At 42.5% G+C, this 57,671-nt stretch carries 57 protein-coding genes (1 of these 57 running past the window's edge); 18 read left to right on the plus strand and 39 right to left on the minus strand.

Translation table 11 applies throughout. From position 1 onward, the window contains the following. Positions 1 to 729: 729 nt before the first annotated feature. The 18 genes from rplQ to NQT65_RS17480 all read right to left on the minus strand — a co-directional run bounded on the left by rplQ (position 730) and on the right by NQT65_RS17480 (position 11,455). Complete coding sequence (rplQ, locus tag NQT65_RS17395; protein ID WP_004589197.1) at positions 730 to 1,131, minus strand: 50S ribosomal protein L17; 402 nt, start codon at positions 1,129 to 1,131, stop codon at positions 730 to 732. Between the two features lie 39 nt (positions 1,132 to 1,170). After that, entirely contained in the window at positions 1,171 to 2,157 is a 987-nt protein-coding gene (locus NQT65_RS17400) for a DNA-directed RNA polymerase subunit alpha (protein WP_004589198.1), read from the minus strand. 24 nt (positions 2,158 to 2,181) lie between these two features. Continuing rightward, on the minus strand, positions 2,182 to 2,802 hold the full coding sequence (gene rpsD, locus NQT65_RS17405) for a 30S ribosomal protein S4 (RefSeq protein WP_004589199.1): 621 nt from the start codon (positions 2,800 to 2,802) through the stop codon (positions 2,182 to 2,184). Positions 2,803 to 2,823: 21 nt separating this feature from the next. Then, positions 2,824 to 3,210 carry a 30S ribosomal protein S11 gene (gene rpsK / locus NQT65_RS17410; RefSeq protein WP_002959471.1) on the minus strand — a complete coding sequence of 129 codons (387 nt, stop codon included), beginning with the start codon at positions 3,208 to 3,210 and terminating at the stop codon, positions 2,824 to 2,826. A gap of 12 nt (positions 3,211 to 3,222) precedes the next feature. After that, positions 3,223 to 3,579, minus strand: a complete 357-nt coding sequence (gene rpsM / locus NQT65_RS17415; protein ID WP_004589200.1) for a 30S ribosomal protein S13 — start codon at positions 3,577 to 3,579, stop codon at positions 3,223 to 3,225. A gap of 125 nt (positions 3,580 to 3,704) precedes the next feature. Beyond that, positions 3,705 to 3,818 carry a 50S ribosomal protein L36 gene (rpmJ, locus tag NQT65_RS17420; RefSeq protein WP_002959476.1) on the minus strand — a complete coding sequence of 38 codons (114 nt, stop codon included), beginning with the start codon at positions 3,816 to 3,818 and terminating at the stop codon, positions 3,705 to 3,707. A 22-nt stretch (positions 3,819 to 3,840) separates the two neighbouring features. Next, positions 3,841 to 5,169 (minus strand): preprotein translocase subunit SecY, encoded by a 1,329-nt coding sequence (gene secY, locus NQT65_RS17425; RefSeq protein WP_004589201.1) that lies wholly within the window; start codon positions 5,167 to 5,169, stop codon positions 3,841 to 3,843. A 10-nt stretch (positions 5,170 to 5,179) separates the two neighbouring features. Beyond that, on the minus strand, positions 5,180 to 5,614 hold the full coding sequence (gene rplO / locus NQT65_RS17430; RefSeq protein WP_004589202.1) for a 50S ribosomal protein L15: 435 nt from the start codon (positions 5,612 to 5,614) through the stop codon (positions 5,180 to 5,182). Positions 5,615 to 5,618: 4 nt separating this feature from the next. Next, entirely contained in the window at positions 5,619 to 5,801 is a 183-nt protein-coding gene (gene rpmD, locus NQT65_RS17435) for a 50S ribosomal protein L30 (protein ID WP_004589203.1), read from the minus strand. A 2-nt stretch (positions 5,802 to 5,803) separates the two neighbouring features. Continuing rightward, the gene (rpsE, locus tag NQT65_RS17440) at positions 5,804 to 6,310 is read right to left on the minus strand and encodes a 30S ribosomal protein S5 (protein WP_004589204.1); all 507 of its coding nucleotides are present in this window, start codon (positions 6,308 to 6,310) and stop codon (positions 5,804 to 5,806) included. Positions 6,311 to 6,319: 9 nt separating this feature from the next. Continuing rightward, a complete protein-coding gene (gene rplR / locus NQT65_RS17445; protein WP_004589205.1) occupies positions 6,320 to 6,670 on the minus strand; it encodes a 50S ribosomal protein L18 in 351 nt (116 codons plus the stop codon). A 9-nt stretch (positions 6,671 to 6,679) separates the two neighbouring features. Then, the gene (gene rplF / locus NQT65_RS17450; protein WP_004589206.1) at positions 6,680 to 7,213 is read right to left on the minus strand and encodes a 50S ribosomal protein L6; all 534 of its coding nucleotides are present in this window, start codon (positions 7,211 to 7,213) and stop codon (positions 6,680 to 6,682) included. Positions 7,214 to 7,226: 13 nt separating this feature from the next. Next, positions 7,227 to 7,619 (minus strand): 30S ribosomal protein S8, encoded by a 393-nt coding sequence (gene rpsH / locus NQT65_RS17455; RefSeq protein ID WP_004589207.1) that lies wholly within the window; start codon positions 7,617 to 7,619, stop codon positions 7,227 to 7,229. A gap of 21 nt (positions 7,620 to 7,640) precedes the next feature. Beyond that, a complete protein-coding gene (gene rpsN, locus NQT65_RS17460; RefSeq protein WP_004589208.1) occupies positions 7,641 to 7,946 on the minus strand; it encodes a 30S ribosomal protein S14 in 306 nt (101 codons plus the stop codon). 10 nt (positions 7,947 to 7,956) lie between these two features. After that, entirely contained in the window at positions 7,957 to 8,496 is a 540-nt protein-coding gene (gene rplE / locus NQT65_RS17465; protein ID WP_004589209.1) for a 50S ribosomal protein L5, read from the minus strand. A gap of 16 nt (positions 8,497 to 8,512) precedes the next feature. After that, on the minus strand, positions 8,513 to 8,827 hold the full coding sequence (gene rplX / locus NQT65_RS17470) for a 50S ribosomal protein L24 (RefSeq protein ID WP_004589210.1): 315 nt from the start codon (positions 8,825 to 8,827) through the stop codon (positions 8,513 to 8,515). Between the two features lie 10 nt (positions 8,828 to 8,837). Beyond that, positions 8,838 to 9,206, minus strand: coding sequence for a 50S ribosomal protein L14 (rplN, locus tag NQT65_RS17475; protein ID WP_004589211.1), 369 nt, complete (start codon positions 9,204 to 9,206; stop codon positions 8,838 to 8,840). Between the two features lie 278 nt (positions 9,207 to 9,484). Next, complete coding sequence (locus NQT65_RS17480) at positions 9,485 to 11,455, minus strand: AsmA family protein (protein ID WP_256851661.1); 1,971 nt, start codon at positions 11,453 to 11,455, stop codon at positions 9,485 to 9,487. A 311-nt stretch (positions 11,456 to 11,766) separates the two neighbouring features. Between NQT65_RS17480 and NQT65_RS17485 the strand changes: the two genes are divergently transcribed. Next, positions 11,767 to 12,930 carry a hypothetical protein gene (locus NQT65_RS17485; protein WP_256851662.1) on the plus strand — a complete coding sequence of 388 codons (1,164 nt, stop codon included), beginning with the start codon at positions 11,767 to 11,769 and terminating at the stop codon, positions 12,928 to 12,930. A 277-nt stretch (positions 12,931 to 13,207) separates the two neighbouring features. Further along, positions 13,208 to 13,894 (plus strand): TorF family putative porin, encoded by a 687-nt coding sequence (locus tag NQT65_RS17490; RefSeq protein ID WP_004589216.1) that lies wholly within the window; start codon positions 13,208 to 13,210, stop codon positions 13,892 to 13,894. Positions 13,895 to 14,186: 292 nt separating this feature from the next. Here NQT65_RS17490 and NQT65_RS17495 read toward each other — a convergent pair whose 3' ends face one another. Then, on the minus strand, positions 14,187 to 17,765 hold the full coding sequence (locus NQT65_RS17495; RefSeq protein WP_256851663.1) for an ABC transporter permease/M1 family aminopeptidase: 3,579 nt from the start codon (positions 17,763 to 17,765) through the stop codon (positions 14,187 to 14,189). A 9-nt stretch (positions 17,766 to 17,774) separates the two neighbouring features. After that, positions 17,775 to 18,656 carry an ABC transporter ATP-binding protein gene (locus NQT65_RS17500; RefSeq protein ID WP_029773142.1) on the minus strand — a complete coding sequence of 294 codons (882 nt, stop codon included), beginning with the start codon at positions 18,654 to 18,656 and terminating at the stop codon, positions 17,775 to 17,777. 183 nt (positions 18,657 to 18,839) lie between these two features. Between NQT65_RS17500 and NQT65_RS17505 the strand changes: the two genes are divergently transcribed. Beyond that, entirely contained in the window at positions 18,840 to 19,517 is a 678-nt protein-coding gene (locus NQT65_RS17505) for a nitroreductase family protein (protein WP_256851664.1), read from the plus strand. 6 nt (positions 19,518 to 19,523) lie between these two features. Here the strand turns inward: NQT65_RS17505 and NQT65_RS17510 are convergent, their stop codons facing one another. Continuing rightward, the gene (locus NQT65_RS17510) at positions 19,524 to 19,832 is read right to left on the minus strand and encodes an ArsR/SmtB family transcription factor (protein WP_256851665.1); all 309 of its coding nucleotides are present in this window, start codon (positions 19,830 to 19,832) and stop codon (positions 19,524 to 19,526) included. 100 nt (positions 19,833 to 19,932) lie between these two features. Here NQT65_RS17510 and NQT65_RS17515 point away from each other — a divergent pair, with 100 nt between their 5' ends. From NQT65_RS17515 to NQT65_RS17525, 3 genes are all read left to right on the plus strand, one after another. Next, entirely contained in the window at positions 19,933 to 20,121 is a 189-nt protein-coding gene (locus tag NQT65_RS17515; protein WP_004589221.1) for a YgaP family membrane protein, read from the plus strand. Beyond that, positions 20,121 to 20,465 (plus strand): rhodanese-like domain-containing protein, encoded by a 345-nt coding sequence (locus NQT65_RS17520; RefSeq protein ID WP_004589222.1) that lies wholly within the window; start codon positions 20,121 to 20,123, stop codon positions 20,463 to 20,465. Before NQT65_RS17515 ends, NQT65_RS17520 begins: the two co-directional genes overlap by 1 nt. A 66-nt stretch (positions 20,466 to 20,531) precedes the next feature. Further along, positions 20,532 to 22,310, plus strand: coding sequence for an alkaline phosphatase D family protein (locus tag NQT65_RS17525; RefSeq protein WP_004589223.1), 1,779 nt, complete (start codon positions 20,532 to 20,534; stop codon positions 22,308 to 22,310). Here the strand turns inward: NQT65_RS17525 and NQT65_RS17530 are convergent. Further along, positions 22,307 to 22,846, minus strand: a complete 540-nt coding sequence (locus tag NQT65_RS17530) for a PH domain-containing protein (RefSeq protein WP_138578625.1) — start codon at positions 22,844 to 22,846, stop codon at positions 22,307 to 22,309. The two genes, NQT65_RS17525 and NQT65_RS17530, sit on opposite strands and share 4 nt — an antisense overlap. A 248-nt stretch (positions 22,847 to 23,094) precedes the next feature. Here NQT65_RS17530 and NQT65_RS17535 point away from each other — a divergent pair, with 248 nt between their 5' ends. The 3 genes from NQT65_RS17535 to NQT65_RS17545 all read left to right on the plus strand — a co-directional run bounded on the left by NQT65_RS17535 (position 23,095) and on the right by NQT65_RS17545 (position 26,307). After that, positions 23,095 to 24,012 (plus strand): homocysteine S-methyltransferase family protein, encoded by a 918-nt coding sequence (locus NQT65_RS17535; RefSeq protein ID WP_256851666.1) that lies wholly within the window; start codon positions 23,095 to 23,097, stop codon positions 24,010 to 24,012. 32 nt (positions 24,013 to 24,044) lie between these two features. Next, entirely contained in the window at positions 24,045 to 25,370 is a 1,326-nt protein-coding gene (locus NQT65_RS17540) for a basic amino acid/polyamine antiporter (protein WP_029773146.1), read from the plus strand. 187 nt (positions 25,371 to 25,557) lie between these two features. Then, a complete protein-coding gene (locus NQT65_RS17545) occupies positions 25,558 to 26,307 on the plus strand; it encodes a MipA/OmpV family protein (protein WP_256851667.1) in 750 nt (249 codons plus the stop codon). A gap of 89 nt (positions 26,308 to 26,396) precedes the next feature. Here the strand turns inward: NQT65_RS17545 and NQT65_RS17550 are convergent, their stop codons facing one another. The 5 genes from NQT65_RS17550 to NQT65_RS17570 form a co-directional block, all read right to left on the minus strand. Next, on the minus strand, positions 26,397 to 30,701 hold the full coding sequence (locus NQT65_RS17550; RefSeq protein WP_256851668.1) for an alpha-1,6-glucosidase domain-containing protein: 4,305 nt from the start codon (positions 30,699 to 30,701) through the stop codon (positions 26,397 to 26,399). Between the two features lie 22 nt (positions 30,702 to 30,723). Then, complete coding sequence (locus tag NQT65_RS17555; protein WP_256851669.1) at positions 30,724 to 33,597, minus strand: TonB-dependent receptor; 2,874 nt, start codon at positions 33,595 to 33,597, stop codon at positions 30,724 to 30,726. A 165-nt stretch (positions 33,598 to 33,762) separates the two neighbouring features. Then, positions 33,763 to 34,380, minus strand: a complete 618-nt coding sequence (locus NQT65_RS17560; protein WP_004589230.1) for a LysE family translocator — start codon at positions 34,378 to 34,380, stop codon at positions 33,763 to 33,765. Next, positions 34,381 to 34,563 (minus strand): DUF4177 domain-containing protein, encoded by a 183-nt coding sequence (locus NQT65_RS17565; RefSeq protein ID WP_256851670.1) that lies wholly within the window; start codon positions 34,561 to 34,563, stop codon positions 34,381 to 34,383. 17 nt (positions 34,564 to 34,580) lie between these two features. After that, positions 34,581 to 34,979 carry a DUF3224 domain-containing protein gene (locus NQT65_RS17570; RefSeq protein ID WP_004587550.1) on the minus strand — a complete coding sequence of 133 codons (399 nt, stop codon included), beginning with the start codon at positions 34,977 to 34,979 and terminating at the stop codon, positions 34,581 to 34,583. A gap of 91 nt (positions 34,980 to 35,070) precedes the next feature. Here NQT65_RS17570 and NQT65_RS17575 point away from each other — a divergent pair, with 91 nt between their 5' ends. Then, a complete protein-coding gene (locus NQT65_RS17575; protein WP_256851671.1) occupies positions 35,071 to 36,849 on the plus strand; it encodes an ABC transporter transmembrane domain-containing protein in 1,779 nt (592 codons plus the stop codon). Here NQT65_RS17575 and NQT65_RS17580 read toward each other — a convergent pair. After that, on the minus strand, positions 36,846 to 37,478 hold the full coding sequence (locus NQT65_RS17580; protein ID WP_004587548.1) for a YiaD family glycine zipper/OmpA-like lipoprotein: 633 nt from the start codon (positions 37,476 to 37,478) through the stop codon (positions 36,846 to 36,848). The two genes, NQT65_RS17575 and NQT65_RS17580, sit on opposite strands and share 4 nt — an antisense overlap. 215 nt (positions 37,479 to 37,693) lie before the next feature. On the opposite strand from NQT65_RS17580, the gene chrA reads away from it, so the two are divergent. Further along, positions 37,694 to 38,848, plus strand: coding sequence for a chromate efflux transporter (gene chrA, locus NQT65_RS17585; RefSeq protein WP_256851696.1), 1,155 nt, complete (start codon positions 37,694 to 37,696; stop codon positions 38,846 to 38,848). Here chrA and NQT65_RS17590 read toward each other — a convergent pair. From NQT65_RS17590 to speA, 4 genes are all read right to left on the minus strand, one after another. Next, a complete protein-coding gene (locus NQT65_RS17590; RefSeq protein WP_004587546.1) occupies positions 38,808 to 40,064 on the minus strand; it encodes a mechanosensitive ion channel family protein in 1,257 nt (418 codons plus the stop codon). The genes chrA and NQT65_RS17590 overlap by 41 nt on opposite strands. Continuing rightward, positions 40,061 to 40,981 (minus strand): 1-acylglycerol-3-phosphate O-acyltransferase, YihG family, encoded by a 921-nt coding sequence (locus NQT65_RS17595; protein ID WP_024033886.1) that lies wholly within the window; start codon positions 40,979 to 40,981, stop codon positions 40,061 to 40,063. Before NQT65_RS17595 ends, NQT65_RS17590 begins: the two co-directional genes overlap by 4 nt. A 28-nt stretch (positions 40,982 to 41,009) precedes the next feature. Next, positions 41,010 to 41,888, minus strand: coding sequence for a 1-acylglycerol-3-phosphate O-acyltransferase, YihG family (locus NQT65_RS17600; protein WP_004587544.1), 879 nt, complete (start codon positions 41,886 to 41,888; stop codon positions 41,010 to 41,012). A gap of 64 nt (positions 41,889 to 41,952) precedes the next feature. Beyond that, positions 41,953 to 43,833: a biosynthetic arginine decarboxylase gene (speA, locus tag NQT65_RS17605; protein WP_029773672.1), complete on the minus strand. Its 1,881-nt coding sequence runs from the start codon at positions 43,831 to 43,833 to the stop codon at positions 41,953 to 41,955. 197 nt (positions 43,834 to 44,030) lie between these two features. Between speA and speE the strand changes: the two genes are divergently transcribed. Further along, positions 44,031 to 44,894, plus strand: coding sequence for a polyamine aminopropyltransferase (gene speE / locus NQT65_RS17610; RefSeq protein ID WP_029773673.1), 864 nt, complete (start codon positions 44,031 to 44,033; stop codon positions 44,892 to 44,894). A 76-nt stretch (positions 44,895 to 44,970) separates the two neighbouring features. On the opposite strand, the gene NQT65_RS17615 is transcribed toward speE, so the two are convergent. Beyond that, complete coding sequence (locus NQT65_RS17615; protein WP_126008487.1) at positions 44,971 to 46,197, minus strand: hypothetical protein; 1,227 nt, start codon at positions 46,195 to 46,197, stop codon at positions 44,971 to 44,973. Beyond that, positions 46,187 to 46,810, minus strand: coding sequence for a methylamine utilization protein (locus NQT65_RS17620; RefSeq protein WP_138685097.1), 624 nt, complete (start codon positions 46,808 to 46,810; stop codon positions 46,187 to 46,189). The genes NQT65_RS17615 and NQT65_RS17620 overlap by 11 nt, the downstream gene beginning before the upstream one ends. A 159-nt stretch (positions 46,811 to 46,969) precedes the next feature. Between NQT65_RS17620 and NQT65_RS17625 the strand changes: the two genes are divergently transcribed. Then, positions 46,970 to 49,012 (plus strand): glycoside hydrolase family 97 protein, encoded by a 2,043-nt coding sequence (locus NQT65_RS17625; protein ID WP_138685096.1) that lies wholly within the window; start codon positions 46,970 to 46,972, stop codon positions 49,010 to 49,012. Positions 49,013 to 49,057: 45 nt separating this feature from the next. Here NQT65_RS17625 and envZ read toward each other — a convergent pair whose 3' ends face one another. Both envZ and ompR read right to left on the minus strand, forming a co-directional pair. Continuing rightward, the gene (gene envZ / locus NQT65_RS17630) at positions 49,058 to 50,374 is read right to left on the minus strand and encodes a two-component system sensor histidine kinase EnvZ (RefSeq protein ID WP_024033891.1); all 1,317 of its coding nucleotides are present in this window, start codon (positions 50,372 to 50,374) and stop codon (positions 49,058 to 49,060) included. Between the two features lie 5 nt (positions 50,375 to 50,379). After that, positions 50,380 to 51,099, minus strand: coding sequence for an osmolarity response regulator transcription factor OmpR (ompR, locus tag NQT65_RS17635; RefSeq protein ID WP_004587537.1), 720 nt, complete (start codon positions 51,097 to 51,099; stop codon positions 50,380 to 50,382). 184 nt (positions 51,100 to 51,283) lie between these two features. Between ompR and greB the strand changes: the two genes are divergently transcribed. The 4 genes from greB (at position 51,284) to NQT65_RS17655 (ending at position 55,366) form a co-directional block, all read left to right on the plus strand. Beyond that, entirely contained in the window at positions 51,284 to 51,757 is a 474-nt protein-coding gene (gene greB, locus NQT65_RS17640) for a transcription elongation factor GreB (RefSeq protein WP_256851672.1), read from the plus strand. Positions 51,758 to 51,889: 132 nt separating this feature from the next. Next, positions 51,890 to 52,201 (plus strand): hypothetical protein, encoded by a 312-nt coding sequence (locus NQT65_RS17645; RefSeq protein ID WP_256851673.1) that lies wholly within the window; start codon positions 51,890 to 51,892, stop codon positions 52,199 to 52,201. Between the two features lie 50 nt (positions 52,202 to 52,251). Beyond that, positions 52,252 to 52,833: a CBS domain-containing protein gene (locus NQT65_RS17650; protein WP_138685095.1), complete on the plus strand. Its 582-nt coding sequence runs from the start codon at positions 52,252 to 52,254 to the stop codon at positions 52,831 to 52,833. 211 nt (positions 52,834 to 53,044) lie between these two features. Next, a complete protein-coding gene (locus tag NQT65_RS17655; RefSeq protein ID WP_256851674.1) occupies positions 53,045 to 55,366 on the plus strand; it encodes a Tex family protein in 2,322 nt (773 codons plus the stop codon). Between the two features lie 83 nt (positions 55,367 to 55,449). Here NQT65_RS17655 and NQT65_RS17660 read toward each other — a convergent pair whose 3' ends face one another. The 3 genes from NQT65_RS17660 to bioH form a co-directional block, all read right to left on the minus strand. After that, positions 55,450 to 56,310 (minus strand): putative metalloprotease CJM1_0395 family protein, encoded by an 861-nt coding sequence (locus NQT65_RS17660; protein WP_256851675.1) that lies wholly within the window; start codon positions 56,308 to 56,310, stop codon positions 55,450 to 55,452. 5 nt (positions 56,311 to 56,315) lie between these two features. Next, complete coding sequence (locus NQT65_RS17665; protein WP_004588240.1) at positions 56,316 to 56,624, minus strand: hypothetical protein; 309 nt, start codon at positions 56,622 to 56,624, stop codon at positions 56,316 to 56,318. Positions 56,625 to 56,713: 89 nt separating this feature from the next. Beyond that, positions 56,714 to 57,451 (minus strand): pimeloyl-ACP methyl ester esterase BioH, encoded by a 738-nt coding sequence (bioH, locus tag NQT65_RS17670; RefSeq protein ID WP_126008500.1) that lies wholly within the window; start codon positions 57,449 to 57,451, stop codon positions 56,714 to 56,716. Between the two features lie 73 nt (positions 57,452 to 57,524). Here bioH and NQT65_RS17675 point away from each other — a divergent pair, with 73 nt between their 5' ends. After that, positions 57,525 to 57,671 carry the start of a ComF family protein gene (locus NQT65_RS17675; RefSeq protein ID WP_256851676.1) on the plus strand. It continues 531 nt past the right edge of the window, so the window shows 147 of its 678 coding nt (coding positions 1–147); the start codon lies at positions 57,525 to 57,527; its stop codon lies off the right edge, out of view.

Genomic DNA, 57,671 nt, shown 5'->3' on the forward strand with positions numbered 1-57,671 from the left:
ACGTTGCGATTAAAGCGTTAAACTTTATCCCGCTAGGGCTGCGCATCTTACGCTTTCCTATTTTTTTGTCAACACTTAATTTTGTTAAACTTGAAAGTTTTTAAAACTAAGTTTTACTCGACTCACTAAGTGGTTTGCTTGCCTCGCTAAGCGTTGCCTGCTCTGCCGTCTCAGTGGGGTCGCATTATAGGGAGATCCGAAAACAGATCAACCCTTTTTTAAAGAAAACTTGAAATAAATGACTGTTCGCTGAGTATTTGAGCTAAACGCTCAAAAACCCAACTAAAAGAAGCCTTAAACCCACTAAATTAGCGAGTTAAAATTAAATATCTCTGTTTGATTGGCCAGCTTTGCTTTATCACTATCCAAATTACACTGTACATCTACAGCCTGGGATATGTTTTACAAACCTTATACGCTCGACTTATAGGGTTACCGCTTAATTAAGCTTTTTGAGAAACCAGGCTTTATAACTACATTGGTTTAACTAAGTCGGTTTAACAGAATGAAGGTAATAGGTAATAGGTAATAGGTAATAGGTAATAGGTAATAGGTAATAGGTAATAGGTAATAGGTAATAGGTAATAGGTAATAGGTAATAGGTAATAGGTAATAGGTAATAGGTAATAGGTAATAGGTAATTATCAAGTAACTATTTGGAGGGATGTCAAATTTTAGGCATTAAAAAGCCGAGCATTAAGCTCGGCTTTTTGGTGTCTCTTTAAAGACTTACTCTGCAGACTGCGCGTCTTCTTGAACTTCTTCGTTAGTCGCTGGGCGACCTACTAGTTCAATATAAGCCATTGGTGCATTATCACCAGCACGGAAGCCACACTTAAGAATACGAGTGTAACCACCTGGACGGTCTGTATTACGAGGACCGATTTCGCTGAACAATTTACCAACTACTTCATTATCACGCGTGCGAGCAAACGCTAAACGGCGATTTGCTACACTGTCAGTCTTAGCCAGTGTGATTAAAGGTTCAATTACACGGCGTAACTCTTTCGCTTTAGGCAAAGTAGTTTTGATGATTTCATGTTTCACCAAAGAACCTGCCATATTGCTGAACATCGCTTTACGATGGCTACTGTTACGGTTTAATTGACGACCACTCTTACGATGGCGCATGACCCTATCCTTCTAACTAAACTAATATAGTGATTTAGATTATTCAGCTAGGCTTGCAGGCGGCCAATTTTCTAGGCGCATGCCTAGAGAAAGACCACGTGAAGCTAGCACGTCTTTTATTTCAGTTAGAGACTTCTTGCCTAGGTTAGGCGTTTTAAGAAGCTCAACTTCAGTGCGCTGAACTAAATCACCGATATATTGAATTTGCTCGGCTTTCAAACAGTTTGCTGAACGTACTGTTAGTTCAAGATCATCAACTGGACGAAGTAGAATAGGATCGAATTCTGGCTTCTCTTCTTTCTCTTCTGGCTCAGTTACATCACGTAAATCTACGAATGCATCTAATTGCTCAGCTAAGATAGTAGACGCACGGCGGATCGCTTCTTCAGGATCTAAAGTGCCGTTTGTTTCCATATCAATGATTAACTTGTCTAAGTCTGTACGTTGCTCAACACGGGCTGATTCAACCGAGTACGCAATACGTTCAACTGGGCTGAATGATGCATCAAGCAGCAATCGACCAATTGGACGCTCATCGTCATCAGAGGATAAACGACTAGATGCCGGCACATAACCACGACCACGCTCAACACGAATACGCATGCTGATCTCGCTGCTATCTGTCGTTAAATGACAAATAACGTGATCTGGATTAGCAATTGTTACATCGCCATCGTGCTGAATATCAGCCGCAGTCACAGGGCCTACACCAGATTTAGTCAGGGTCAGAAAAACTTCATCTTTGCCTTCTAACGTTACTGCTAAACCTTTTAGGTTTAGTAGTATTTCAATGATGTCTTCTTGTACGCCTTCTTTCGCGCTGTACTCATGCAATACACCGTCGATTTCAACTTCAGTTACTGCACATCCAGGCATAGATGATAACAGTATACGGCGTAAGGCATTACCCAGAGTATGGCCAAAGCCACGCTCTAGTGGTTCTAAAACTACTTTAGAACGCGTTGGGTTGATAGCGTCGATATCGACTAACCTTGGTTTTAGAAATTCTGTAACAGAACCCTGCATTTTATCCTCTCTTAACTCTTAACTTTACTTAGAGTAAAGTTCGACGATTAGTTGTTCATTAATGTCCGCAGACAGATCTGAACGCTCAGGTAGGCGCTTAAAGCTACCTTCCAATTTCTTACCGTCAACTTCAACCCAAGTCGGCTTTTCACGTTGCTCAGCCAACTCTAGAGCAGCGATGATACGTGCTTGTGTTTTAGACTTCTCACGGATTACTACAGTATCTTCTGGAGCAATTACGTATGAAGGAATGTTCACAACACGACCATTAACTAAAATCGCTTTGTGGCTTACTAACTGACGTGCTTCAGCGCGTGTGCTAGCAAAACCCATGCGATATACAACATTGTCTAAACGTTGCTCTAAAAGCTGTAACAAGTTTTCACCTGTATTACCTTTAAGGCGAGCAGCTTCTTTGTAGTAATTACGGAATTGCTTTTCTAATACACCGTAGATACGACGTACTTTTTGCTTTTCACGTAATTGTAAACCGTAATCAGATAAGCGACCTTTACGAGCGCCGTGCTGACCAGGTGCAGTCTCAAGTTTACACTTAGAGTCGATAGCTCTTACGCCGCTCTTAAGGAACAGGTCAGTACCTTCACGACGACTCAGCTTGAGCTTAGGGCCCAAATATCTTGCCATGTTATTTCTCCTAACCTATTGTTAAACGCGACGTTTCTTCGGTGGACGACAACCATTGTGTGGTATTGGCGTCACGTCAGTAATGTTGGTGATACGGTAACCAGCAGCATTCAAAGCACGTACAGCAGATTCACGACCTGGACCTGGACCTTTAATGAAAACTTCTAGATTTTTTAAACCGTATTCTTGAGCAGCAGTACCTGCACGCTCTGCAGCAACCTGAGCAGCAAATGGCGTAGATTTACGTGAACCACGGAAACCTGAACCACCGGCAGTAGCCCATGATAGTGCATTACCTTGACGGTCGGTAATTGTTACAATAGTGTTGTTGAAAGACGCATGAACATGAGCCATACCATCAGCAACTTGCTTTTTAACCTTTTTACGACGAATTGGTGTCTTAGCCATAATACTATCCCCTTATCGCTTAATAGGCTTACGAGGACCCTTACGGGTACGCGCGTTAGTCTTTGTTCTTTGACCACGTAGTGGTAAAGAGCGACGGTGACGTAGGCCACGGAAACAACCAAGGTCCATAAGGCGCTTGATATTTAGAGTAACTTCACGACGAAGGTCACCTTCTACAGTGTACTTGCCAACTGCATCACGCAGTACGTCAAGAGTTTCGTCTGAAAGTTCACCGATTTTTGTGGTCTCGGCGATACCAGTCGCTTCTAAGATAGCCTTAGAGCGAGTCTTACCTATGCCATAAATAGCTGTTAAACCAATAACTGCATGTTTATGATCAGGGACGTTAATGCCAGCGATACGGGCCACTAACACATCTCCTATATTTGAATTTGGTAATCAAAAGTTTGAAAAGCCCGTAAGGATACTCAAACGAAGACCAAATCACAACTAAAAACACAGGCCGAGAAATCTCAGCCTGCACGACTGTTTACTTAGCCTTGCCTTTGCTTATGCTTAGGCTCACTGCAAATTACGCGTACTACACCAGCACGTTTAATAACTTTACAGTTACGGCATATTTTCTTAACGGAAGCACGTACTTTCATTGCTCAACTCCGTAAACTGACCTTATCGGCCGTAGCCTTTAAGGTTCGCTTTTTTCAGCACAGAATCATACTGATGTGACATCAGGTGAGTCTGTACTTGTGCCATAAAGTCCATGATTACTACAACGATAATCAAAATTGATGTACCGCCGAAATAGAATGGCGTTTGCCATGCCATAGTCATGAATTCGGGCACCAGACAGATAAAGGTTATATACAAAGCACCTGCCAATGTCAGGCGTGTCATCACTTTATCAATGTATTTAGATGTCTGCTCACCTGGACGAATACCTGGGATAAATGCGCCAGATTTCTTCAGGTTGTCTGCTGTCTCACGCGGGTTAAAAACCAACGCTGTGTAGAAAAAGCAGAAGAAGATGATAGCTGCTGCTAGCACCATCGCATACAAAGGCTGACCTGGAGTCAACGTTGTTGCAATAGCTTGTAGCACATCAGCGACCGGACCTTCACCCTGGCCGAACCAGCTTGCAATTGTACCAGGGAACAGAATTATACTGCTAGCGAAGATTGGTGGAATAACACCCGCCATGTTTACTTTTAGTGGTAAATGCGTGCTTTGAGCAGCAAATACTTGACGACCTTGTTGGCGTTTAGCGTAGTTAACAACGATACGACGTTGTCCACGTTCGAAAAACACTACAAGATAAGTAACAGCGAATACTATAACCGCAACCATCAACAGTACAAAAACATTCAAATCACCTTGGCGCGCCATTTCGGCTGTCGAACCAATAGCAGACGGCAGGTTAGCTACAATACCAACAAATATTAGAACTGAGATACCGTTACCGATACCGCGCTCTGTTATTTGTTCGCCCAACCACATTAGGAACATAGTACCAGTTACTAAACTCACCACTGCGGTGAAATAGAAACCGAGACCCGGGTTAACAACTAACCCTTCCATCATGCCCGGTAAGCTAGTTGCAATACCGATTGATTGGATAGTAGCAAGCACAAGCGTGCCGTAGCGTGTGTACTGGCTAATTTTTTTACGCCCTTGCTCACCTTCTTTCTTAAGCTCTATAAACGGAGGATACATATGCGTTAATAGTTGCGTAATAATCGAAGCCGAGATATACGGCATAATACCCAGTGCTAACACTGAAGCTCGCTCAAGCGCACCACCGCTAAACATGTTGAACATCTCAACAATGGTGCCCTTTTGTTGCTCGAAGAAATCGGCAAGTACAGCGGCGTCAATCCCAGGGATTGGCACAAATGAACCTAGACGGTAAATAATGATAGCACCTAAAACAAATAGTAATCGACGCTTCAATTCCGAAAGTCCACTTTGTGCACTTTGTGTATCTTGACCTGGTTTAGCCATTAGTACTTCCTTAGTCTTCTACCTTGCCTCCGGCAGCTTCAATAGCTTCGCGAGCACCTTTAGAAGCCTTAAGGCCTTTAACGGTAACAGCGCGTGAAACTTCGCCAGATTTAACAACTTTAACGAACAGAACGTTCTTTTTAACTAGACCAGCTGCTTGTAACGCGTTTAGGTCTACCACATCGCCTTCAACTTTAGCGATTTCAAAAAGGTTTACTTCTGCAGATACTAACGATTTGCGTGAAGTGAAACCAAATTTAGGTAGACGACGTTGCATAGGCATTTGACCGCCTTCAAAACCAACGCGTACTTTACCGCCAGAACGTGATTTTTGACCTTTGTGACCACGGCCACCAGTCTTACCAAGACCAGAACCGATACCACGACCAACACGTTTTGGAGCAGTTTTAGAACCTGCAGCAGGTGAAAGTGTATTCAAATGCATGAAATTAACCCTCTACCTTAACCATGTAAGAAACTCGGTTGATCATACCACGTACACATGCTGTGTCTTCTAACTCAACAGTGTGGTTGATACGACGTAAACCAAGACCGCGTAATGTAGCTTTATGCTTCGGTAAACGACCGATAGAGCTCTTTACTTGTGTTACTTTTACAGTTTTATTTGCCATGGTTACCCCAGAATTTCGTCTACGCGCAGACCACGTTTAGCAGCGATTGACTCAGGAGAGTTCATGTTCTCTAGAGCTTGAATCGTTGCACGTACTACGTTGATCGGGTTGGTAGAACCGTAACATTTAGAAAGTACGTTCTGCACACCAGTAACTTCTAGTACTGCACGCATAGCACCACCTGCGATGATACCAGTACCTTCAGATGCTGGTTTCATGAACACTTGTGAGCCAGCATGACGTCCTTTAACAGGATGCTGTAATGTGTTGCCATTTAGGTCTACATTGATCATGTTGCGACGTGCTTTTTCCATTGCTTTTTGAATAGCAGCTGGAACTTCACGAGCTTTACCATAACCAAAACCTACTTTACCTGCGCCATCACCAACTACAGTTAGTGCAGTGAAGCTAAAGATACGACCACCTTTAACTACTTTAGACACACGGTTTACCGCGATTAGCTTTTCAGCTAAATCAGGCTGTTGTTGCTTTGCTTCTACGTTAGCCATTGTCTACTCCTAGAATTGCAAACCGGCTTCACGCGCAGCATCAGCTAGCGCCTTCACACGGCCGTGATATTTAAAGCCACTGCGATCAAAAGCAATCTTTTCGATGCCTTTGTCAGCCGCACGTTCTGCAACCGCTTTACCAACTGCTTGTGCAGCTGAAACGTTGCCTGTGCCTTTAACTGTTTCGCTAATAGCTTTCTCAACAGTAGAAGCAGCAGCCAGTACAGTACCCTCAGCATTAACTACTTGAGCGTAAATGTGACGTGGCGTGCGGTGGATAACAAGACGCGTTGTGCCTTGTTCAATATAATTTCTACGAGTGCGTTTAGCACGACGTAGACGAGCTGTTTTTTTATCCATCGTCTTACCTTACTTCTTCTTAGCCTCTTTACGGCGTACATTCTCATCTGAATAACGAACACCTTTACCTTTATAAGGCTCAGGTTTACGGTATGCACGAATGTTAGCAGCTGTTTGACCAACTAACTGCTTATCTACGCCCTTAACTAGAACTTCTGTTTGGCTTGGAGTTTCAATCGTAATTCCCTCAGGAACTTCGAAATTAACTGGGTGCGAGAAACCAAGTGTTAAGTCTAAAACTTTACCCTTAGCTGCAGCACGGTAACCAACACCTACTAACTGAAGTTTCTTCTCGTAACCTTCATGCGTACCAACAACCATGTTGTTGATTAGAGCGCGAGCAGTACCTGCTTGAGCCCATGCATTAGCTACGCCTTCACGAGGTAAAGTTGTAATAACGTTGTCGTTAACTTGTACTTCAACAGCGTTGTTGATAGTACGAGTAAGTTCACCGTTTTTGCCTTTAACTGTGATGTCCTGGCCTTTTAATGTAACTTCTACACCGGCAGGAACATTGATTGGTGCCTTTGCTATGCGAGACATAGTTCCCCTCCGATTAAGCTACAAAGCCAATGATTTCACCACCAACACCAGCACTACGTGCTGCGCGGTCTGTCATTAGGCCTTTAGAAGTTGATACGATAGCGATACCAAGACCACCCATTACCTTCGGTAATTCGTCACGTTTCTTATAGATACGTAGACCAGGGCGGCTAACACGCTGGATATTTTCAATTACAGCTTTGCCTTCGAAGTATTTCAACTCGATAGAAAGCTCAGGTTTCGCTTCGCTGTTTACAGCGAAATCTGCGATGTAACCTTCGTCTTTTAATACTTTAGCTACTGCTACTTTCAGCTTTGAAGTTGGCATCGTTACAGATACTTTCTTCGCTGATTGACCGTTACGGATACGTGTAAACAAATCCGCGATAGGATCTTGCAAGCTCATAGTCTTACTCCCGTGATACTATTACCAGCTAGCCTTTTTAAGGCCAGGAATTTCACCGCGCATAGCTGCTTCGCGAACTTTAATACGGCTCATGCCGAATTTGCGAAGGAAACCATGTGGGCGGCCCGTAATGTTACAACGATTACGTTGACGTGCAGGGCTAGAATCACGTGGTAAAGCTTGAAGCTTAAGTACCGCGTCCCAACGATCATCTTCAGATGCGTTAACATCGCTGATGATAGCTTTTAGTGCTGCACGCTTTTCAGCGTACTGAGCAACTAGTTTAGTGCGCTTTGCTTCGCGCGCTTTCATAGAATTCTTTGCCATAACCCTACCCTTATTTCTTGAATGGGAAGTTAAACGCTTCTAACAACGCACGGCCTTCCTCATCAGATTTCGCAGAAGTTGTGATTGTGATATCCATACCGCGTACACGGTCTACTTTATCGTAATCAATTTCTGGGAAGATGATTTGTTCACGTACGCCCATGCTGTAGTTACCACGTCCATCAAAAGACTTAGCACTCACACCACGGAAGTCACGGATACGTGGGATAGCGATTGATACCAAACGCTCAAAAAAGTCCCACATACGCTCGCCGCGTAAGGTTACTTTACAGCCTATTGGGTAGCCTTCACGCACTTTGAAGCCAGCAACAGATTTGCGTGCTTTAGTGATTAAAGGTTTCTGACCAGCGATAGCTTCTAGATCCGCAACAGCGTTATCTAAAATCTTCTTGTCAGCTAGGGCTTCGCCCACGCCCATATTTAATGTGATCTTTTCGATCTGAGGGACTTGCATGACAGAGCTGAAACCAAACTTCTCTTGAAGCTCAGCAACTACTTTGTCTTTATATACTTCATGCAGTTTCGCCATCATTCTACTCCAACTATTAGATAGTTTTACCAGTAGATTTAAAGATACGTAATTTCTTACCATCTTCAATCTTGAAACCTACACGATCTGCTTTACTCGTTTCCGAGTTGTAGATCGCAACGTTTGATACGTCGATAGACGCTTCTTTCTCAACAATGCCGCCAGCTTGGTTCAATTGTGGAACCGGCTTTTGGTGTTTCTTGATTAAGTTAATGCCTTCGACAAATACTCGACCAGACTCGGTAACAACTGAAAGCACTTTGCCGCGCTTACCTTTGTCTTTACCTGCTAGTACGATTACTTCGTCATCACGACGGATTTTTGCTGCCATGATAGACTCCTTACAGTACTTCTGGGGCTAGTGAAACAATTTTCATGAACTTATCATTACGAAGTTCACGAGTCACAGGGCCGAAGATACGAGTACCAATTGGCTGCAAGTTATCATTTAAGATAACAGCCGCATTGCTATCGAAACGGATCAGAGAACCGTCCGGACGACGAACGCCTTTTTTGGTACGCACAACTACCGCGTTTTTAACATCACCTTTCTTCACTTTACCGCGAGGAATAGCTTCTTTCACAGAAACTTTAATGATATCGCCAACTGCCGCATAGCGACGGTGTGAACCACCAAGGACTTTTATACACTGCACTTTGCGAGCGCCGCTGTTATCAGCAACTTCCAGCTGAGTTTGCATTTGGATCATGTTAATGACCTCCGGTGTAGTAATTACAACTTGCCTTAAATTTGTTTAAAATCAAGGCACTTCGATTAAATCCCACTCAAAAAACAACAGAGTTGTCTCTTAAGGGCGGGCAATTGTACCAGCATTGGCTAGTGAGTGGTAGGTTATTTTTTAATTAATTTAAGGGAAGAACAGATTAAAACTGAATAAAAACCGCTATGTAGCTATTTTACAAGTGGTTATAAAACAATCAAGGCGCAAATAGCGCCTTAATTATTTATTTGTAGGGTTTAATAGTATTAGCCAAATAGGCCTTTTAGTTTATCTTTGACTTTGTCCTTGGCTTTTTCTTTTGCTTTCTCTTTGGCGTCATCGAGCTTTTGCTTTGCTTCATCTTTAAGCGCGTTGCTTACATCTAGCTTAAAGCCAACGTCATGAAATGGGCCTTCTATACGCAGTGGGATTTTAAAGCCTGTACTATCGTCTGTAGTGCCTTGCCCTTCAATCGAATCAACGATGCCGGTCACTAAGCGATAATCAACATTGGTTTTAGGCAAATCTACATCGCCCTCACCTGTAATACGAATAAGTGGGCTCATCAGCGATAGGTCGTTATTACGGCCCACGCCATTAGTAAAGTTAAAGCTACCGGTGAGCGCAGAAAAATCTGTTTGCTCTGATTCTTCAAAGCCTGTATCTAGCCCTTCACTCACAGCTCCAAGATTACCCGTAATAAGCTCTTTGCCTTTGCGAACCATTTCAGCCACGTTTGCGCCTTTAACAGCACCATCGGCAAATTCAAAGCTAACATTGCCATTTAATGCATTAATAAAGGTTTTTTGACTTTGCCCAGTTGTGGTTAAATTCCAATTTAATGACCCTTTACCCATGAGCTTATCAAAGCCAGCCGCATCAGTGAGTAACGGTTGTGCGTCTATGTCGGCTAAATCAAAATTTGTGCTTATTTTATACGGCGTTTGCTGCGCATTTATGTTGATAACCCCTTTACCAGTGCCCTCATATGCTTCAAAGCTATCTAAGCTTAATTTAGCAACGCTGTTATTTAAATCGACTGTAAATTGATTAGCACCTAGCTCAATATCGTTAGCTTTTAAACCGCTTGAGCGAATAACTACATTAGCATTAAGTGCATTTAATGCGCTTAAATCAATTTTAGTATCGTCCCAAACAATCGGCTGCGCGGCTTTAGGTTCTTCGCTTTGCGGTGCTTGCTGCTTAGCGACTGCCTCCGGTAAGTAGGGATTCAAATCAAGCATACCTAGGTCTATATTGGCATTAACCGCTAGTTTATTGCCTAAGTTTACTTCACTTTTTCCTTTAATCTCTAATTCATCTAGGGTAGCAATCAGCTCTTCTAAGTTAAACGTATCATCTATAAGATGCATTTTACCGTTTACACTAAACGCATTAAAAGCATTTTCTTTAGCGTTTAAGTCTACCTCTTGCCAAGTTGCTAGCTCCTTAACAGAGTCGCCACTTAGCGCTAACTCGCCTTTTATATCTTTACCTTGGCGAGCAATACTGCCGTTAAAAGTAAGATCGACCAAGCGAGAGTCTACGCTTTGAGTAACCTCAAATGTCGCCCCTTCAATTGCCTTTGCCGGCGTATCAAGTTTTACATCAAGCTCAAAGCGCTCTTGCATATATGTAATGCCGCCTTTGATCTCTAGTGTCTTACGAAGTGAAGGAAGTAAAATAGCCAATTCCAAGTCACTAATTTGTTGTTTAGCGCCTGTTTGCCCATCTAGGTAAGTAAACGTACCACCGTAAATAGCCACTTCACCTAACTCTACATCAAAGTTCTCTGGTAGTTTAACTGACTCGCCTGATTGAGTTTGCTCTTGCGGCTGCTCTGCTACAGCATCAAACAACTGCCAGTTAGCTTTACCGTTTTTATCAGTTTCTAATAAAATATTGGGCTCGTTAATAACAAACTTATCTAGTTTGAATTCGCCGCCAAATAACGATAACCATGGTATATGTACAGCTAATTGCTCCATACTTGCCATGTCGTCGCGTGAGCCTGTCTGCATGTTTGCAAAGTGCACATCGTTAAGCTCTAACTTTAATGCAGGAAATACACTAAGCGTTTTATCACCTTTAATAGTAAGTGTGCGCCCTGTTGTTTTTTCAACCTGCTCAGATACTTTATTAAAAATAGTATCGGTTGGGATTAAAAACGGAGCGGCAATAATTAACGCAATACAAAGTAAGAGTATTACACCAACAATTTTGAGTAAGGTCTTCATGATCATCCTTTCAAACGTGCAAATAATGTTCTTATCATAGCGAGTGTTAGCTTTAAAATCATTGTCGTTGTGACAAAAAAGCACTTTATTGTAATTTATTTAATTTGAAATGAATTTATGCTTAAAAGTAAACGTTGCGAAATTGGTGACTAAAAGGAAAGCTCATCAAGTTTAAATCTAACCAAGTATTAAACCCTACAACATTGCATCCCTTGAATTGTTAGGTATGATGCACGGCCCTGTTGCTATTGGCGTATTTGCGCTAAAATAAAGCAGCTAAAAAATGTATCTACTCGGAGACTCTACAAGGCATGAAAAAACTGCTAATTTCACCGTCAAAAATGGCGCTAGGCGAACAAGAAAGTCAAATTTACCAAAACATCTTGAAGCAAGCTTCAGAACTAAGCCTAAACCTAATGGCCGTGAAAGTAGAAAACCACCCAGAGGATTTTTTAGGCTGGTGTTATGAGCTGCTAAGTGCAAGTAAAGACCGTATAAATTACGATTTACTAGAGCCACAACAACTGCCAGTTTTAAAAAAGCTGCACGACCAGCTAACCTCAGCAATTAGCTTTTTACAGCTCAAAACACTACGTGTAGCACCTTGGCCTGTTATTAGTATGTTTGTAGAGCAACACAAAGAACTTATTGCACTGGACGAACAGCTTCGCCTTACCACGTATATGCACAGCATTCGTGAGCAAGCACTAAAAGATATGATCCCAGAGGATTTACTGGCATTTAGTGGTAAACACACTGCCACGCTCGACCCAAGCACCTATAACTTTGATGTTGAATGGTTCGCATCAACAAAAAGTGCAAAGGGTTTTCATCAAATGCTAGCCGACTTGCCTGGCGCGTTTGACGATGCACTTGCTAACATCCCGCTTGAAGGTGATGTGAGCGAAGCTGATTACCAACAGTTTGTTGTTGCTTATTTACTTGCCTTTAACGGTAGCGATGAAAAACCAACCCTTGCTCCTGCTACACGTTTATTAGCAATGCGCCGCCCAGATGTATTTACGCCAATTAGTAATAGCCGTCTTGATGCATTATGCGCAGCTTTAGGTATTACAAAATTAAACAATCGCGACTTTGAGCGCTACTGGCAAGATATAGTACAAAGCATTCATGCTATGTCGTGGTTTAAAATGGCTAATGGCAGCAATGAGCTAGAAGCGCAACTAGTTAGTATAAAAGCATTATTACCGTGCTTTTTTTACTATGCAGATGCCAGCACGGCCGACAACTCAAATTATATTAAGCTATTAAATAAACCTAAACGCAGCACAACAAGTGCAGGAAAACCACAGCGTAGAGGTAAAGAGTCTGCCGAAATACTTGTAGACCGTGCACTTGCAGCCGATGACATTCCCGAGCATATTCGTAGCAAACGCGACTCTATTATTAGCGAAGTACAAAAAGGCCGCGGAGTAAACGAAACAATTAGTCTTATGCGCACTATATTTGGCTAAATCTACCTAACCTAACTGTATTTTTCTGGTGCAGTTAGGTTAATTTATGCACCAGCAGTGTGCGTTTTTTAATTACCCCCCTCAATCACCCCCTCTTCTAAAACTTCTCAACATATTGTTTTATAAAAGTAAAAAACCAGTTTTATAGAAATTATTTTAAGCTGGCACATACAGTGCAATTGCATTCCCAGTTAAACAATAAAACACCGCCAGTCAAAGGGTTGCCAATAAGAGAATAAAAACCTAGGCGATAAAAATCATATAACGGGAAATGGACATGCTAAAACTAAAAAAAACCATCGCAATTAGCGCAATAGCTTTATTAGGTGCTACATCTTTAACATCAACAGCCGTACATGCAGAAGTAACAGCAAACGCAGCGGCTACGTCTAACTACTTATGGCGTGGTCAAGAGCAAACTGGGGGGGATGCTGCTATTTCTGGCGGTATTGATTACGCTGACGAGTCAGGCTTTTATGTAGGTACTTGGGCATCAAATGCTTCATGGGCCGATGAAATGACTTACGAGCTTGATGTTTACGCGGGTTTTGGTGGCGATATTAACGACACATTTAGCTACGATGTAGGTTACATTTATTACGCTTACCCAGATGCAGCTTCTGAGGCAGATGCTGATTTCTCTGAAATTTACGGTAGCATCAGCGCAGAAGGTTTCACCTTTGGCGCTGCAATCCTTGCCACTTCAGCGGCAGATGGCGATGGCACCGACTTTGGCGATTCATTATACCTAAATGCCGATTACAGCTTTGCTGTTGGCAGCAATGGTACTGAGGTTGCGCTACACTTAGGTCACTACTCTGGTGACTTTATAGGCGATGATAATATTATTGATTACGGTATCTCTGTATCAAAAGATGGTTTTACTTTTGGCGTATCTGACACCGACATGGATGAGTCAGATGTTAAAGTTTACGTAGGCTACGCTGTAGACTTTACGCTTTAAAACAAAATGTGTTACTTGCTGCAACACTAAGGGCCTTTTGGCCCTTTTCTCGTTTAGGGCACCTAAATACTCACAGCGCCTTTTAATTTTAGCTACTAAAGCACCTTACTATAAAACCCACTTCGGTTAATCGCCGAGCTCCTCGCTGCTATTACCTCTTTTTACCAATATGCTAATTCGCTTTATTAAGCTTTATTGCGCATTGGTAATAGCAATTCGCCAAAACAAAAAAGGCCGCATTAAATGCGGCCTTTCCGTTAGTCGTTAGTCGTTAATCGTTAATCGTTAATCGTTAAAACTTAGCTAGGTTATTTTTACTGTCTTTATCTACAAGCTTAATGTATGGGTCTACCCCTGCGTACACTGGCTTTTCTTTTACTTTTAGCTCAATAGCATTAGTACCAGAGACTATTTGATGCTTTTGCGAGTAAATCACAAAGTCTTCAGCGAGTAGGTTTTCAGGATCATCGCTAAATAATGCAATATCAATTAGCTCATCGAGCGGCTGCTCGGTTTCTTCACCTTGTCCATCGGCATGCTGCTTAGTTGCTTCAACGCTCAGTGTTACTGTATAAAAACCTTCGCTATCAACGTCATCTGTAACCGACACTGCTTTCATTTCAAGCTCATAAAGCGTTATATATTTAAACTGATCATCAATAAAACGTTGTTCAGCTTGTGTTGCATCTCGCTTTAAATAGCTAAGTAAATCAAGTGTGGTTGGGTATGGCGTTGATTGGTATTTAAACTCATTCAAAAACGCTTTAAGTGCGGCATTTAAGCGCTCTTCCCCTAATCGGTCATAAATCGCCATCATCGTAACTGAGCCTTTATTGTAATGAAGATATTGTTGAGACTGCGTTTTATACAGCGGCATTTCTTCAAAGGCTTCGCCTGTGCGGCCCATTAAGTATCTATCTAACTCGTACTTTAAGAATTTACGAAGCTTCTCGGCGCCAAAGCGTTTTTTTAGCACCATAAGCGCACTGTATTGGGAGAGCGATTCAGAAATAACGGCGCTGCCTTCTACATTAGCCCCAGATACTTGATGCCCCCACCATTGGTGTGCAACTTCATGTGCGGTTACATAGTAAGGTAGGTCAACTTTACTCTCATCTCTTAAGTCTGTAATAAAGCCAATACTTTCTGAGTAAGGTACCGTATTGGCAAAACTTTGCGCAAACGAGCGATACTTAGGAAACTCAATAATACGTAACTGCTTATGCTGATATGGCCCAAAGGCTTGCGTGTAGTAATCTATTGAGTCTTGTACCGACTCAATCATACGGTCAACATTCCATGCATGATCTTTGTGGTAGTACACCTCAATATTTACACCGTTGTGCTCAACCTTTTTACTTTCAAGCTCTGCCGAAAGCACAGAATAAAAGTTTAAAATAGGCGCATCCATTTTATAAACAAAAGTACGTCGTCCGTCTTTTACACTTTCACTTTTTAAATAACCGGGTGTAATAGCAAACTGCGACTCATCGGTGGTTACTGTTGCCTTGTAGTTTATAAAGCCATTAGCAGGCCCAAACTCATTTTGCGTATAATAGCGGCTGTCTTCTAGTTTATGTGCACGTTCAAGCTCGGGTAAATCGTGCTTACGGCGCTCATACTTATCCGCAATTTGAAAATACTTTTGATAACCAAAATTTGGGAATAATTCTCTATTATTTACAAATGTACCGTTATGCACGAGTTGAGTATCAGATCCTCTATCAACAAAACCGTCGTGTTCACGAGAAACTGAAAGCTCACCTTCGCGTACTTCATTAGGCATTAGCGGTTGTTCAAACTCAAACCATACCATGCCAAAATCGGTTAAACGCTCAACTATTTTTCCGCCCGCCATTTTTACATCCCAGCTTTTAGATTGGCTAGGCTCGATAATTAACACTCGGGTTATTGGCTCGTTTGCTGTATTGGTAAACTTAATTTTAGCCACAGCGTTTAAAGCACGCTTTTTAGGGTAAATATCAATGTGTAAATCAACATCAGTTATTATAGGCAGTGGCAAGTCTTTGTATTGTGAGAACTCTTGCTCATACCTTACTTGTAGCGCTTCGTTATCATCACTTGTTACAAACTCATTGATTACACGGGTGTTGTAATAAATGTTATAACCCGCGCCCACAAATACCAATAAACTTATAACGGCTGCAATCTGGCCTTTTAAAGACATGTTGTAACGCACTAAAGATAAACGCGTACGCAATGTTTGCGATGGACCACGGTGCCATAAAGCAAACCCTACAATAGCTAAAAACACACTCAATGCACCCCAATATAGGGTATACCAATGCGCGCCTTGTAAAAAATGCCCGTAACCGTTTATGTCTGAATACGGTACGCTGCTGCTTTGTGAAAAATGATACATATGATGCTCAAACCCGTAAGCACCCATTACCATTTGAGCAATGTAATACAGAATAAATAAACCCATACCTATGTATTTATTAGGGCTAATTATTTGTAAAAAGAACGCCAATATAGCCATCATAATTAAAGGCAGTAATGTAAGGTAGCCCAATCTAAATAAGTACTGGCCAAGCTCTAAGTTAAATTGCCCCTTAAATAGTTGCACTGCAATGGTAAACATCATGCCTACTAAATAAAGGCCACAAACTGCAGTGATTAGCGCAATAATTTTAGATACCCAAAACACACTGTTATGCACCGGGTAGCTGTCAACAATATCGCCCATACCACTGTGGCGTTCTCGCCAAACCAGCTCTGCGCTGTAATAAGCAATAATAATAAACATAAATATAGCGGAGGCGTTTTGAATAATGCCCACCATGTTTTGTGTGAGCGGCCAATCTGTTGTGCCATATGCGCCAATAGGCGCAAAAAGTGGTGCGAGTAACGTAATAATACTGACACCCGCTAAAATCATAAAAGGAGCACTTAATATAACCTGCTTAAGCTCAAATAAGCTGCGCATTACTAATTGCGATTGCGTATTGACCCCTTTTGACTTGTAATTTTTAGCACTGCTAATAAGTGCTGCTTGTTTGTTTTTTACAAACGTAGACACAGCAAATTGCTTTTTCTGCTTTTTAGTGACTACGCGATTACCTAACTTTCCGAGGCCAAAAAACATCGCTAAACTTAGTGCTACCCATAAAATACGGTTAATTAAAAAATCGCCCGAAAGCGTTAACACTTCAGTATTTTTATCACTTACAGTCCAGTAACGGGTTAAGTCAATTAATGAACCAGTGCCAAATGGGTCTGCGTAAACAACAATATTTCTAAACGCTAAATCGTCAAAATAGATACTCGCCAATTGGTAACTTATATAGATCACCACGGCCGTTACATATACCGCCATTATGGTTTTAAAATAAACCGCCACACTATTAAAAATAGCACTGAGCACCAATAAGCTTGGCACTGCTAAATATAAGAAAGGCGCAGCGTAATATATAAACTTATTAGGGCCTACTAGCTCACTATCGAGCCAGCCAACCAACAAGCCAAACTGAGATCCCAAAAACACGCCTAGTGGCACAGTTAAAAAAACAACGAGCACAACCAAGTAAGCACCAAAAAAACGTCCTGATTGATAAGCAAGCGGGTTAACGGGCTTACTAAACACCAGCTCATCCATTTTGGTCTCGCTGTTGCGAATCGCTGAGCTTGCAACAAAGTTAACCACTAAAAACATAGCAAGCGTACAAAAGGTAACCGTTAAAACCATAATGGTATAAGGCGAGTTCATATGAACATTAGCCCCACCTAGCGGAAACTTACTACTGGAGCTTATAAAAAACGCCATAAAAAAGAATATTAATGAGGTCACATAAAACGAAGGCTGGCGCACAAAATAGCGCAGCTCAAACGCGAGCATATTAAAAAACATAGCGCCCCCTTATGCTACTTGGCTGTTACGATGATTAAGCAACGTAGAAAAATACACATCTTCTAGGTTTGCACTACTGAGCTCAAAACCTTCAGGGGCTTCATTGGCTAATACATGTAATATGGTTTGCCCTGCAAATAAGCGTTTTGAAATAACAGGCAGTTGCGGCTCAAGCTCTAGTGCTTCTTCTTGGCTCATGGCTTTACGCCAAATTTGGCCTTGGAGTTTATCGGTAAGGGCAATGGGGTTACCCTCTAATAGTATTTTTCCGCCTGCCAGTACGGCCATGTTTGGGCAAAGCTCTGCCACATCTTCAACAATGTGGGTCGATAATATAACGACTTTTTGCTCGCCTAAGCTTACTAACAAGTTATGAAAACGATTTCGCTCTTCAGGGTCTAGGCCTGCTGTTGGTTCATCAACAATTAGTAAATCAGGGTCACCAAGTAAGGCTTGTGCAATACCAAAACGCTGGCGCATACCACCCGAAAAGCCACTTACCGCTTTTGAGCGATGTTGATACAAATTAGTATGTGCAAGCAAGCCTTCTACCGACTCTTTACGCTCCCCTTTATTATGAATGCCCTTTAAAACAGCCATATGGTCTAGCAAGTCGTAAGCACTTACGCGAGGGTATACACCAAAATCTTGCGGTAGATAACCTAAACGTTGGCGCAAAGCCTGTGGGTCTTTAAAAACATCAATACCATCAAAAGTAATTGAACCCGAATCGGCAGATTGCAACGTAGAAATAGTACGCATTAGTGATGATTTACCCGCGCCATTTGGCCCTAGCAGCCCAAACATTCCTTTTCCTATAGATAAATCAACACCTTGTAGTGCATGTACGCCATTATCGTAGGTTTTAGATAACCCTGTTATTGATAGCATTTTTACTTCCTTGAATTTTAATAGTTTTTTTATTGCGCTTTTTATACCACATTAAAAAAAGGAACATAAGTTACACCATGGTTAATTTTGTAACAATAAATAAACACAACAGGTAATAATACTTGCCTCGCATTTATTCAGTCGGTATAAAAACCACACACACTTTATAAGAAGCGTAAAGCCATGCAAAAACATCAAAGCCAACCACTAAACGACTTTATAGAATACCCTCACGATGAAATGCTAAAACGCGCAAACGAATTTTTACAAACCAGCCAGCGCCGCCATAGTATTCGCAGCTTTAGCGACCGACCTGTGCCTAAAAATATAATTGAAGCCTGTATAAAAGCAGCAGGTACCGCGCCAAGTGGAGCGAATCATCAACCGTGGCATTTTGTAGCTATAAACAGTAGCGATGTAAAAAAACAAATAAGAGAGGCCGCCGAAAAACTAGAGCGTTCTTTTTATGAAGGCAGAGCAGGAGAAGAGTGGCTTGATGCGCTAAAACCGTTAGGTACTGACGCCAATAAACCTTATTTAGAGCATGCACCTTGGCTTATAGCTGTATTTAGTCAAAAAAAGGGCGGCGTAAGCAGCGATGATAAAAATACGAATTATTATGTGCATGAGTCTGTTGGCTTAGCTACCGGCTTTTTAATTCAAGCTTTGCACCGCTGTGGCTTAGCTACGCTTACCCATACACCTAAACCAATGAGTTTTTTAACCGACATTTGTAAGCGCGACAAAGACAACGAACGTCCTTACATGCTACTTATTGCAGGCTACCCAAGCGATGATGCCACAGTACCTGCCCATGCACTTGATAAAAAATCGCTTAATGAAATTGCGACCTTTATTTAAAACACATTATTTAGCTGTACTTTGCTTGCAAAACCATTCGTATAGTAACGTAATAATCGACTCAACCTTTGGGTCAATTAACGAATAATAAATTGTATGTCCCTCACGGCGAGTTGCCACTAGCTGGGCTTTACGTAAACTCGCCAAATGCTGAGACAAAGCAGACTGTGCCAACGGAACATTTTGATTTAACTCACCCACACTTTGTTCACCTTGCAATAAACTACATAAAATCATTAAACGGTTTTTATTTGCCATTAATTTTAAAAATTGCTCTGCCTGCTGAGCGTTTTCTGCAAGTTGTTCAATATTCATTGTGATACTTAATTATTTTGGGTGTTTAAATTATAGACTTTTACATTAGCAAGTTCTAATATAATTTAACATTAGAAAAAACTAATGTTAAGGTCAATTCATGAAAATAAGTGACGCCATACTCTTAATTGGCGGAAGTGCCGTTACAATTTCTGTGCTTTTAAGCTACTTTGTTGATAGTAACTTTCAATTTTTAACGTTATTTATTGGTATTAACTTAGTGCAATCCGCCTACACTAAATGGTGCCCATTAATGACTTTTTTGCGCAAAAGAGGATTTACAGACTAATGCTTACTTCAATTCCTGATTTACTAAAAATTATCACACCTAACCAACGCCGTATTGATGCAGCGCAAGCAAAGCAAGAGCTAGAACAAAATAAAGGTTTACTTATTGATGTACGCGAACCCGCTGAGCATGCCAATGTAGCTGCGGTAGGGGCAATAAATATTCCACGCGGATTACTCGAAATGAAGCTAATGGAAATAGAAAAAGACGCTGCACGCCCTATTTACTTACATTGTGCCAGTGGTGCCCGCGCCACCTTAGGTGCAGAAGCGCTAACCCGCGTAGGCTACGAAAACGTTACCGTTATTACGTGTAATGCAACGCAAGTAAGTGAAGTTTTTTAATTGCTTCACAAAAAAGTAACCTAAATTGCCTACACTTTGCTTTTTACACTTTACAGGTACAAAGCAATGGCATTTACACGGAGAAGTTTTTTAAAAGCATCGGCAGCAGGATTTGGCGCTGCCGTATTATCACTTGGTTTAACAGGTTGTCGATTTGACGATGATGACGACACACCCGTTAGCTTTGACCACGGCGTTGCCAGCGGCGACCCGCTAAGCGATAGCTTAATTATTTGGACCCGTGTAACCCCACTCGATGTAACAACTAAATCGTTAAAAGTACAATGGCAAGCCGCCACCGACCAAAGCTTTACAAATATTGTTCACGATGGTGAAACACATATCAGTGATACCACCGACTTTACTCTTAAAGTTGATTTACAAGGGCTTGATGCCAACACCGTTTATTACTATCGCTTTAATGCACACGGAAAAACCTCCCCTATCGGACAAGGTAAAACGCTTCCTGTCGGTGCGGTTGATCAGGTGAAATTAGCCGTTGTATCGTGCGCAAATTATCCTGCCGGGTATTTTCATGTGTATGGCGAAATTGCTAAGCAAAGCGATTTAGATGCGGTACTGCACTTAGGTGATTACATATACGAATACAGCAATACGGGTTATGCAACCGAAGACGCCGCGCAGTTAGACCGCCTGCTACCATTAGATAACAGCAGCGAAATTATCGCACTGACCGATTATAGAAAACGCTATGCAAATTATCGCCTCGATGCCGACTTACAAGCAGCCCATAGCCACTGTGCATTTATAACAGTGTGGGACGACCACGAAATCACCAACGACACATGGCGCGAAGGCGCAGAAAATCATAACGAAGGTGAAGGCGAATTTAGCCAACGTAAACTCAATGCACTACAAGCCTACTTTGAGTGGATGCCAATTCGTAATGTAGCCGACAAAGAACGTATTTACCGACGCTTTGAGTTTGGTAATTTAGTCTCTTTATACATGCTAGATACTCGTGTATTAGCGCGTGATGAGCAGCTTAACTATAGTGATTTTGATCTTACCTCCCCTGCCGGGCAAAGCGCATTTGCTGCAGCAATAGGCGCAACTGACCGTGCATTATTAGGCAGCGAACAACTTACCTGGCTTAGTGATGCCATCACGACCTCAAGCACACAGTGGCAAGTGTTAGGGCAACAAGTACTAATGACAAAAATGCACTTACCAGTAGAGGTCATGTTACTACTTGCTAGCTTACAAAGTGCTCAGGCAAACGGAGGCGATCCAAGTGAATTGCTCGCACAGGCCAATGTATTATTTGCAGAGCTGGCGCAAATTAAAGGCCGTGTATTAGCGGGCGACCCAAGTGTAACCGAGGCAGAGCTTGCGCGTGTTCAAACCACCATACCGTATAACCTTGATGCCTGGGATGGCTACGCCTACGAGCGAGAAGTATTATTAGGTACCGCTATTGCAGCACAAAAAAACTTAGTAGTTTTAGCCGGAGATACTCATAACGGCTGGGCGGGACAGCTTAAAACTGATGCCAGTAACCCTATTGCAGCCTCACAAAATGCTGGGGTGGAATTTGCAACGGCATCGGTTTCATCACCAGGGCTTGAAGAATATTTAGCGCTAAACACACAAGATGCGCAAACCGTAGCGCAAATAGAGCAAGTAATTGCCTTATTAGTTGATGACCTTGCTTATAATAATTTAGTGGAGCGCGGCTATTTAACCGTTACATTTACACCTGCAAAAGCCAGTGCTAAGTGGAATTATATAAGCACAATTAAAGCGCGCGAATATCAGGTTGTTGAAAGCCGTACCAAAGAGCTAAGTATGCTGGCAGGTCAGGCTCAATTACAAAACGCTTAACGCTTCGCCTCTAAAGCTGCCAAACGCGTATCTATGCGCTCTACTACCTCAACTAAGCGAGCAAGTAATGCTTGGTTGAGGTGTTCTTCAGCAAGCTCCTGTGTTTTAGGGGCTTGCGCAGCTAAGTTATCTTTTTGCTCAAGTATGGCTTCTCTAAACTCACTGGCATTTTCAACACCAAGTAATGACACTAATGCGCCATGACCCGACTGCCCTGCGGTTTCAAAGCTTAACCGGTATAACCCAAAAAAGCGCATAAGCGGCCCTTGGTTGAGCCCCACATCGGTTATTTTTTCAAGTGGTATAGATTTTTCTTCTTTAAATAAAATGCCGCGTTTAACAACCAGCTTTTGCGTGAGTAATTGCGCCGACATAGCAGCCAATATTTTACCTGCCACCAGCCATACAACAAATAACACCACAGGTATAAGTGGAATGGTCACTAGTGCAACGGCACTAAAAAAGCATGCCATGGTCATCCAGTATTGCTTCACTTTGGGATCAAAACTGGCACTTTTTAAAATAGGGTTGCTCATTGGTTTATCCTTAATCTACTCAAACACAGCGTTTTACTGCTAGTAAAATACACTGCTTGTTTAAGTTACGTGATCAATTACTTCAATGCAATTTAACGAGGTTGTTAAGCAATGATAACGCTTAGTTAATACGCCCATTATTTTAATTTATAGGGTTGTTTAACCTAATTGTGTGCTTTATATTCTGGCAATAGCTTTATAGACGTCTAAACATCCAAAGTGAAATTATCTCATACAAAGGGAACATAATGACAACTCATACTCTAACTTTACTCGATGGCGGCATGAGCAGAGAGCTCACTCGTATTGGTGCGCCATTTCAGCAACCTGAGTGGTCAGCATTGGCAGTAATAGAAGCCCCTGACAAAGTAACGCAGGCTCATAGTAACTTTATACAAAGTGGTGCCACTGTTATTACCACAAATAGCTATGCATTAGTGCCTTTTCATATTGGCGAAGAACGCTTTAACCAATCTGCTAAATCACTGGCTGCAACCGCCGGACTAGCGGCTAAAAAAGCGGTCGAGCAACACAATAAAGGCACAAAAATAGCGGCAAGTTTACCTCCTATGTTTGGCTCATATCGCCCAGATTTATACCAAGCAGAGCAACTAACACGCATTGCCACGCCTCTAATAGAAGGCCTAGCACCTTATGCCGACCTGTGGTTAATAGAAACCCAAAGCCTCATTCAAGAAGCGCTCGATATTAAAGCACTAATCAGTAAAGTAAGTGATAATCAAAAACCTGTGTGGGTTGCCTTTACCCTTGACGATGAAAATCCCAACGAGCAAGCCAAGCTGCGCTCGGGCGAGTCGGTGCAAGATGCGGTCACTGCAATGCTAAAAGAAAATGTAAAAGGCATTTTATTTAATTGCTGCCAGCCTGAGGTAATAGAGCAAGCTTTAGTTCTAACCCAAAAGGAACTAAAAGCACAAAAAGCAGAGCATGTTCAAGTGGGTGCTTACGCTAATGCATTTGCGCCACAAACTAAAGAAGCCACAGCTAACGAAGGGTTAGATGAGGTTCGCAAAGACTTAACCCCGCTTTCTTACTTGCAATGGGCTAAGCAATGGCAACAACAAGGTGCCAGCATAATTGGTGGCTGCTGCGGTATAGGCCCTGAACACATTGCAACGTTAAATCAGCACTTTGCCTCTTTATAACGCTAATTATTAGCTTACATGTAAGTAGTAAAATGAAAGAAAATAAAATTGGATTAGTCGCACTTACCGCGCTGGTATTTAGTGCAATGGTAGGGGCTGGGATATTTAGTCTGCCACAAAATATGGCCGAAGTGGCTGGTGTAAATGCTGTTTTAGTAGGCTGGCTTATCACCGGTGTAGGTATTTTATTACTTGCAGGGTGTTTTTTACAATTATCTCGCGCTAAGCCAGAGCTCGACGGCGGCATTTATATTTATGCTAGAGAAGGCTTTGGCGAACTAGCGGGCTTTTTATCTGCATGGGGCTATTGGCTTTGCGCCACCATTGGGGTGGTGGGTTATTTAGTCGTGGCTTTTGCTGCTTTAGGCGCATTTGTAGATACGCCAACATTCACTCTATTTGGCCAGGGTAATACCCTTATGGCGTTTATTTGCGAATCTATTATTTTATGGGCTGTGCATTTAATTATTGTTAAGGGCATTAAACAGGCCTCTTTCATCAACCTGCTTGGCACTATCGCTAAAGTGATCCCGCTGTTGCTATTTATCGGCTTTGCTTATGCTTATTTTGACCCTAACGTATTTAAGGCAAATCAAAGCCATGTGAGTGTGCAAACAGACTTTATTGATCAAGTAAAAAATACCATGCTTATTACTTTATGGGTATTTACCGGTATTGAAGGGGCTGCTGTGCTCTCTGCTCGTGCCAAAAACCGTAAAGATATTGGCCTAGCCACGGTGATAGGCGTTGTTGCAGCGCTTATTTTATATATTGCTATTACCATGCTGTCATTTGGGATAATGAACCAAAGCACTATTGCCCAACTTAGTAACCCTTCAATGGCGGGCATTATGGCCATGATGAGTGGCACTACAGGCAAAGTTATTATAAGTGCGGGGCTTATTGTGTCGGTACTGGCTTCTTACTTAAGTTGGATTATTTACGCCGCCGAAGTGCCTAACAGCGCGGCTAAATACGGCGCATTTCCTAACGTTTTTAAAAAGCAAAATCATAACGGAACCTCTATAGCGTCATTAACTTTAACCAGCCTTACAGTGCAACTTTGCTTAGTGCTTATTTTATTTACTGGCGAGAGTTATAACACCTTAGTGCTTGTATCAACGTCTATGATATTGGTGCCGTACTTTTTAGTTGCCGCCTATATGGTAAAAGTCGCCTTTGCACAAAAGCTCTCGGTACCCATTAAGCTAATGGGGTTAGGCGCAAGTGTGTATGGTTTATGGCTTGTTTATGCTGCGGGGCTAAACACATTAGCGCTTTCACTTATTTTATATATTCCAGGCACGTTATTATTTATGTATAGCCGTAAACAATTTAAATTAAATCAACACGCTTAAAGCACCCATACTCAGGTTTTATCTTTATTAAAAGCCTGAGTATTAATCCACTTACATTCAGATAAACTTTCATACACTCTCTTACAAACGCCAATCAAAAATATAGCTACACTAAAGCCTAATAGCGTTGCGGCACACTTTACTTATCGCAAACAATTTTCACTTTTTACTTAACACCAAGGCTCCTATGAACACTTATATACAAAACTCACTACGGTTATTAGTTGGCACACTTGCACTTGGCAGTATTACTGCTCAAGCTGAATCGCAGTTTTCTTTAGGGGGCGGTGTCATTTCTACCAGCTCACCTTATGCAGGTACCGACAGTGAAACGCTATTTTTACCTATCATTACTTACGAAGGCGAAAGACTTAGTTTTAAAGGTTTGTCGCTTGATTATAAGTTAGTGGAGCAGCAAGGTTTTAACTGGTCATTAGTTTTAGAGCCAGGTGATAACTTTGATACCTCAGATTCAGACCTTGCAGCCATAAAAGCCTTAGACGATAGAAAGCTATCACTCTACGCTGGTACGCAGGTTAGTTACACTGCAAGCTTTGGTAAAATAAGCGCCAGTGCTACTCATGATGTAATAGGCCACGGCGATGGCGCTAAATTTAAAACCAATTACAGTTACCCTATTAAGTTATCTAAACAACTAATGCTCGTTCCTTCTGTGGGTGTTGAGCTAAATAGCAGTGATGTATCTAACTATTATTATGGTGTAGCACAGGGCGAATCTACCACCTATGCGCCTTACGAACTTAGTTCTACGGTTAACTACAATGCGGGTTTATTTTTAATGTATTACATTAATAAAAACTGGAACGTAAATGCCATGCTTAACTATAAGCAGCTCGATTCTGATATTGAAGACTCACCCATTATTGATACCGATAACACCACAACTGTTATGATGTCGGTTAACTATCGTTTTTAACCCCCCCCCTTTTGTTGGGTATTAATTAGGCATTAAAAAAGCCGAGCATACAGGGCTATGCTCGGCTTAGGTTTGGGAAAATATAACTGCTACTGCTTATTAATAAGTATGCTTACATTTTCTCTATCTGGGCCTATTACATTAAACGTGTAGGTACCTTGTTCGGTAATATTCAGTGCTATGTTGGCGCCTACCGCTTCAAGTGGTGTTAGTTCATCAATTACCACTACCGGCGTATCGCCTGCTCCTCCGTAATCCACTGTACTCCAATCTTCAGACGCTACTTTAAATTCGTAGTCACCCACCTCTAATTCAATAGAAGCAGAGTAAATTGCATCACCCTCGTACATAAGCGGGTTATCAGTACTCCAGTCATTTAAGCTGCCGCGAATAAATACCGGTGTTTGTGCAAACATTTCGCCGTTGAGCACTTTTAGCGATACATTATTTAAATCACTGGCGTCAAATATAAATTGGTATTCACCTTGCTCGGCAATGTCTATGGTCATATTTGCGCCCGCAACCGACAACTGCTCAGCGGTGCCAACCATTACACTGGCATCACCCTCAGCCGAGCCATAATCAACCGTGCTCCAATCTTCTGATGCGATTTTAAATTCATAGCTTGCAGCGCTCAGTGTTTTAGTAAAGGTGTAAATGCCTTTACCTTTATAACTTAGCTCATCGGTTACTCCCCAATCATTAAGCGTACCGCGCACATAAATAGCAGTGCCTACAAATGGCTCTTCGTTGTATAAAGTAAGCGTTGGATTTTCTGGGTTTGAAGCATCAAGCGAAAATACATAGGTTGCATCAATAGCAGCGCTAAAGGTCATGTTTGCACCTGAGCGCGTTAATGGCTCACTTTGATTTTCAACTACCTCTTTATCAGCGTCAGTAAGCGCACCAAAATCAACCGTAGACCAATCTTCTGAGGCAATTTTAAATTCGTAATCGCCAGCGCTTAGCGCAATTGCAACACGGTATTCACCCTCGCCAATATATTCAAATGCATCGCGTGTGCCCCAGTCGTTTAAAGTTCCGCGCACAAAAACAGCGGTGCTGCCATAAGGTACTACATCAGGCGCGCCTACGGTTGCATTTGCACTTAAACCAACACCTTGGCTCTCACCTTGGTTTTTAGTAAAAACAGCTAATGTGTAAGGCGGTACAGTAAATGTGCCTTCGTTATCGCCTTGGGCAAAATTGGCGCTGGCCATGCTTGCATCAACACTGTTTTTTAATACGTCGTGTAATTCAAAACCCGCTGCCGTGGCAATAGTATGGCTAAGGGTTTGCTCGGTTGCGTTAATCACCACTACAAGCGCGTCAAATGCTGGGTCTAAGTCTGTGAGTCCTTCGCCATCATCAATGCTCATGACAATTAAGCCATGTTGCTGCGCTTTACCTACGTTATGAAAACCCACTCGCTCAATGACATCTTGCTCTGTGGTTAATCTAAATAGTGGGCTGCTGCTACGTATTTGTAAAAACTCGTTAAATACATCACCTGCATAAGCTATGTCTTGCGGCATTGCCTGTGCATCTGGATTAGCAGATATAGGCATAATTTCAGACCATTTTTCTTGGTTCTTCTCTGCGTTTGGTAAACCAATGTTCCAGTTATTATTCTCTTTGGTTAAATCAACAGCATTAAACCAATCACCGGCATTATAGCTATCACGATCCATTGACTTAGAACGCAGTAAATCAGCGCCCAATTGCATAAAAGGAATGCCTTGGCTCATAAGTGGAATAGACAATGCCATGTTGTGCGCGCGCACACGTTGCTCAATACTCATGCTTGATGCATGTTTGTATTGCAACTGATCCCACAGTGTTTCGTTATCGTGTTTTGATACGTAATGAATGCTATCCGCTGGGTCTAGTGCATACGCCGTTGGCTGAGTATTCCAAGTAAAGCTATTACCTTTAGATGAATTACCTTTAAAGTCTTTTAAAATGTAATTTTGTAAGTTGCCCGCCAGCGATAACCGTAACGTGTCTTGTTCGGCTAGGTTGCCATCTGTCGGGTTATTGCTAAACATTGCACCACCACGCACGGCTTCACGAATACGGTCGTTAAATGTACCCACCTCTGAGCCTGCCATATCAGCCTGTTTAGCTTGTGTGAATAAACGATTGTTAGCTACTTCACCAAAATCCCAGCCTTCACCGTAAAAATAGTTATCTGGGTCAACTGCTTGCACGGCTTCACGCGCAGCTAATATTGATGATTTAGGCATATGCCCCATTACATCAAATCTAAAACTGTCGTAGCCAAATTCACGCGCTAAAATAACCAATGAATCAGTAACAAACTTATCCATCATTACATGCTCTGTAGCTGTATTTTCACAACACGTTGAGCGCTCTATTTCACCACTTACTTCGTTATAGCGATGGTAGTAACCCGGTACTAGCTTATCAAATACCGACTTATCCCAAATACCCGATGATGTTGTGTGGTTATAAACCACATCCAGTACAACACGAAGTCCTACTTCTTGCAGTGATTGCACCATGGCGCGGGTTTCTTTAACGCGGGCAATGCCCTCTGGACTTGAGGCGTACGAGCCTTCAGGCGCTATAAAGTAATGCGGATCGTAACCCCAGTTAAAGCCATCTAAATCACGCATCGCACTGGCTAATGCTTGTGCATCGTCTGAGCCAGGGAGGTAACTTTGCATAATATCGACAATGGTGCTGCTTTTATCTTCGATTTTACATGCATCAGCTTCATCGTTAATACGCTCACATAATTTACCTAAGGTGTCTGTAATTTCCACACGCTGCGAGGCATCCTCTTCAATGGTGCCAATATCAGTCACTGGCAGTAAATGAAAGTGTGTTAAGCCTTTATCTGCTAATTGCTTAAGGTGCTGCATTGGCACGCTTTCAAGCTCAGTGAATGCAAGGTATTTACCGCGGTTTGCTTCGCTTACTGACTGATCACGCACACTAAAATCACGTACATGACCTTCATAAATAACCGCATCTTCTGGGTTAGTAATAGTAGGCACGATACGCTCATCCCAGCCTTCTGGCTTAGTGTCATCATCGGCTAAATTAATCAGCTGGCTGTATAAGCCATTGGTAGATACATTGAGTGAGTAAGGGTCTGTACTCCAAAGCGACTCTATTTGCTGAGTCAGTGGGTGGTAAACATCAAAATTAAAGCGGTAGTAGTGGCGGTCGTATTGCATATCTAAACTTGCTTGCCAAATACCTGTCTGTGTATTTAATGTCATTGGTATAGAGTGCACTTGTGTTTTTGCATCATCAAACACGTTTAGCACCATGTTATTAGCGGTGGGTGCCCACACAGTTACATCAATCGCGTTATTGCCATAAGTTACGCCAAGTACAGCTTCGTTAGCGTCGTCTTCGCCTTGTGTGTAAAGGGCATCGAGAGCTTTAGCGGTTTGTACATAGCTTGCTTCTAGCAGCTTACCTTCACTATCGTAACCGGCAATAACAAGCTGCGATTTTATAAGTGCTTTAGCCGTGTTTGTATCCCAACTTCCTTCGTAAGCGTTCCAAGTGGTTAAATGCGGTACTTTTGCCGCTTGCTCATCAGTTAAACTGCTTGATTGCAGCGTAACAGTATCGCCGTTTAAACCAGTATCAATATCCACTTCAAGCTGAGCCGTAGCTGATGAATGCAACTTAATTAGGCTTGTAAGCTCGTTACTTGGTTTATACAAAATAGTATTTAAATCAATCCAATGCGCTGAAGCACCTGCTATAGCAACTGCGCGTTCGCCCAAACTTAAAATAGGGTATTCAAACACCGAAGGCTCACCATCAATGGTAAAGTTCATACGTTGAAAGGTTTCATCGTCTTGCATCAGCGGCATGGTTAAATCCACATCACCAAACGCTTTACCTGACCCTTCTGTACCAATATGAATAATAAAATTGGCACATTCGTTATAACCCTCTTTAAGGTTAATTATCCAGTACGCACCATAGTTAGGGTCAATACCATCGTACTCGTGGCCGTTAGCCCAATCGCTGGTATCAAATGGCGGTGCATAAGCATCGCATACCTCGTTATTCCACGAATGTAATCGGTAGCCTTCGTAGTTATCATCGGCTAAGCGGTTGTAAAATAAAACCGCCTCTCCTTCCCCTGCAAATACCACAGGGTCTGGCAGGGTTGGGTCGGCGCCAACCACACAGCTTTCGTTATTTTCATCAGGTATTGTCGGTGCGGGGCACGATATAGGTTCGGGATCGACACATTGTGTTCCCGCTTCATTAGGGACTTGTGGCACATTACAGGTAAGTAATGGTTCACCAGATTCAACATCATCTGTTCCACCACACGCTGCTAATAGCATTAACGCTAACGTTATTAGCAAATATTTAGACATAGTTATAATTTTCATTTTTAAACGCTCCGTTTGCTAATTAATGACTGTATGTAAAACCAAGGTAGAACTGACGACCAAAGTACTGAGTCGTCCCTGTTCGTTGCTCTGAGCCAAAGTAACTTTGGGTTGGTTCATCGGTTAAGTTATTAACTTGCAAAAGCATTGTTAGCGAGTCGCTAAAGCGATAAGAGGTTTGAAAGTCGACTACGGTTTCGGCATCAAAATTAACCACTTGCTCGTTAATGGCAACCTGCTCTGATACAAACTCATCGCGGTAACGCACATTAAGGCGGGTTTCAAAATCATCCATTGAGTAAAAAATCGTGGCATTAAACACGTTATTAGACAGCCCAGGTAAAGATTGCGCTAATGTGTCGCCCCCTAAACTGGTAATCGATTCAATTTCACTTTCGGTGTATGAGTAACTTGCATTAGCGCCTAAGCCATTAAATGGCTCAGGTAAAAAGGTAAACACTTGCGTATACGCAAGCTCTAGCCCTCTAATGTAGCCACCTTCACCGTTATTAACTGCTGTGGTGTAAATACCGTTAGTTGTGGCAACTTGCTCGCCACTAACGGGGTCTTCTATAAAGTCAGGAACGTTAAAGCCATTACCTTTAAAGTCGAAGTTTTCGATTGATAAGGTTTCAACAAACGAGTCTATATTTTTATAAAATAACGCCGCAGCGATAGTGCCGTTACCTTCTTCAAAATAATATTCGTAAGATAAGTCGTATTGGTCGGCATAAAAGGGTTTTAAAAATGGGTTATTAGTACTTGAACCATTAATAATCCCATCATCACTCACATTTGCACTGGCATCGCCCGCTAAGCGGTTAATTGGCGCACGCGACATTACTTTAGCCGCAGCAAAGCGTACAAGTGAATTATCGTTAAGTTGCAGGTTTAAATTTAATGATGGTAAGTAGTCGGTGTATTTAGTGCCTAATACATTAGGTGCGTATAAATTATTTACAATGCCGTTCTCATCAACAATATTTTGCGCACCTAAGCGCGCATCGCCTGCTACGTTCTCTAGTACCGTTGCAGATTGGTCGGTTTCAACGCGGCGCACACCCACATTACCCGATAGGTCGAGCCCGGCAATTTGCGTGTTAATGTTTACCATAACGTACGCAGCTAGCACATCTTCAAACACCGAGCCGCTTTGCAGCACTGACCACGAATAGTTAGTTGTATAACCTTGCGCGTCGTCTACACCATCGGCATTACCCCATGTTTGAACAGGCTCTGGCGTACCATCTGGAAACCATGCGTTAAGTGCTTTGTCTAAGTCAATGGCTAAATACGATGGGAAATAACTAAACTCGCCCTGCCAGTCAACCACAGAGGCCATATCGTCGGTTAAACGCAAAGGGGGTTGCGTTGCTGAAAACGCCCCGTCGTTACCGTACTCAAATACCGATCGTTTACGGCTGTACTCTCTATCTGAGTAGCGCGCACCAAACTCTACTGAGCTAAATATGTCGCTTTCTAGCTCGTATTTAAAGTCGAGCCTAAATGCAGTTACTTCATCTTCTGTTTGATCTGGGTAAATTCCGTATTTACTGACCATTACACGGTCTATATCACTAAAGGCGGCCGCCTGATTAAACCCAACGTCAGGTAAATTTAAGCCATTTAATTGATAGTTAATTGCTACGTTGTTATCAAATACTGGCGTTTCTGCATTGGCATCTTCTGCTACTAAGCTCCACAGCAAGCCATTTCTAAAATTACTTTTTGCGCGAGAAAGCGACACATCGGCATTTACGTTTAATCTATCGGTTACCTGCCAATCGGCATTAACGCCAAAGCTGTCTACTTCGTCAAAGTCTTGGTTGTCGTCGTTCACTATTTCAACGCGGGTATAACTTTGCGAAGTGCGGTTAACCGCTGCGCCTATTACGGCATTACCATCGAGCTGAGCGTTAGCATATGCAGCTGTTGGCCCGCCTAATTTAACCCTCAGGCCGCGGGCAAATGACTCTTTATCAAAGCGCGATAAAAACGCATCACCTTTTAATTTAAAGTTATCTACCGGCGTCCACTCTATAGCTGCTAAGTAACCATTACGGGTTTCTTCGCCGCCTAAATGCTGTAGCTCAAAACCTTCGCTAATGTATTCGTTCTCAGGGTTAGCTAAAGGGCCATTGGTGTCGTTAGCTGCGCCATCAACGTCTTTTGTGTCGTTGTACGCAAGGCCAATAAACTGCGTTGCTACACTTGGCTGAAACAAACGCGCATAGCCCAGCGCTACGCCTAACGTGTCGTCTAGATATTTGCCTTGATACGAAAAACTAATTCGGTCGCCAAATTCAGTGGCATCCGATACCTCTGAGGCGCGGTCGTTATACATACCGCGCACATTAGCTACAAATTTATGCGTTTGATCATTATTAAGTGGACTGGCGGTTTCAAGCTCTACCGTACCGGCCACGCCACCTTCAATAAGCGATGCCTTTGGCGATTTGTATACCGCCGCAGAGCTAATTAATTCTGACGGATATTGGTCAAACTCAATACTGCGGCTGCCACTTGTAGATACTTGCTCGCGGCCATTAAGTGTTGAAAATACAAACCCGCCCGACAGCCCGCGTATATTAATTTGCGCCGCTTGTCCGCCCGTTCGTACCGCTGAAATACCGGGTAATCGGGTAAGTGCATCGGCCATTGAAATATCAGGCAGTGCCCCTAAATCATCGGCAGAAATTTGTTCTGACACCGTATCGCTAAAACGCTTTTGATTTAAAGATTGAATTAAACTGCGACTAAAGCCTCGCACTTCAATAATTTCTAAATCTTCAGCTTGTGTGCTGGGTGATTGATTTGTTGAGTCTTCGTTTGCAGCCAATGCACTATCAGCGGCAAATAAAGCCAGCATAAGTGCACTTAGTTTAAACTTGTCCATGTGTGTGAACCTTTGAGTTATTGTTGTCAGGTGTTGCTGTGTTGTTTAAAACACAACCAACAAATTGTAACTAAAAGGTAAAATTAATGTGATGAATACGTATGCAGGGCATGAGGGTTAGGCTGCAGGAGCATGTAGGCTCACGCCCTGCATCGGGAACGCGCTTTAAAGGCTTAGCACCACTTTTATCGCAAGGGCAATAAATACGACTCCTAGTATTTTATCAAGCCACGGACTTTGCTTGGTAAAGCCAAAGCGATTCTTTGAAACCTCTGTCAGCAACGCCACCAGCAAATACCAGCCGGTATCAATTACAAACACGGTTAAACACATAATTATGCCCACGCTTAAAGTAAGTAGCTGAGGGTCAATAAACTGCGAAAACAAGGCTAAAAAGAAAATAGCGAGCTTGGGGTTCAAAAAGGCAATAGCAAAACCATCTTGTAAAGCTTGGCCAGCACTTACTTCACTTTTTTGTACTTCAAGTTCGTTATTGCTGGGTTTTGCTAGCAATATTTTTATACCTAAATACGCCAAATAGGCTGCGCCTAAATACACCAGTATTTGATAAACAGTCGGAAACTGCATCATTAAAGCGCCTAGCCCTAATAACGATGCACCTGCGTATAACCCAACACCGGTACCATGGCTGAGCGCGGCAAGCATTCCGTTTTTCATACTGCCGTTAAGTGAGTGCTTTAAAACTACCGCTAAACTTGGCCCTGGCGACATTGCGCCCATCATACAAATAGCCGCTAGGCTTAACCATACTGTAAATGTCATTTAAAGCTCGTCAGTTTCAATAAGTAATGTATAACCGTGCACTTGCCCATAAAAACCGGTTATTGGCACTGCGCTAATTACTTTCCAGCCATCTTGATTTAATTCCTGTATGCGGTCATTCAGTGCGGCTATATCTACGCCACCCAAAAAACGAGTCTTTCTAAATTCGATTACTTTTTGCATTTTAATCCTTGTGTATTTTATAACGTGTATTCAAAATCATAGTAGTGAATCCCTTGCTCAATACGTATTTTCATACTGCCCGTTAACCCTTCTAGCTCATGAGTGCCTGAGTCGGGAATCACATTTAAAATCAGACTGTCTTGGCCTTTATCCATAGTACCAAAATGCTGTAAAACAAAGCTGCCTTTTTTACCTTCAAGCTCGCCTATTACTTGCTCTATGGCAACATAACCGGCACTGCCTTGTGTAGGAGTCATGGCGCTTAGCATTTCGCCTTGGCTGGTGGCATTTAAGCTACCTTTAAATGTTTTATCTATCGACATACGCCCTAAATTAACGCCGTTTTGGCCGCTTGCGTAGCCTTCTATTGGGGCCAGATTTACATTAAATTCTCCACTTACGGTTGCAGTAGTCATAACGTTTCCTTATTGATGCTAATGTTTAAAAGTATTGATTTTTATTATCTTAGTGCCATATCTATACCTTAACCTTTAAAAAGAATCCACTATGTCAAAAACAAGCCCTAAGCCCGAAAAAGCCGCCTTTAGTAGTTTATTACCTATTTTTGCGTTTATTAAACCGTATAAATGGATGGTAGTGGCGGCACTTGGCGCCCTTTTAGTCACCGCTGGTGTTAACTTATCATTAGGGCAAGGGGTTAAATTTGTCATAGATCATGGCTTTATTGCTGGCTCTCAAGCGCAACTTCAACAAGCTGTATTGGTACTTATTGGTTTAATTAGCTTATTGGCTGTAGGCACCTTTAGCCGCTTTTATTTAATGTCGTGGATTGGCGAACGAGTCAGTAACGATATTCGCAAAGCGGTGTTTAATCGCATTGTTACCTTGCACCCAAGTTACTTTGAAGAAAACCGCAGTGGCGAGCTTATGTCGCGTTTAACAACCGACACCACCTTGCTGCAATCGATTATTGGCTCTTCCTTTTCTATGGCGCTGCGCAGTGCATTAATGTTAGTGGGTGGCTTGGTAATGCTGTTAGTGACTAACTTAAAGCTTACGCTCGTAGTGGTTGCGTGTGTGCCGCTAGTATTAGTGCCGATGATGGTTTTTGGCAAAAAGGTTCGCAAACTTGCAAGTTCTAGCCAAGATGCAATAGCCGATATAAGCACCTATGCCGGCGAGATCATTCAAAACATTAAAGTAGTACAAAGCTATAGCCACGAACAGCGTGAGCAACACGCCTTTGCACACGAAACCGAAAAAGCCTTTAACGTTGCCAAGAGCCGTATTAAACAGCGCTCTTTTTTAATTGCTGCGGTAATATTTTTAACCTTTAGTGCGATTAGCGTAATGCTCTGGGTAGGCGGCAGCGACGTACTGGCAGGCACCATGACAGGTGGCGAGCTAGGTGCATTTGTGTTTTACGCCATTATGGTGGCCATGTCGGTGGCTACCGTAGCCGAGGTTTACGGCGAGCTACAACGAGCTGCTGGGGCGGCAGCGCGCCTACTTGAATTACTGGCCGTTAAAAGTGAAATAGAAAACCCTGTCACTCCACAAGACGAAAAGCTATTAATAAAGACTGACAGCCCCGCCATTGCACTTGAAGATATTAGCTTTAATTACCCATCTCGCCCCGATGTAAGCGCACTTAATAAAATAAGTTTAACTATAGAGCAAGGTAAAACAGTGGCTATTGTAGGCCCCTCTGGCGCAGGTAAAACGACGTTATTTGAATTACTACAGCGCTTTTACGACCCTGCTCACGGCGCGATTAAATTTCATGATGTAAATATTAAAGACATATCGCTTAGCACCCTGAGGAACAAAATGGGCATGGTGGCACAAAACCCTATTTTATTTAGCTCAGATGTAATGCATAACATTCGTTACGGCAACCCAAACGCCACTGACGAGCAAGTATATGCGGCCGCAAAACATGCTCATGCCGATGAATTTATTAAGCAATTACCGCAAGGTTATAACAGCTTTTTAGGTGAGCAAGGCGTGAGGCTATCGGGCGGGCAAAAGCAGCGTATTGTATTGGCACGCGCTATTTTAAAAGACCCTGAAATACTGCTTTTAGATGAAGCCACCAGTGCACTCGATGCGCAAAGTGAGCACCACGTACAAGCCGCGCTTGAGCATTTAATGCAAAATAGAACAACGTTAATTATTGCCCATAGACTGGCAACGGTTAAACATGCCGATGTGATTGTAGTAATGGAAAATGGGGAAATAAAGGCAACAGGGAGCCACCAGCAATTGCTAGCAAGCTCCCCTTTGTATCAGCGTCTTTGTGAATTGCAATTCAACAAAAACTAACCTTCTGTGTTTGGCACTATTTGAATTTCTACACGGCGGTTTTGAGCACGGCCATTGGCGCTATCGTTAGTGGCTATTGGGCGGGTTTCGCCGTAGCCTGTAGTGCTAATACGTGCAGCCATAATTTGCTGGTTCACTAAGTAGTTTTTAACGCTTTGCGCACGCTCGCGCGACAGGTTCATATTGTAGCTGTCTTTACCTGTGCTATCTGTGTGGCCTTCCACACTTAGGTAGGTTTTTTCGTATTTGTTCATTACTTTAGCGATGGCGTTTAGGGTATCGTTAAAACCTGATGAAATATAAGATTGGTCTGTCGCAAAGGTAATGTTAGATGGCATAACTAAACGTAAGTTATCGCCCTCACGTACAACTTCAACCCCTGAGCCTGCTAGTTCATCACGAAACGCTTCTTCTTGCTTATCCATGTAATCACCTACAGCAGCACCCGCTAGTGCGCCAATAGCAGCACCAATAAATATACGCTTGTCTTTATGATTACCCGTTGCTTTACCTAATACGCCACCTGCGGCTGCACCAATTGCGGCGCCCTTGCCTGTGTTGTTCATTTCGCAACCACTTAGTAATACAGCTACTACGGTTACGCTTAAAAGTGATTTAGTTAAAGTCATGTGATGTCCTATTCATTAAGAATTATAAAGCGAGTATGCAAATACATGTATGAACAAACTATGAAGAGCATGTTAAAAGCAGTTCGCTTTATACCAATCCACTTAATTAAGTGGATTGGTATTATTTGTAGATTACGAATTAATGTATGCATTTAATAAAAGTGTCATACTCCTTTGTGACAATTTAATGAACTTTTAAAAAGGATATGAGCTCAATGTTAGTCGCTATTTTTAGACAGTTTTTTTTACTTGGCTGCATGAGTTTTGGTGGCCCTGCTGCCCATTTAGGCTATTTTAAACGCCACTTTGTAGACACATTAAACTGGTTAAGCGATACCCGCTACGCGCAGCTCATTAGTTTAAGCCAAGCGCTGCCCGGGCCTGGTTCAAGCCAAGTGGGCTTTGCAATTGGTGTTGAGCGGGCGGGGGTTATTGGTGGCATTACCGCATTTATCGCTTTTACCTTACCGTCTTTTTTAATCATGTTGTTATTAGCGGTAAGCGCGCATCAGTTTGATGCTATTTACTTTGCTATTATTGCGGGCTTAAAAATGTTTGCGGTTGTTATTGTGGCCGATGCAACACTCACTATGGCAAAAAGCTTTTGTACCAGCGCTGCGCTCAAGCTTATCGCAGTAATGAGTACCTTGGCTTTATTGCTATTTCCTTTACTTGGCACGCAAATAGCTATTTTAGTGAGTGCCGCTGCTATAGGCGCAATTTGGCCTCTGTTACAACTCAACACCCATACTGATCCTAAAGCAGATACTAAAAGCGCGTTTAAGTGGCTCCCTTTAGGCTTATTTGTATTACTACTCGCTATTAGCTTTATACCTTTAGGTGATGACCTTACTTTGTTTGCTCCTTTTTACCAAGCGGGCGCTATGGTGTTTGGGGGCGGGCATGTGGTATTGCCTGTATTGCAAGCTGGCGTACCAGCGCTAAGTAACGATCAATTTTTAAGTGCGTATGCCAGTGCTCAAGCTATCCCTGGCCCCATGTTTACAATAGCTACTTACTTAGGCGCGCAACTCTCTTCAGAGCAACCCTTAATAGGGGCCATAGCTGCAACCCTACTTATTTTTACACCGGGTTTTTTATTAATGCTGGCGTTTCAAAAAAGCTGGTTAAACCTGGCAAGTAAACCTCGCTTTGCAAGCTCTATTGCTGCGCTTAACGCTGCCGTAGTCGGCTTTTTAGCGGCGGCTTTGTACTCACCTATTTGGACATCAGCCGTTCACAACCTATGGCAGGTTGCATTGGTTATTGCTGCTTTTGCATGGCTAAGAATGAAAAAGCCACCTATTTGGTGGCTATTAGCTTTATTTATTAGTGTGGGTCTTGTTCAGCACTATTTGCCATTACTTTAAAGGTCGGCTTATCGGTTTGCTGTGCATTTGGCGGGCTTAATTGCCCGCTAACACTTTGATACGCTCTAAGGCCAAATACTGGCAACACTGCCAATAAGTGATCCATAATTTCGGCTTGTAAATGCTCGTAAGATATCCAGCGTTTATCTTCACTAAAGCAATAAAACTCAATCGGTAAACCGTGGTTCATTGGTTGTAGCTCACGCACCATAAGCGTCAGTGAGGTATTTATTCTGTTATGCTGCTTTAAATAGCCCTCGGCGTAGCGGCGAAACAAGCCTAAGTTAGAGACCGGATCAGGCAACGAGGCAACACGTATATATTCATGCAGTGGTATAGCTGCATCTATTTGTTTTCTAAATTCGTCACTTACTAAGCATATGCTGTGCATATCAATATTAAGCGAGCGCTTAATACGTCGGCCGCCAGACTCTTGCATTCCTCGCCAGTTTTTGAACGACCCTGCTACCAGCATATAAGTAGGAATAGTCGTAATGGTGTTATCCCAGTTACGCACTTTTACGGTGTTTAGCCCTAAGTCTATTACTTCACCGTCGGCGCCGTAGTTTTCTACTTGAATCCAATCGCCGTAAGTAACTAATCGGTTTGCCGCAATTTGAATACTGGCTACAAAGCCTAAAATAGTGTCTTTAAAAACCAATAAAGTAACAGCGGCTATCGCACCAAAACCCGACAAAATATAGGTAGGCGATTTTTCAAGCACAATGCTGACTATTAAAATTGCACACACAATAAAGGTGATCAGCTTAACAACTTGTAATAAGCCCTGAATTGGCACTTCGCGGGCAAAATCTAGCTGGTTATAAATAGCGCCGGCAATGCTTACAATGCTGCTAAAAATAAAGCCTACATGAATAATTAATATACCTTGGCCAATGGTTTTTAGTATTTCGGCACTAAGCTCATTAACAGGGTAAACGCTGTCGAAGGTTGCTAAAAAAAGCACGCTACATAGCATACCGGCTATGCGCTTATTAAGTTTTGTGAGCAACGGAGAAAGCAACCCTATGCGCTCTGGAGATAATTTAGTTACCACTTTTTGAATGCCTGGCAGCATTAATCGGCGTGTAAATAAATACACCACTAACAACGAAAAAACACCAATAGAGGCTGCAGTAATTGCACTTAAAAAATCTGCGTCGGGTACTTTTTCAAACCAAGGAGCGATTAGCTCCTGCAGGTGGGTATTGGTCATAGTGTTTCTATTTCCTTACAAATGGGTGGCTCAGGTAAATCGTGTTGGGCATAAATGCTGGCAAGTTGCGCGTCTTTAGCAACCCATAGCTCATTAACGTACTTTTGAAAGTGGCTTCTAAATGCTTTGTCGTGTTGGTAACTACCTAACATTTGCTGGTTTATAGCAACCACGTCAATAGAAACATAAATTGAATCAAGCTCGCCCTTTAAAATATTACGACAAACATGGCTTGTGCTGCCGCTGTACACCACACTGGTATTTAGCATGGCGTCAAATTGCTCGCCAAGTACCTCAAGTGCAAAGGCAATGCCGCCCGCTTTGGGCTTGAGTAAATGTTTAAACGGGCTTTGCTGGCTTGCATGCTTTGCGTGTGTATAGCGGGTGCCTTCAACAAAATTAATTATGGTGGTGGGATTATTCCTAAAATTACGACAGCTTTGCTTGGTACGCTCAACATCTAGTCCTTTAAGCTTGGGGTTTTTAGCAAGCTGCGCTTTAGTTACGCGCTTCATAAAAGGCATGCCCATAGCCCATGCGCCAGAGCCAATAAATGGCACATACTTTAATTCGTCTTTTAAAAAAAACTTTGGCGCAGGTAAAACATTAATTGAGCTAAGTACCACAATATCTAACCAGCTCATGTGGTTACAAATTAGTAAGTACCAACTTTTTGAATTTACATCGCCGTTTATGTTTACTTTTATATTGGCGCAGCCCAGCCACAAGCCAAACCGATTGCCATTACACCAGCCTCGGTACACGCTATGCAGTATGGTGTTAATTATAGAAAAAGGCAGGACAAGCTTTATTAACCCTAACAGTAATACTAAGGTGCCAAAAATGATTACATTTGAAAAAATCACGCAGCCTACAATTAAGCCGTTGAGCCAATTTGGTAACCACTTTTTTAGCATAATTGTAAGCCCATTTTTTATTACCTTATTATTTATGGTTTTGTTCGAGCTGCAAAAGCGTGTGCTCTTTTTCTTCCCATAAACGGTTTAATTCACTTTGAAAGCCGACTCTAAACTCAGAGTCGCCAGTGTAATCACCAATCAACTCCTCGCTTACTGGGCGAATGTCTACATGCACATTAATTTGCTTCACTTTGCCGCCGGCAAAGTCCATAAACGTAGGGATGCCATCGGGGTAATGAATGGTCACATTAACCACTTTAGAGATTTGCTCACCCATGGCTTGCATTACAAATGCGATCCCGCCTGCTTTTGGCTTTAATAAATGCGGAAAAGGGCTATTTTGGCGAGCATGTTTTTGTGTTGTAAAACGTGTACCTTCTACAAAATTAACAATGCTCACTGGCATTTCTTTAAATTTTTCACAGGCTTTGCGGGTTGTTTCTATGTCTTTACCACGTAGCTTTGGGTTCTTTTTTAGCTGCGCTTTGCTGGTGCGGGTCATAAACGGAAAGTCGAGCGCCCACCAGCACAGACCTAAAATTGGCACGTAAATTAGCTCTTTTTTCAAAAAGAAATTTAAAAAAGGTATTTTACGATTAAATACACGTTGCAGTACTAATATATCTACCCAGCTTTGGTGGTTAGCAATTACTAAGTACCAGTCTTTTAATTTGGTTTCTTCAAGGCCGGTAACGTTAATTTTTGTTGGCGTGAATAAGCGTTGGTTAATGCTATTTACCGACACCCAAATAGTGGCACATTGTTTAGCAACCCAGCTTAAAAGCTTTTGCATAGGCTTGATAGGGATTAATTTTAATAGCCCACAAACAAAAATAGGCACAAACCAAATAAGTGTGTTTATTGTATAAAGCATAATACTTAATACACTGCGGATTACTGACATTTATTTACTTTCCTTTAAACAATGCGCGCCAAACAGCGACGCTTTTAATTCTGAGAGTGTACGGTTAATCTTCGAAGTAAGTATAACCTTCAAGCCCGGCATTAAGCTCGGCTAAATACCCTGCTTTACACTGCTCAGACACTGCTAGCTTGTTGACCAATAATTCAAAGTTTTGTGCCAAAATGGCGCTATCATAGTCAACAAACTTTAATACATCCTTAACGCTATCACCTTTAATGGCATTGGTTAATACATAACCGTCGTCGTTAAGCTCTACATGCACTGAGTCGGTGTCACCAAATAAGTTATGTAAATCACCTAAAATTTCTTGGTAAGCCCCTACCATAAACATGGCTATATGGTATTGCTCGCCATGCTGGTACTCAGGTATAGGTAAACTGGTTTCTATGCCCGCGCCTTCTACGTACTCACGAATTTGCCCATCAGAGTCACAGGTAATATCTTGAATAATAGCGCGCTGGGTAAGCGGTTTATCTAAATTTTCGATTGGCATAACTGGAAACAACTGCTCAATGCCCCATACATCAGGTAACGACTGAAACAGTGAAAAGTTAACAAATAGCTTATCGGCTAGCTTTTCGTGTAAATCGTCAAGTACCTCACGGTGTGCTCGCGCGTTATTGCTAAGTGATGCGCGTACTCGGTGCAAAATAGTAAAGTATAATTGCTCTATTTTCGCCCACTCTAGCATGCTTACTAACCCATGCACGTATTGGTCGTGCGCTTCGCTAAATAAGTGCATCGCATCGTGGTAAATCTCTAGCGCCATACGCGGGTTTAAACGCTGTAAACACTGCCACATTTCATCAAGCACTAGCGCACTGTTTTTAAGTGGCGGTTCTGGATTTGGATGATTTGGCGCTTTTTCTACGTCTATTACATCGGTAATTAACACCGCGTGGTGCGCTGTTAAAGCACGCCCTGATTCGGTGATAATGGCTGGGTGCGTAAGTTGATGTTGGTCGCACACCTCAGCAAAAGCATTAACCACATTACGTGCGTATTCTTCAACGGTGTAGTTCATCGAGCACGCACTGCGTGAGCCTGAGCCTTCGTAGTCAACCCCTAAGCCACCGCCTACATCAACGGTATTAAGCGGCACTCCTAGCTGGGTAAGTTCAGCAAAGTGGCGCGCGCACTCACGCAGGGCGCGGTGTATATCGCGTATGTTGGCAATTTGAGAGCCAATATGAAAATGCACCATTTGCATTAAATGTAATTTATTATGCTTTTTAAGCACCTCAACAGCACTAAGCACTTGGCCTGCAGTTAAGCCAAATTTGCCTTTTTCGCCACCGGTATTTTGCCACTTACCTTTGCCTACTGAGTTTAAGCGGATACGTATACCAATGGCAGGCTCTATGCCTAGGTTATCTATTTCTTCAAGTAAGGTCGTCAGCTCTGAGAGTTTTTCGACGACTATTTTAACGCTGTGCCCCATGGCTTGACCAATACAGGCTAAACGTAAAAATTCACTGTCTTTATAGCCATTGCACACAATAGTAATGGGTTTATCGGCTACCCCTAAAATTGCCATAAGCTCAGGTTTTGAACCGGCCTCTAGGCCAACTAAACCACTTGGGTGCGCCAATAGTTTACTGACCACCGAGCGTTGCTGATTTACTTTTATAGGGTATACACACGTGTACTTGCCTTGGTACTCGCGGCTGCTGCGCGCTAAGGTAAATGCATGAGTGAGTGTATCTACTCTATTTTTTAAAATATCGGTAAAGCGCACCAACACCGGCAATGTTAAACCTTGCTGTTTAAATTGCTCTGTGAGCTGCGTTAAAGAAATCGCATTTTTAGATTGGTCACCATCTGGGTAGGCAACCAACTCGCCTTGTGCGTTAATATCAAAATAGCCATCGCTCCAATGAGCAACATTATATGTAGCGCGTGCTGTTTCTAAACCCCAAGTCATGGCAACTCTTCTTTAATCAATTAGCTATAAAGGCGCATTTTAATACGTCACTACCCCCTACGCTAACAAAAATTGAACTTTAACTCGATACTGGCTAACTTTATTGGCAAAGCAGTTAAAATTTCATTGAGCAAAACGCGAAGCACTGGCAGAATTGCCCTTTTTTCATACTCAACTTAAAAAGTGTAAAAGCAACTATGGCAAATTTAGATCAAAGTAAGTGGTTTACAGAAATTAGCGACCGCGATGGCAGCGCATTTTCATTACGTATCAACAAAAAGTTGGATGAAAAACAGTCTCCTTTTCAAAAGGTAGAAATGTTCGAAACCACAGACTTTGGTAATTTAATGATCATCGACGGCTGTACTATGGTAACTACCCGCGAAAACTTTTTTTACCATGAGATGATTAGCCACCCTGCACTTTTAGCGCACCCAAATCCTAAAAACGTGGTAATTATTGGCGGTGGCGATTGCGGTACATTACGTGAAGTTTTAAAACACCCAGGTGTAGAAACCGTAACGCAAATAGATATAGACGAAGTAGTCACGCAAATGTCGTTAAAATACTTCCCAGAGCTTTGTGAGTCTAACAACGATGCACGCGCAACTGTTATGTTTGATGATGGTATTAAATACATGCGTGACGCTGCGGGCGAGTCTATTGATGTTGTTATTGTTGATGGTACAGACCCAGTAGGCCCAGGCGAGGGATTATTTAACCACGCGTTTTACACTAGCTGCTTAAACGCATTACGCCCTGGTGGTATTTTAGTGCAGCAAAGCGAATCGCCATTAATGCATATGCCACTGCTAGTAGAAATGCGCGAGGCCATGCTAAGTGTGGGCTTTAACGACTTACAAACACTGCCATTTCCACAGCCAATTTACCCAAGCGGTTTATGGTCAGTAACGCTTGCTCGTAAATCACAAGCATTTGATGGCTTTAGAGAAGCCGATGCCGAGCAAGTTGCACAGCAAAGCGAATACTACAACAGCGGCATTCATCACGGCGCACTTGCTACACCAAACTTTATGAAACGCGCATTTGATAAAAAATAATTCACACTTTTTTTGAAACTAAAAGGGAGCTTTAAAAGCTCCCTTTTTTAAAATCTATTTTTTAAAAGTGCCACAGTTAAAAGCGCCATTGAGCGTTAGCCATAAGTTGCTGCTGCGATATTCGCTGAGCAAACCCACTACCCGGCCTATTTTGTACAAAGCTATGCAGCGCCGAGCCTTCAACACCTATTTGTACCATATCGGTTAATTGGTAACGCCACGTAGCTGTTAAGCCTTCGCCGTGACTGGCGTTAGGGTCAAAAGCGGTGGTGTCATCGTCGTCTACTTTAAAATAATCATACCTAAGCGATAACCTATGCTTACCTTCTTTATGGCTGAGCATTAAATAATGGCTATAAAAACGGTTATAAATAAGCTTATTAGCCCCCATTTCGGTTTTACCATCGAGTAGCTGGGCAATCAAACGGGTTTTACCTGTAAATTTATATAACCACGCTAAGCTGCCAAAGCGAGTATGCCAAGCATACTGCCCTGTTGTGCGATTAAAAATGCTGGGCTCGGCGTTATTATCGTAATAATAAAACCTAAACTGCGAGCGTTTTAAATAATCCCAATGCACACCGGCATAGTAGCCAAAGCGGCCATCTACTTCTTCAAAAGGCAGTACTTGGTTAGCTTGCCAACGTAATTCGTCACTATTTAATGCCGCGATAGGTGCAAATTGTACACTTTCGTTAAATGTTGTTTGCCTGTCGTGCAGCGCAAATCCGCGCCACGAAAGCAGCGTCCCTGTTGGGTCGTTCCCTTTATAAATAGCAGCGCTCACACTAAAACTATGCTTAGAATTAAAACGTTTACCTGGGCGCTTAATACTAAGCTCACCACCTATGGTGCGAAGCTCTTCGCCAAGCCAGCTGTTTATGGCCGAATTAGTATAATTGTAAGGCGAGGTCCAGCCTATATCGGGGTTTTCTAGCGACATACTAGGATAAAACCCACCGAGCTTTACATGCCATTTATAACGGCTGTTTACTAACGGCTGATACTGTAAATACGCTTGGCTTAAACCTAATGTGGTTTTCGGCTCTTGATTAGCATTAACAACGGCATGTGCGCTCCAGGCGCTACTTAAATCGGCCTTAAAGTCTATAATTCCTTGCGATAACAAAATGCTATCACTGCTATCTCCATGGCGATATAAACCAATACCGCCATCTTGAAAGCTTTGTGTATCATCGCTTGCAACCGCACGTACCTGAATAAGCCCTTTAACTTGCGAAAAAGCCGGTAGGCTCATAAAAAGTAAGCCAAGTAATACTGTATTTTTGCGCTTAATAGTCATCAAATTCATCCGTAGCAAAGTCTATTTGCTCGGCTATGGCCTGCTTTACGGTGTAGTGTATAGGTGACTCGCTTACATTAACGCTGTGGGTTTCTACGTTGCTTATATCGCTAAAGCCAGCATGCCATACACTCATGCTGTATTGCCCATTAGGGGCAGTTAAATTAACCATACCGTTGTCGTCGGTAATTGCAAAAACGGTGCTATCAACCACCACAATATAGCCCAGCATCCAGTCATGAATATTACAGCCAAGCTCAACCACCCCTGTTTGATCAAACGTTATGGGCGCTTTAGGCTGTTCTTTGTAAAGTTTCAACTCAAAGGTTTTAGCTTTAGAAAACGAATAGACGTGGTGCATGATAGAGTCGGCATTAGGAAACTCTACCTTTGCATTTTGCGGAACAACTAACGTACGCGGCGTAAACTCGCGGTTTTGTTGGCTCATTGCGTAGGTTTTACTTGCTTGATTGCCGGCCTGAATTGATGCCCCGCTTAGCCACACAACCGCATTTGCTAAAGGCTGATTATTGGCATTTTTTATAGTTATTGTTGTTGCTGCTGCGCAAGTACTCATACATAACAGTAACACACTTAGTAAGGGTTTTATCATGGGGCTAATCGCTATTATCAATTTGTTTACATTATAGACCGATTAAACCGTTAAATTCTTTCTATTTTTTAAAACATTGAATACGTATGTAGACAGTCGTATTAACAACTCACTGCCATTATCCTTAAAGGTCACCACCGACTCATCAAAGGACACACAATGAGAACATCCGCACTTTTACTACTGGCGTTTGCTGGCAATAGCTTTGCACAAACCGCTGTAGTTGAATCACCAAACTCACAAATAAAAGTGACTATTTCAGATGAAAATAGCACACCCAGCTACGCTATTAGCTTTAAAAACAAACCAGCTATAAACGCATCGCGCCTGGGTTTTGAATTTAAAACCCAAGCCGCATTTAGCGATGGTTTTAAAATTACCCATGTTAAGCAGCAAAGCGTAAATACCCAGTGGCAACAACCTTGGGGCGAGCGACAAACGGTTACTGATAAACACAACGAAGTTGCGGTTACGTTTACAAAAAACGAGCCTAATGGTGCAACCTACACAGTGCGCTTTAGAGCTTTTGATAGTGGCGTTGGGTTTAGATACGAAGTACCAAAACAAGCAGGCTTTGAGCAAACACACATTACCAAAGAGCTCACCGAATTTGCCATTAACAATAACAACAATGCCACCGCCTGGTGGATCCCCGCCCGCGGCTGGAACCGATACGAATACGTTTACAACACCACTGCATTAAATGACGTCCCCCTTGCACACACGCCGTTTACCTTAAAAACCAATGACGGTACCCATATAAGCATTCATGAAGCAGCGTTAGTGGATTACGCAGGCATGGTGCTTAATCAGCGCCGCCCAGGCACTTTTAATGCCGATTTAACACCGTGGTCAGACGGCATTGCCGTTAAAAAACAAGGTGCGTTTAATACCCCTTGGCGCACCATTCAAATTGCCGACAGCGCGGTAGGCTTAGTCAATTCAGACATAATATTAAATTTAAACGAGCCTAATAAACTAGGCGATGTGTCGTGGGTAAAACCTGGCAAATACGTGGGTATTTGGTGGGGCATGCATATAAACACGCAAACCTGGGGCAGCGGCGAAAAACACGGTGCCACTACACAAACCACTAAGTACTACATGGACTTTGCCGCAGAATATGGCTTTGATGGCGTACTAGTAGAAGGCTGGAACATAGGCTGGGATGGTGACTGGTTTTTTAATGGCGATGTATTTAGTTTTACACAACCCTACGACGACTTTGATATAGCGGCTCTTACTCAATACGGCAAACAAAAAGGCGTGCAGTTAATTGGCCACCACGAAACATCGGGTAATGTAAGTAACTACCGTGACCAAATGGAGGATGCCTTTGCCCTTTACGAAAAATCAAACGTAAGCCAAGTTAAAACGGGCTATGTAGCGGATGGCGGAAACATAAAACGCATTGACGAAAACGGCATTGCCCGTCATGAGTGGCACGACGGCCAATTTATGGTTAACGAGTACCTTTACAACGTAAAGCTGGCTGCTAAACATAAAATTAGTATTAACACCCACGAGCCGATAAAAGACACCGGCCTGCGCCGTACCTACCCAAACTGGATTGCGCGCGAAGGGGCACGCGGCCAAGAGTTTAATGCATGGGGCACGCCGCCTAACCCACCAGAGCACATTCCTATGCTGGCGTTTACCCGAATGCTGGCAGGGCCTATGGACTTTACCCCTGGTATTTTTGATATGGGCTTTAATGGCTTAGGCGATGATACAAACCGCCCACAAACAACGCTTGCCAAGCAGCTTGCACTTTATGTTGTGCTGTATAGCCCGATTCAAATGGCCGCCGACTTACCTAAAAACTATTTAGCCAAGCCTGATGCATTTCAATTTATTCAAGACGTACCAACCGATTGGCAGCAAAGTATTGCGCTTGATGGCGAAGTGGGCGACTTTATTGTTTTTGCCCGTAAAGAGCGCAAACGCGATAAATACTCAGGAAACGATTGGTACTTAGGCGCCGTAACCGACGAGAAAGCCCGAACTATTGAGGTAAAACTCGACTTTTTAGAAAAGGGTAAAAAGTTTGAAGCGCACATATACCAAGACGGTAAAAACGCTGAATGGAAAAACAATCCGTACGATTTAGATATCGAAAAGCGCGTAGTTAGCGCAAACGATAAGCTAACTTTAAAACTAGCAACAAGTGGTGGTACAGCAATCCGCTTTAAAGCACTTTAAGTTTTAATACTATTAACGTTATGGAAATAGCCAACTCTGCACAGCTTACTGTGCAGAGTTTTGTATTTTTATAGGTAAATAAATTTGTGCACTTAGGCCGCCTTCTGGGCGGTTTTCTAGCTTAACTTTACCATCGTGCATATCAATAATACGCTTAATAATGGCAAGGCCTAAACCACTCCCCTCACTACCACGCGCAGTGTCACCTTGTTTAAAAGGCTCAAACACCGATTCTAGTTCGCTTTCTGGTATACCGGGGCCGTTATCGTTTACCGCTATCACAACGTATTTTTTGTTTGAATTAAAGTAGCTTAATACTTCTATATCGCCGTCTGAATAGCGCAGCGCGTTTTCAATCATGTTAGTAATTACACGCTTAATAGCCACACTACTTAACGGGACAAGCCCTACGCTGGGGTTGCCTTTAAAGGTAATAACGCGTTGCTGTTTAAGCTCACAATTAACCACTTCAGTCACTAGCGCATTTATATCTTCGCAAGCAAGCTCATCTGTTTTGTGGTGGCGTAAATACTCAATAAACTGATCGATAATGCCATTCATATCTTCAATGTCGTAAATGATGCCTTCGCGAAGGTAGTCATCTTCATCGTTCATCATTTCGGTGGCAAGGCGGATACGAGTAAGCGGAGTGCGTAAATCGTGAGAAACACCGGCCATGAGTAAACGGCGATCGTTTTCAAGAGCGGCAATACCGCGCGACATTTGGTTAAATGCACGGGTAACTTCTATTACTTCACTGGAGCCTTCTTCTTCAAGCTTACTACTAAAATCGCCCTTACCCACTTTCACGGCTGCTTGCTGCAACGCCTTTAGTGGGCGGTTTAAGTGCCGAGCAAATAGCCAGCCGCCTAACACACTTAAAAAACCAATACTTGATAAATAAAACGTTAAAAATTCGAGGTTATTTTCTTGATACCCGCTAAGCGGTACTTTTACCCAATAACCTGGTGCTTGCGGCGCTTCTACCCAATAAATCAGCGGGTCGGTTTGACTAATACGCACCCGAGCAGAACCATTTAATTGCTCAGACATACTACGCGACAGCATCGAGTATTCTCGGGTTTGACCCAGCCCTTGGCGCATTGCCTCGCGCTGCGTCATCACTTCTATACCTGTAATTTCAAAAAACTTTTCAGATACTTCGTCGTTTATCTCTACGCCGTCTTCCCAGTCTATAAATACCGTTTTAATTTGCTTTGCGAGCATTAAATTTACTTGCTCTATGGTTGGTTTTACAACGTAAAAGCTCACCGTTACATACGACACTATTTGGTTAATTAGCAGTAAAGCGGCCACTAAAAATACAGTTTGTCCAAACGCACTACGCGGAAAAAATCCCATATAAACTACTTATCACCGTCAGGAACAAACACATAACCCAAACCCCATACAGTTTGAATATAGCGCGGGTTGGCAGCATCTACTTCTATCATGCGGCGCAGTCGCGATACTTGCACATCAATACTGCGCTCAAGCGCACTGTAATCTCGCCCACGGGCAAGGTTCATTAGTTTATCGCGGCTCAGTGGCTCGCGCGGGTGTGATACAAGCGCTTTAAGTACGGCAAATTCACCACTGGTGAGTGAAATGGTTTTATCGCCCTCGCTCATTTCGCGCGTGGCTAAATTAAGCGTAAATTGCCCAAAGGCTATTAAGTTTTCTTCCGCTGCGGGTGCGCCCGGCACTTCTTTGGCGCGGCGGCGTAAAATAGCTTTTATGCGAGCCAGTAATTCGCGCGGGTTAAACGGTTTCGGGATGTAGTCGTCTGCGCCTAGTTCAAGGCCTATAATACGGTCGACCTCATCGCCTTTTGCTGTCAGCATCACAATAGGGATTTCGTTTTCTTTTTGGCGTAGCCGGCGGCAAATAGATAAACCATCTTCGCCAGGTAGCATTAAATCAAGCACCATTAAGTGAAAGTTCTCTCGCTCAATGAGTCTATCCATTTGCTCTGAGTTTGCGGCGGTTCTAACAATAAAGCCTTGCTCTACTAAATAACGCTCTAGTAAGCTGCGCAGGCGCATATCGTCATCTACAACTAATACTTTTGTGGTTTCGTGTCCCATTGCGTGTTTCTTATTTTTATTTCCAATTAATAGTTAATATAAATGAAAAACTTAATAATCAAAATCTAATTGCGCGCTTAGATTGTTACTGAACATTTCAAAGTTATAATATTAAAGTTTACACTCGACAAATTTTAGCAATTTTAATAACGTGCACAGCATTAGAGTTAATGAATAAAAGCCCATGAAAACAAATTTAATAACCCGCGAAGGTTACTTACAATTACAGCAAGAGCACGACCATTTATGGAACGTTAAACGCCCTGAAGTCACTAAAATAGTGAGTTGGGCGGCAAGCCTTGGCGATCGCTCAGAAAATGCAGACTATCAATATAATAAACGCTTACTGCGCCAAATTGATCGTCGTGTTCGGTATTTGCGCAAACGCTTACCCGGTTTAAAAGTTATTGATTACTCGCCGCAGCAAGACGGTAAAGTATTTTTTGGCGCATGGGTAGAAATAGAAAACGAGCAAGGCGAGGTTAAAAAATTTAGAATTGTAGGGCCTGATGAAATATACGACCGTAAAGACTACATATCAATTGACTCACCTATGGCGCGCGCCCTGATAAAAAAACAAGTAGACGATGATTTTGAGGTACCTACACCGCAAGGTAAAAAAGAATGGTATGTAAATAGTATTGAATATCAAAAATAGTCCCCCATAACATTATTAATAAATAACTACTTTGATTCAGATCAGGTAAATTTTTTATTGTGTAATATATCTCATTAGGATATATATTGGCTTAGCAGGTTTATCTTTAACCTGATTTTTAAGGTAGTGGCTATGTCAAACTTAGTACAGCGCATATGTAGTAATGCCGTATTGTTTGCACTTTTAATGAGTGTGAGTTTGACTCTTCATGCCAATACCACCGAAGTAAGTATAGATAACGCCAGTATATCTAATCATTTTATCGCTTGTGAATTTCCTGACCAAGCAACCCCCGACATTGACTTAGATTCTCATGTTAATGCATTTGCTATTAGGTTGTTTCAACCGCTACCTAATGCTGTTTCATCTTTTTACCAAAGTACAAACCTATACCGTCCTTTTAGTACGGCATATCAACGTGGTCCACCTAGTTATTTAATTTAATTCACAATTTTACTTTTTGATTAAATTTTATAACTAATAAGGTGACTACTATGTCTAACTTTAAAGAATTACGTACCCAAAATATTTCTCATGGCGTTATTGCAAGCACGTTTGAAGATCAACAAGCCACTATTGATTTAACATCTCCGGCTTTAACCGTAATCAATAACTTTACCCAAAAAACGCCAATTCGCGCTCAATACGACACCCCTATCAGCGAGGCGCTTAAACAAGTACTAGCAGAGCATTCTGACTATGTATTGGTGACTGATGATGCGCAAAAATTAATTGGTATTGTTTCAAGTGCTGACCTACAAAGCGCTAAAATTACGGCCATTGCACAGCGTTTAAATACCAGCCGCAATGAAGTGAGCTTACGCTACATTATGACACCTATTAGCCAACTTAATGGCGTAAGTATGCAAAGCCTAAGCTATGCAAGTATTGGCGATGCACTACAAACAATGGAGCATCAAGGCAGCATGTTTTTATTAGCAACAACCACTAATAACGAAATATGCGGGTTAATCTCGGCGCGTCAAATAGCTAAAACGTTACACATTCCAGTGCATATTACCCCTATTGCTCACACGTTTAGTGATGTTTTAGAAAGCGTAGATCACCCTCACTAAAGCGCGCTTTTACGCTTTGTAAGCTCAGCCAAGCCAACCATCTTAAAGCAAGCAAAATTGCTTGCTTTAAGAGCTTTTTATTACAACCTGCTGTGATATTATTCAACTAATAAATACCTACCAAACTCATTAAATAGCAACTTTAATAAGCTGGGTATAACAGTACCAGAGGGATTTTCTGGTTTTATTTTTTGTATTAAAAGGTTTATGCATGAGCGATATCTCTGCACGTTTAGCCACTGAGCTAAATGCACAACAGCAACAAGTTGTTGCTGCTACAAAATTACTTGATGAAGGCGCAACGGTTCCTTTTATTGCGCGTTACCGTAAAGAAATTACCGGTGGATTAGACGACACGCAATTACGCCTTTTAGAGCAACGTTTGTCGTACTTGCGCGAGCTTGAAGAGCGCCGCAGCTTTATTTTATCAACCATCGAATCGCAAAATAAATTAACGCCAGCACTTAGTGCCGATATAACCAGCGCACAAAGTAAAACTGAGCTTGAAGATTTATACCTTCCTTATAAAGCTAAACGTCGTACCAAAGGGCAAATAGCCATTGAAGCAGGCCTTGAGCCACTTGCCGATGCGCTATTTAACGACGCAAACTTAGAACCAGAGCAACAAGCGCAGCAGTTTATAAATGCCGTCAAAGGCATTGCTGATACCAAAGCAGCCCTTGATGGCGCTAAATTTATTTTAATGGAACGCTTTGCAGAAGATGCCAAGTTATTAGCTAAATTTAGAAGCCACATTAGCCTATACGGCGCTATACAAAGCACACTTATTGACGGCCAAGAGCAAGCCGGCAGCAAATACCGCGACTACTTTGACCATCAAGAACCTCTTAAAAAGGTCCCTTCTCACCGCGCACTTGCTATGTTGCGCGCGCGTAACGAAGGTATTTTGCAGCTGAGTATTAACCCAGAGCCAAGCAGCGAAAATGCAGCCCAGCTATGTGCGCAAATGATTGCTGATCACTACCGCTTAGATGTGAAATATAAAGCAGCTAGCGCATGGTTATTAAGTGTTGTGCAATGGGCATGGAAAATAAAGCTTGGCCTACACCTAGAAAATGAATTTTTAGCAGCCATGCGAGAAAAAGCCGAAACCGGCGCTATAGATGTATTTGCTAAAAACTTAAAAGACTTACTAATGGCCGCCCCTGCTGGGCCGCGTACCACGCTTGGTCTAGATCCTGGTTTGCGAACTGGCTGTAAAATTGCCGTAGTTGATGGCACAGGTAAATTGCTTACAACCCAAACTATTTTCCCCCACGCACCACAAAATCACTGGGAAAAATCGTTACGTACATTAGAGCAACTATGTCGCCAGCATAAAGTAGAACTTATTGCGATTGGTAACGGCACCGCATCACGCGAGTCTGACAAGCTAGTAGGTGAACTTATTAAGGCCAATGCTGAGCTTAAATTAAACAAAATTATGGTAAGCGAAGCCGGCGCGTCTGTTTACTCTGCGTCTGAATTTGCAGCGAATGAATTTCCTAACTTAGATGTGTCTTTGCGTGGCGCGGTATCTATTGCGCGTCGCCTGCAGGACCCACTTGCCGAGCTTGTTAAAATTGAGCCAAAATCAATTGGTGTAGGCCAATACCAACACGATGTATCGCAAAGTCAATTAGGCCAAACACTGACCGCAGTGGTAGAAGACTGTGTAAACTCTGTGGGTGTTGATTTAAATATGGCCTCGGTGCCGCTTCTTACTCGCGTATCGGGGTTAAATAAAACCTTAGCGCAAAATATAGTAAATTACCGCGACACTAACGGCACGTTTACTAAGCGTAGCGAACTTAAAAAAGTTGAGCGTTTAGGACCAAAGGTATTTGAACAAGCAGCAGGCTTTTTGCGTATTAATCAGGGTAAAGACCCACTTGATAACTCATCAGTTCACCCTGAGGCTTATCCTGTTGTTAAACTTATTTGTGAGCGTAACAACCTTGATGTAAATAGCTTAATAGGCAATAGCGAGTTTTTAAATAAGCTGGTTGCTAATGACTACACCGACGAGAAGTTTGGTTTACCTACCGTTACCGACATCATTAAAGAGCTAGATAAGCCTGGGCGTGATCCTCGTCCTGAGTTTAAAACTGCTGAATTTAAAGCCGGTGTAGAAAAAATCACAGACCTAAAACCCGGTATGATTTTAGAAGGTGTGGTTTCTAACGTTGCTAACTTTGGTGCGTTTGTTGATGTAGGTGTTCACCAAGATGGCCTAGTGCATATTTCGGCAATTACTAATAAGTTTATCTCTGATCCGCGCGAAGTAGTAAAAGCCGGTGACATTGTAAAAGTAAAAGTGGTTGAGGTAGATGCCCCACGTAAACGCATTAGCTTTACTATGCGCTTAGATGATGAAATAGACACAAGCAATAAACCCGCTGCCGCGCCGCAAAAGCAACGCAGTAATCAGGGCCAGCAACCGCGTGCAGCAAAACCAAAGCGCGATAACGGTAACGCCATGATGGGTAATGCCTTTGCCGATGCATTTGCTAATGCAAAAGTAAAAAAATAATACCCTTTTGCTTCATTAAGTGATGTCTCCTTAAACTAAAAAGCCGCTCATTGAGCGGCTTTTTTAATTATGCTTAGCTGGTTTTAACCAAACGCAGAAAAACCACTCTCGTTTTGGGGGGAGCTAGTCATTTGATAAAAATTAGCAATACGGCCAGCTCGTGCGTCTACTTCTGGGTCGCGTGCTTGCTCGGTATTAGTATCGTTTTGAGACTCAGCGGTACTGGTTTCGTTTATAGATAACGCACTTTGTGGCTCTTGTGCTTGCGCTTCATCGTCAGCAGGGGCTGATAATTCAGCTTGCGCTGCGGCCATTTTTTGGGTTGCATCAGCGGCAATGGCTCTATCGGCACTAGAAGGTTCAGCAGGGGCAAGTGCGGCTGCACGTACCGTTTGCATTTTATCTATAGTGGCTTGCGGATCGCCGGGGATTTCAGATACATCAATTTGTACCTCACCGCCAACAGCGTAATTAGTGCCATCTGGTCCACGTTGGTATTCATAACTTGGTGAGCCTGCATACTGCCCACCCACCGATGCATGAGCTTGTTCGTGCACACGCACTTCAGTATCGCGCGCTTTAAGCTCTTCAATTTGCTGCTGTTCTAATTCTAGCTGTTGCTGATCTTGCTCTTCTTCGGGTGTCTCTTCGCTTGCTTGTTGGTTTTGTTGCTGTTCGCTATCTGAATCTTCGCTGCCTTGCTGGCGCTGCTCAACAGCTTGCTCATCACTGAGTTTTCCGGTTGCATCATAGGTGGCGGCTTCTGCACTGCTTGGCAGTTTTGCTTTATCAGCATCGCTTTGTGCTTTGGTTTCGGTATTACTGGCGCTATTGGGCGCAGGGGCAGGAATAACTTCGCGCAGTTGGTTGTCACGCCGAGCGGTTTCAGTATAAACATTGGCGGTGTTTATATTGATAGACGGAAATGGCGTGACAATATTCATAACGTTTAAACTTTAATATCGATTAGCGTACCAAGCACTTCATCTGCAGTTTGAATAGATTGGGTGTTTGCCTTGGCATTAAACTCTTCAACTTTTAAATTAACAAGCGCTTCGTCAACCCGAGCTGGTTGAGCAACAGGCGCTGTTACAGCCTCTTCAGGTCGCGCAGCTGTTAACTGGCGCTGTTGGGCTAGTTGCGTATCGTCTTGCTCTTCAATGGTGGCACGGTTTATCTCTGCGCTTGCTCGTTCTATACCTTGGCTTGCACGATTAAACCCTTCTACACCACTATTAAATACTGAACCAATAGCCATGCTGTACCTCCAAAAAATAAATATTGTTTAATTATCGCTCACTTCATGGGCAAAATAAAGCTTTAAACAGCACCTTTCTTTAGGCTATTTTAAAGCATTGATTTAACGGCAGATAAAAACTCTTTTTTATGAGAAATAAACGGTGCATGGGAGGCTTTGTCTAGTACTTCGTATTCAAACTCAGTATTTAGTGCTGCCATTTTATTAATTGCTTTGTAAGGTACCAGCGCATCTAAACGGCCAAATATCGCTTTTATAGGCACTGGGCAATGCGCAAATACGTTGCGTAAATCATCATTTTGTAAAATATTTAAACCCGCACTTAACGCCTCACTTTTAGGGGCGCTGTACTGATTTAGCAAGTGCTTTAGCTGCTTTATATCATCGCGTGCCGACTCACTACCCATGGCCTGAATAGCTAAAAAGCGCTCTATGGTTTTTTCTCGGTGATTAACTAATTGCTCTTTAAATTGCTCAAGCACGCTGGTTTTTATTCCGGGCCAATCATCTGCCTCGGCAAAAAAAGGGCTTGAGGCAACTAAAATTACTTTTGATACTTTATTTGGCCAATGTTTAGCAATATAAAGTGCAAACAATCCTCCTAGCGACCAGCCCATTACAATAGAGCCAGGGCTAAGTTGCTCGCTTACGATTTCAGCTGCATCGTGTAAATTATAAGGGCTTGGGCAGCTATTGCTGTTGCCAAAGCCAGGCAGGTCAATGCTGCGCACCGAGCCACTGTATAAAAACGTTAACTCTGGCTGCACTAATTGCCATACGCCTTGGTTCATGCCCCAACCATGTAATAAAACTAACTCGCTTTGCATATTTGCCTAACCTTAACCAAACTTAGCCACATCATAACGCTTACATTGACGAAAGCAACGCAAGGAGCAGCCAATGCAACACTCATTTTTTAATTGGTTATTTCCCTCTTATTGCGTGCAATGTCAGGGAGTTATTAGTGCTCAAGAGGGATTATGCGACTATTGCTTAGCGGATTTAAGCGTGTTTGATTTAAATAAGCACAGTAATTTATTGCACCGC

It is taken from the genome of Pseudoalteromonas agarivorans (assembly GCF_024518735.1).
Classification (GTDB): Bacteria; Pseudomonadota; Gammaproteobacteria; order Enterobacterales; family Alteromonadaceae; genus Pseudoalteromonas; species Pseudoalteromonas atlantica.

What these genes read in the sequence shown, in the direction of transcription:
- rplQ (WP_004589197.1), bottom strand. Translation starts at nt 1,131, where the DNA reads ATGCGCCATCGTAAGAGTGGTCGTCAATTAAACCGTAACAGTAGCCAT.
- NQT65_RS17400 (WP_004589198.1), bottom strand. Translation starts at nt 2,157, where the DNA reads ATGCAGGGTTCTGTTACAGAATTTCTAAAACCAAGGTTAGTCGATATC.
- rpsD (WP_004589199.1), bottom strand. Translation starts at nt 2,802, where the DNA reads ATGGCAAGATATTTGGGCCCTAAGCTCAAGCTGAGTCGTCGTGAAGGT.
- rpsK (WP_002959471.1), bottom strand. Translation starts at nt 3,210, where the DNA reads ATGGCTAAGACACCAATTCGTCGTAAAAAGGTTAAAAAGCAAGTTGCT.
- rpmJ (WP_002959476.1), bottom strand. Translation starts at nt 3,818, where the DNA reads ATGAAAGTACGTGCTTCCGTTAAGAAAATATGCCGTAACTGTAAAGTT.
- secY (WP_004589201.1), bottom strand. Translation starts at nt 5,169, where the DNA reads ATGGCTAAACCAGGTCAAGATACACAAAGTGCACAAAGTGGACTTTCG.
- rplO (WP_004589202.1), bottom strand. Translation starts at nt 5,614, where the DNA reads ATGCATTTGAATACACTTTCACCTGCTGCAGGTTCTAAAACTGCTCCA.
- rpmD (WP_004589203.1), bottom strand. Translation starts at nt 5,801, where the DNA reads ATGGCAAATAAAACTGTAAAAGTAACACAAGTAAAGAGCTCTATCGGT.
- rpsE (WP_004589204.1), bottom strand. Translation starts at nt 6,310, where the DNA reads ATGGCTAACGTAGAAGCAAAGCAACAACAGCCTGATTTAGCTGAAAAG.
- rplR (WP_004589205.1), bottom strand. Translation starts at nt 6,670, where the DNA reads ATGGATAAAAAAACAGCTCGTCTACGTCGTGCTAAACGCACTCGTAGA.
- rplF (WP_004589206.1), bottom strand. Translation starts at nt 7,213, where the DNA reads ATGTCTCGCATAGCAAAGGCACCAATCAATGTTCCTGCCGGTGTAGAA.
- rpsH (WP_004589207.1), bottom strand. Translation starts at nt 7,619, where the DNA reads ATGAGCTTGCAAGATCCTATCGCGGATTTGTTTACACGTATCCGTAAC.
- rpsN (WP_004589208.1), bottom strand. Translation starts at nt 7,946, where the DNA reads ATGGCAAAGAATTCTATGAAAGCGCGCGAAGCAAAGCGCACTAAACTA.
- rplE (WP_004589209.1), bottom strand. Translation starts at nt 8,496, where the DNA reads ATGGCGAAACTGCATGAAGTATATAAAGACAAAGTAGTTGCTGAGCTT.
- rplX (WP_004589210.1), bottom strand. Translation starts at nt 8,827, where the DNA reads ATGGCAGCAAAAATCCGTCGTGATGACGAAGTAATCGTACTAGCAGGT.
- rplN (WP_004589211.1), bottom strand. Translation starts at nt 9,206, where the DNA reads ATGATCCAAATGCAAACTCAGCTGGAAGTTGCTGATAACAGCGGCGCT.
- NQT65_RS17480 (WP_256851661.1), bottom strand. Translation starts at nt 11,455, where the DNA reads ATGAAGACCTTACTCAAAATTGTTGGTGTAATACTCTTACTTTGTATT.
- NQT65_RS17485 (WP_256851662.1), top strand. Translation starts at nt 11,767, where the DNA reads ATGAAAAAACTGCTAATTTCACCGTCAAAAATGGCGCTAGGCGAACAA.
- NQT65_RS17490 (WP_004589216.1), top strand. Translation starts at nt 13,208, where the DNA reads ATGCTAAAACTAAAAAAAACCATCGCAATTAGCGCAATAGCTTTATTA.
- NQT65_RS17495 (WP_256851663.1), bottom strand. Translation starts at nt 17,765, where the DNA reads ATGTTTTTTAATATGCTCGCGTTTGAGCTGCGCTATTTTGTGCGCCAG.
- NQT65_RS17500 (WP_029773142.1), bottom strand. Translation starts at nt 18,656, where the DNA reads ATGCTATCAATAACAGGGTTATCTAAAACCTACGATAATGGCGTACAT.
- NQT65_RS17505 (WP_256851664.1), top strand. Translation starts at nt 18,840, where the DNA reads ATGCAAAAACATCAAAGCCAACCACTAAACGACTTTATAGAATACCCT.
- NQT65_RS17510 (WP_256851665.1), bottom strand. Translation starts at nt 19,832, where the DNA reads ATGAATATTGAACAACTTGCAGAAAACGCTCAGCAGGCAGAGCAATTT.
- NQT65_RS17515 (WP_004589221.1), top strand. Translation starts at nt 19,933, where the DNA reads ATGAAAATAAGTGACGCCATACTCTTAATTGGCGGAAGTGCCGTTACA.
- NQT65_RS17520 (WP_004589222.1), top strand. Translation starts at nt 20,121, where the DNA reads ATGCTTACTTCAATTCCTGATTTACTAAAAATTATCACACCTAACCAA.
- NQT65_RS17525 (WP_004589223.1), top strand. Translation starts at nt 20,532, where the DNA reads ATGGCATTTACACGGAGAAGTTTTTTAAAAGCATCGGCAGCAGGATTT.
- NQT65_RS17530 (WP_138578625.1), bottom strand. Translation starts at nt 22,846, where the DNA reads ATGAGCAACCCTATTTTAAAAAGTGCCAGTTTTGATCCCAAAGTGAAG.
- NQT65_RS17535 (WP_256851666.1), top strand. Translation starts at nt 23,095, where the DNA reads ATGACAACTCATACTCTAACTTTACTCGATGGCGGCATGAGCAGAGAG.
- NQT65_RS17540 (WP_029773146.1), top strand. Translation starts at nt 24,045, where the DNA reads ATGAAAGAAAATAAAATTGGATTAGTCGCACTTACCGCGCTGGTATTT.
- NQT65_RS17545 (WP_256851667.1), top strand. Translation starts at nt 25,558, where the DNA reads ATGAACACTTATATACAAAACTCACTACGGTTATTAGTTGGCACACTT.
- NQT65_RS17550 (WP_256851668.1), bottom strand. Translation starts at nt 30,701, where the DNA reads ATGAAAATTATAACTATGTCTAAATATTTGCTAATAACGTTAGCGTTA.
- NQT65_RS17555 (WP_256851669.1), bottom strand. Translation starts at nt 33,597, where the DNA reads ATGGACAAGTTTAAACTAAGTGCACTTATGCTGGCTTTATTTGCCGCT.
- NQT65_RS17560 (WP_004589230.1), bottom strand. Translation starts at nt 34,380, where the DNA reads ATGACATTTACAGTATGGTTAAGCCTAGCGGCTATTTGTATGATGGGC.
- NQT65_RS17565 (WP_256851670.1), bottom strand. Translation starts at nt 34,563, where the DNA reads ATGCAAAAAGTAATCGAATTTAGAAAGACTCGTTTTTTGGGTGGCGTA.
- NQT65_RS17570 (WP_004587550.1), bottom strand. Translation starts at nt 34,979, where the DNA reads ATGACTACTGCAACCGTAAGTGGAGAATTTAATGTAAATCTGGCCCCA.
- NQT65_RS17575 (WP_256851671.1), top strand. Translation starts at nt 35,071, where the DNA reads ATGTCAAAAACAAGCCCTAAGCCCGAAAAAGCCGCCTTTAGTAGTTTA.
- NQT65_RS17580 (WP_004587548.1), bottom strand. Translation starts at nt 37,478, where the DNA reads ATGACTTTAACTAAATCACTTTTAAGCGTAACCGTAGTAGCTGTATTA.
- chrA (WP_256851696.1), top strand. Translation starts at nt 37,694, where the DNA reads ATGTTAGTCGCTATTTTTAGACAGTTTTTTTTACTTGGCTGCATGAGT.
- NQT65_RS17590 (WP_004587546.1), bottom strand. Translation starts at nt 40,064, where the DNA reads ATGACCAATACCCACCTGCAGGAGCTAATCGCTCCTTGGTTTGAAAAA.
- NQT65_RS17595 (WP_024033886.1), bottom strand. Translation starts at nt 40,981, where the DNA reads ATGCTAAAAAAGTGGTTACCAAATTGGCTCAACGGCTTAATTGTAGGC.
- NQT65_RS17600 (WP_004587544.1), bottom strand. Translation starts at nt 41,888, where the DNA reads ATGTCAGTAATCCGCAGTGTATTAAGTATTATGCTTTATACAATAAAC.
- speA (WP_029773672.1), bottom strand. Translation starts at nt 43,833, where the DNA reads ATGACTTGGGGTTTAGAAACAGCACGCGCTACATATAATGTTGCTCAT.
- speE (WP_029773673.1), top strand. Translation starts at nt 44,031, where the DNA reads ATGGCAAATTTAGATCAAAGTAAGTGGTTTACAGAAATTAGCGACCGC.
- NQT65_RS17615 (WP_126008487.1), bottom strand. Translation starts at nt 46,197, where the DNA reads ATGACTATTAAGCGCAAAAATACAGTATTACTTGGCTTACTTTTTATG.
- NQT65_RS17620 (WP_138685097.1), bottom strand. Translation starts at nt 46,810, where the DNA reads ATGATAAAACCCTTACTAAGTGTGTTACTGTTATGTATGAGTACTTGC.
- NQT65_RS17625 (WP_138685096.1), top strand. Translation starts at nt 46,970, where the DNA reads ATGAGAACATCCGCACTTTTACTACTGGCGTTTGCTGGCAATAGCTTT.
- envZ (WP_024033891.1), bottom strand. Translation starts at nt 50,374, where the DNA reads ATGGGATTTTTTCCGCGTAGTGCGTTTGGACAAACTGTATTTTTAGTG.
- ompR (WP_004587537.1), bottom strand. Translation starts at nt 51,099, where the DNA reads ATGGGACACGAAACCACAAAAGTATTAGTTGTAGATGACGATATGCGC.
- greB (WP_256851672.1), top strand. Translation starts at nt 51,284, where the DNA reads ATGAAAACAAATTTAATAACCCGCGAAGGTTACTTACAATTACAGCAA.
- NQT65_RS17645 (WP_256851673.1), top strand. Translation starts at nt 51,890, where the DNA reads ATGTCAAACTTAGTACAGCGCATATGTAGTAATGCCGTATTGTTTGCA.
- NQT65_RS17650 (WP_138685095.1), top strand. Translation starts at nt 52,252, where the DNA reads ATGTCTAACTTTAAAGAATTACGTACCCAAAATATTTCTCATGGCGTT.
- NQT65_RS17655 (WP_256851674.1), top strand. Translation starts at nt 53,045, where the DNA reads ATGAGCGATATCTCTGCACGTTTAGCCACTGAGCTAAATGCACAACAG.
- NQT65_RS17660 (WP_256851675.1), bottom strand. Translation starts at nt 56,310, where the DNA reads ATGAATATTGTCACGCCATTTCCGTCTATCAATATAAACACCGCCAAT.
- NQT65_RS17665 (WP_004588240.1), bottom strand. Translation starts at nt 56,624, where the DNA reads ATGGCTATTGGTTCAGTATTTAATAGTGGTGTAGAAGGGTTTAATCGT.
- bioH (WP_126008500.1), bottom strand. Translation starts at nt 57,451, where the DNA reads ATGCAAAGCGAGTTAGTTTTATTACATGGTTGGGGCATGAACCAAGGC.